The sequence below is a fragment of the Pseudotabrizicola sp. genome, from assembly GCF_030656345.1.
Lineage (GTDB): Bacteria > Pseudomonadota > Alphaproteobacteria > Rhodobacterales > Rhodobacteraceae > Pseudotabrizicola.
The window spans coordinates 56,896-112,949 of record NZ_JAUSNR010000015.1; the positions used below are offsets into that span (position 1 = coordinate 56,896).

At 64.3% G+C, this 56,054-nt stretch carries 56 protein-coding genes and 1 pseudogene (2 of these 57 only partly in view); 32 read left to right on the top strand and 25 right to left on the bottom strand.

Translation table 11 applies throughout. The features are described from left to right. Together purB and Q7J44_RS23280 are read left to right on the top strand one after the other, a co-directional pair. Positions 1–742: the 3' portion of an adenylosuccinate lyase gene (purB, locus tag Q7J44_RS08215; protein ID WP_304878787.1), read on the top strand. It extends 695 nt beyond the left edge of the window; the window shows 742 of its 1,437 coding nt (coding positions 696–1,437); the start codon falls outside the window, past its left edge; the stop codon is at positions 740–742. 175 nt (positions 743–917) lie between these two features. Further along, positions 918–1,341 (top strand): annotated as a pseudogene (locus Q7J44_RS23280) (hypothetical protein). Positions 1,342–1,356: 15 nt separating this feature from the next. Here the strand turns inward: Q7J44_RS23280 and Q7J44_RS08225 are convergent. Then, complete coding sequence (locus Q7J44_RS08225; RefSeq protein WP_304780898.1) at positions 1,357–1,758, bottom strand: DUF3717 domain-containing protein; 402 nt, start codon at positions 1,756–1,758, stop codon at positions 1,357–1,359. Between the two features lie 216 nt (positions 1,759–1,974). On the opposite strand from Q7J44_RS08225, the gene Q7J44_RS08230 reads away from it, so the two are divergent. Then, positions 1,975–2,700, top strand: coding sequence for a TerC family protein (locus Q7J44_RS08230; protein WP_291215611.1), 726 nt, complete (start codon positions 1,975–1,977; stop codon positions 2,698–2,700). 19 nt (positions 2,701–2,719) lie between these two features. Beyond that, a complete protein-coding gene (locus Q7J44_RS08235; protein WP_304878791.1) occupies positions 2,720–3,064 on the top strand; it encodes a phage holin family protein in 345 nt (114 codons plus the stop codon). A 28-nt stretch (positions 3,065–3,092) separates the two neighbouring features. Here Q7J44_RS08235 and Q7J44_RS08240 read toward each other — a convergent pair whose 3' ends face one another. Continuing rightward, a complete protein-coding gene (locus tag Q7J44_RS08240) occupies positions 3,093–4,796 on the bottom strand; it encodes a M48 family metalloprotease (RefSeq protein WP_304878793.1) in 1,704 nt (567 codons plus the stop codon). A 58-nt stretch (positions 4,797–4,854) separates the two neighbouring features. On the opposite strand from Q7J44_RS08240, the gene moaC reads away from it, so the two are divergent. Further along, positions 4,855–5,367 (top strand): cyclic pyranopterin monophosphate synthase MoaC, encoded by a 513-nt coding sequence (gene moaC, locus Q7J44_RS08245; protein ID WP_304878794.1) that lies wholly within the window; start codon positions 4,855–4,857, stop codon positions 5,365–5,367. A gap of 89 nt (positions 5,368–5,456) precedes the next feature. Here the strand turns inward: moaC and Q7J44_RS08250 are convergent, their stop codons facing one another. The 9 genes from Q7J44_RS08250 to sucC all read right to left on the bottom strand — a co-directional run bounded on the left by Q7J44_RS08250 (position 5,457) and on the right by sucC (position 17,097). Continuing rightward, a complete protein-coding gene (locus Q7J44_RS08250; RefSeq protein WP_304878796.1) occupies positions 5,457–7,229 on the bottom strand; it encodes a PglL family O-oligosaccharyltransferase in 1,773 nt (590 codons plus the stop codon). Between the two features lie 20 nt (positions 7,230–7,249). Beyond that, positions 7,250–7,732: a pilin gene (locus Q7J44_RS08255; RefSeq protein ID WP_304878798.1), complete on the bottom strand. Its 483-nt coding sequence runs from the start codon at positions 7,730–7,732 to the stop codon at positions 7,250–7,252. A gap of 216 nt (positions 7,733–7,948) precedes the next feature. Then, the gene (locus Q7J44_RS08260) at positions 7,949–8,752 is read right to left on the bottom strand and encodes an MBL fold metallo-hydrolase (protein WP_304878800.1); all 804 of its coding nucleotides are present in this window, start codon (positions 8,750–8,752) and stop codon (positions 7,949–7,951) included. Continuing rightward, positions 8,749–10,497 carry a CHASE2 domain-containing protein gene (locus Q7J44_RS08265; protein ID WP_304878803.1) on the bottom strand — a complete coding sequence of 583 codons (1,749 nt, stop codon included), beginning with the start codon at positions 10,495–10,497 and terminating at the stop codon, positions 8,749–8,751. The genes Q7J44_RS08260 and Q7J44_RS08265 overlap by 4 nt, the downstream gene beginning before the upstream one ends. A gap of 78 nt (positions 10,498–10,575) precedes the next feature. Next, a complete protein-coding gene (locus Q7J44_RS08270; RefSeq protein ID WP_291215706.1) occupies positions 10,576–11,205 on the bottom strand; it encodes an FHA domain-containing protein in 630 nt (209 codons plus the stop codon). 45 nt (positions 11,206–11,250) lie between these two features. After that, positions 11,251–12,036, bottom strand: a complete 786-nt coding sequence (locus Q7J44_RS08275; RefSeq protein ID WP_291215708.1) for a Stp1/IreP family PP2C-type Ser/Thr phosphatase — start codon at positions 12,034–12,036, stop codon at positions 11,251–11,253. Between the two features lie 37 nt (positions 12,037–12,073). Then, entirely contained in the window at positions 12,074–14,761 is a 2,688-nt protein-coding gene (locus Q7J44_RS08280; RefSeq protein WP_304878805.1) for a CHASE2 domain-containing serine/threonine-protein kinase, read from the bottom strand. 228 nt (positions 14,762–14,989) lie between these two features. After that, a complete protein-coding gene (gene sucD / locus Q7J44_RS08285) occupies positions 14,990–15,883 on the bottom strand; it encodes a succinate--CoA ligase subunit alpha (protein ID WP_291215714.1) in 894 nt (297 codons plus the stop codon). Positions 15,884–15,936: 53 nt separating this feature from the next. Beyond that, positions 15,937–17,097 (bottom strand): ADP-forming succinate--CoA ligase subunit beta, encoded by a 1,161-nt coding sequence (sucC, locus tag Q7J44_RS08290; protein ID WP_291215716.1) that lies wholly within the window; start codon positions 17,095–17,097, stop codon positions 15,937–15,939. Between the two features lie 190 nt (positions 17,098–17,287). Between sucC and argC the strand changes: the two genes are divergently transcribed. Next, positions 17,288–18,199 (top strand): N-acetyl-gamma-glutamyl-phosphate reductase, encoded by a 912-nt coding sequence (gene argC, locus Q7J44_RS08295; protein ID WP_304878807.1) that lies wholly within the window; start codon positions 17,288–17,290, stop codon positions 18,197–18,199. Here argC and recX read toward each other — a convergent pair. Together recX and recA are read right to left on the bottom strand one after the other, a co-directional pair. Beyond that, complete coding sequence (gene recX / locus Q7J44_RS08300; RefSeq protein WP_291215720.1) at positions 18,196–18,657, bottom strand: recombination regulator RecX; 462 nt, start codon at positions 18,655–18,657, stop codon at positions 18,196–18,198. The genes argC and recX overlap by 4 nt on opposite strands. A gap of 133 nt (positions 18,658–18,790) precedes the next feature. Continuing rightward, positions 18,791–19,906: a recombinase RecA gene (gene recA / locus Q7J44_RS08305; RefSeq protein ID WP_291215723.1), complete on the bottom strand. Its 1,116-nt coding sequence runs from the start codon at positions 19,904–19,906 to the stop codon at positions 18,791–18,793. A 135-nt stretch (positions 19,907–20,041) separates the two neighbouring features. On the opposite strand from recA, the gene Q7J44_RS08310 reads away from it, so the two are divergent. The 3 genes from Q7J44_RS08310 (at position 20,042) to Q7J44_RS08320 (ending at position 22,865) form a co-directional block, all read left to right on the top strand. After that, positions 20,042–20,569: a MarR family winged helix-turn-helix transcriptional regulator gene (locus Q7J44_RS08310; RefSeq protein ID WP_291215725.1), complete on the top strand. Its 528-nt coding sequence runs from the start codon at positions 20,042–20,044 to the stop codon at positions 20,567–20,569. A 126-nt stretch (positions 20,570–20,695) separates the two neighbouring features. Further along, a complete protein-coding gene (locus Q7J44_RS08315) occupies positions 20,696–21,370 on the top strand; it encodes a response regulator transcription factor (protein WP_291215727.1) in 675 nt (224 codons plus the stop codon). Next, complete coding sequence (locus tag Q7J44_RS08320) at positions 21,351–22,865, top strand: sensor histidine kinase (protein ID WP_304878811.1); 1,515 nt, start codon at positions 21,351–21,353, stop codon at positions 22,863–22,865. Before Q7J44_RS08315 ends, Q7J44_RS08320 begins: the two co-directional genes overlap by 20 nt. A 3-nt stretch (positions 22,866–22,868) precedes the next feature. On the opposite strand, the gene Q7J44_RS08325 is transcribed toward Q7J44_RS08320, so the two are convergent. After that, positions 22,869–23,516, bottom strand: coding sequence for a glutathione S-transferase family protein (locus Q7J44_RS08325; RefSeq protein ID WP_304878813.1), 648 nt, complete (start codon positions 23,514–23,516; stop codon positions 22,869–22,871). Between the two features lie 15 nt (positions 23,517–23,531). Next, the gene (locus tag Q7J44_RS08330; RefSeq protein ID WP_304878814.1) at positions 23,532–26,510 is read right to left on the bottom strand and encodes a DNA topoisomerase III; all 2,979 of its coding nucleotides are present in this window, start codon (positions 26,508–26,510) and stop codon (positions 23,532–23,534) included. 97 nt (positions 26,511–26,607) lie between these two features. Here Q7J44_RS08330 and Q7J44_RS08335 point away from each other — a divergent pair, with 97 nt between their 5' ends. The 3 genes from Q7J44_RS08335 to Q7J44_RS08345 are packed head-to-tail and all read left to right on the top strand — an operon-like array spanning position 26,608 to position 28,731. Beyond that, positions 26,608–27,147 carry an SET domain-containing protein gene (locus tag Q7J44_RS08335; protein WP_304878815.1) on the top strand — a complete coding sequence of 180 codons (540 nt, stop codon included), beginning with the start codon at positions 26,608–26,610 and terminating at the stop codon, positions 27,145–27,147. A gap of 7 nt (positions 27,148–27,154) precedes the next feature. Next, positions 27,155–27,958, top strand: coding sequence for a biotin--[acetyl-CoA-carboxylase] ligase (locus tag Q7J44_RS08340; protein ID WP_304878816.1), 804 nt, complete (start codon positions 27,155–27,157; stop codon positions 27,956–27,958). Further along, positions 27,952–28,731 (top strand): hypothetical protein, encoded by a 780-nt coding sequence (locus Q7J44_RS08345; RefSeq protein WP_304878818.1) that lies wholly within the window; start codon positions 27,952–27,954, stop codon positions 28,729–28,731. The genes Q7J44_RS08340 and Q7J44_RS08345 overlap by 7 nt, the downstream gene beginning before the upstream one ends. Positions 28,732–28,738: 7 nt before the next feature. Here Q7J44_RS08345 and Q7J44_RS08350 read toward each other — a convergent pair whose 3' ends face one another. The 3 genes from Q7J44_RS08350 to Q7J44_RS08360 form a co-directional block, all read right to left on the bottom strand. Beyond that, entirely contained in the window at positions 28,739–30,667 is a 1,929-nt protein-coding gene (locus Q7J44_RS08350; protein ID WP_304878820.1) for a S8 family peptidase, read from the bottom strand. Between the two features lie 72 nt (positions 30,668–30,739). Continuing rightward, positions 30,740–31,651: an alpha/beta fold hydrolase gene (locus Q7J44_RS08355; RefSeq protein ID WP_304878822.1), complete on the bottom strand. Its 912-nt coding sequence runs from the start codon at positions 31,649–31,651 to the stop codon at positions 30,740–30,742. A gap of 21 nt (positions 31,652–31,672) precedes the next feature. After that, the gene (locus Q7J44_RS08360; protein ID WP_304878824.1) at positions 31,673–32,260 is read right to left on the bottom strand and encodes a TetR/AcrR family transcriptional regulator; all 588 of its coding nucleotides are present in this window, start codon (positions 32,258–32,260) and stop codon (positions 31,673–31,675) included. A gap of 99 nt (positions 32,261–32,359) precedes the next feature. Here Q7J44_RS08360 and Q7J44_RS08365 point away from each other — a divergent pair, with 99 nt between their 5' ends. Together Q7J44_RS08365 and Q7J44_RS08370 are read left to right on the top strand one after the other, a co-directional pair. Beyond that, the gene (locus Q7J44_RS08365) at positions 32,360–32,824 is read left to right on the top strand and encodes a type II toxin-antitoxin system Phd/YefM family antitoxin (protein WP_304780364.1); all 465 of its coding nucleotides are present in this window, start codon (positions 32,360–32,362) and stop codon (positions 32,822–32,824) included. Continuing rightward, positions 32,821–33,366, top strand: a complete 546-nt coding sequence (locus Q7J44_RS08370) for a DUF6036 family nucleotidyltransferase (RefSeq protein WP_304878826.1) — start codon at positions 32,821–32,823, stop codon at positions 33,364–33,366. The genes Q7J44_RS08365 and Q7J44_RS08370 overlap by 4 nt, the downstream gene beginning before the upstream one ends. Positions 33,367–33,421: 55 nt before the next feature. Here the strand turns inward: Q7J44_RS08370 and gap are convergent, their stop codons facing one another. Together gap and tkt are read right to left on the bottom strand one after the other, a co-directional pair. Then, the gene (gene gap / locus Q7J44_RS08375; protein ID WP_304780359.1) at positions 33,422–34,420 is read right to left on the bottom strand and encodes a type I glyceraldehyde-3-phosphate dehydrogenase; all 999 of its coding nucleotides are present in this window, start codon (positions 34,418–34,420) and stop codon (positions 33,422–33,424) included. Positions 34,421–34,462: 42 nt separating this feature from the next. Beyond that, a complete protein-coding gene (gene tkt / locus Q7J44_RS08380) occupies positions 34,463–36,472 on the bottom strand; it encodes a transketolase (RefSeq protein ID WP_304878828.1) in 2,010 nt (669 codons plus the stop codon). Positions 36,473–36,678: 206 nt separating this feature from the next. Here tkt and Q7J44_RS08385 point away from each other — a divergent pair, with 206 nt between their 5' ends. The 3 genes from Q7J44_RS08385 to Q7J44_RS08395 are packed head-to-tail and all read left to right on the top strand — an operon-like array spanning position 36,679 to position 37,908. After that, on the top strand, positions 36,679–37,215 hold the full coding sequence (locus Q7J44_RS08385) for a hypothetical protein (RefSeq protein ID WP_304878830.1): 537 nt from the start codon (positions 36,679–36,681) through the stop codon (positions 37,213–37,215). After that, on the top strand, positions 37,208–37,582 hold the full coding sequence (locus tag Q7J44_RS08390; protein WP_304878831.1) for a cell division protein ZapA: 375 nt from the start codon (positions 37,208–37,210) through the stop codon (positions 37,580–37,582). Before Q7J44_RS08385 ends, Q7J44_RS08390 begins: the two co-directional genes overlap by 8 nt. Next, positions 37,579–37,908, top strand: coding sequence for an MliC family protein (locus Q7J44_RS08395; protein WP_304878833.1), 330 nt, complete (start codon positions 37,579–37,581; stop codon positions 37,906–37,908). Before Q7J44_RS08390 ends, Q7J44_RS08395 begins: the two co-directional genes overlap by 4 nt. 60 nt (positions 37,909–37,968) lie before the next feature. Here Q7J44_RS08395 and grxD read toward each other — a convergent pair whose 3' ends face one another. From grxD to Q7J44_RS08420, 5 genes are all read right to left on the bottom strand, one after another. Continuing rightward, positions 37,969–38,331 (bottom strand): Grx4 family monothiol glutaredoxin, encoded by a 363-nt coding sequence (grxD, locus tag Q7J44_RS08400; protein ID WP_304878835.1) that lies wholly within the window; start codon positions 38,329–38,331, stop codon positions 37,969–37,971. 16 nt (positions 38,332–38,347) lie between these two features. Next, the gene (locus tag Q7J44_RS08405) at positions 38,348–38,584 is read right to left on the bottom strand and encodes a BolA family protein (RefSeq protein WP_304878837.1); all 237 of its coding nucleotides are present in this window, start codon (positions 38,582–38,584) and stop codon (positions 38,348–38,350) included. Between the two features lie 63 nt (positions 38,585–38,647). Next, positions 38,648–40,819 carry a phosphoribosylformylglycinamidine synthase subunit PurL gene (gene purL, locus Q7J44_RS08410; protein ID WP_304878839.1) on the bottom strand — a complete coding sequence of 724 codons (2,172 nt, stop codon included), beginning with the start codon at positions 40,817–40,819 and terminating at the stop codon, positions 38,648–38,650. Between the two features lie 130 nt (positions 40,820–40,949). Next, entirely contained in the window at positions 40,950–41,444 is a 495-nt protein-coding gene (locus Q7J44_RS08415; RefSeq protein WP_304878842.1) for a hypothetical protein, read from the bottom strand. A gap of 492 nt (positions 41,445–41,936) precedes the next feature. Beyond that, positions 41,937–42,833 (bottom strand): LysR family transcriptional regulator, encoded by an 897-nt coding sequence (locus Q7J44_RS08420; protein WP_304878845.1) that lies wholly within the window; start codon positions 42,831–42,833, stop codon positions 41,937–41,939. A gap of 217 nt (positions 42,834–43,050) precedes the next feature. Between Q7J44_RS08420 and Q7J44_RS08425 the strand changes: the two genes are divergently transcribed. The 15 genes from Q7J44_RS08425 to pgi form a co-directional block, all read left to right on the top strand. Continuing rightward, positions 43,051–43,929: a lysophospholipid acyltransferase family protein gene (locus Q7J44_RS08425; protein WP_304878847.1), complete on the top strand. Its 879-nt coding sequence runs from the start codon at positions 43,051–43,053 to the stop codon at positions 43,927–43,929. 43 nt (positions 43,930–43,972) lie between these two features. Next, positions 43,973–44,785, top strand: coding sequence for a glutamate racemase (locus Q7J44_RS08430; protein WP_304878849.1), 813 nt, complete (start codon positions 43,973–43,975; stop codon positions 44,783–44,785). 130 nt (positions 44,786–44,915) lie between these two features. Continuing rightward, positions 44,916–45,365, top strand: coding sequence for a cytochrome c maturation protein CcmE (gene ccmE, locus Q7J44_RS08435; protein WP_304879341.1), 450 nt, complete (start codon positions 44,916–44,918; stop codon positions 45,363–45,365). A 106-nt stretch (positions 45,366–45,471) separates the two neighbouring features. Next, positions 45,472–46,098, top strand: coding sequence for a holin-associated N-acetylmuramidase (locus Q7J44_RS08440; protein ID WP_304878850.1), 627 nt, complete (start codon positions 45,472–45,474; stop codon positions 46,096–46,098). Further along, a complete protein-coding gene (locus tag Q7J44_RS08445; protein ID WP_304878852.1) occupies positions 46,089–46,562 on the top strand; it encodes a holin family protein in 474 nt (157 codons plus the stop codon). The genes Q7J44_RS08440 and Q7J44_RS08445 overlap by 10 nt, the downstream gene beginning before the upstream one ends. 58 nt (positions 46,563–46,620) lie before the next feature. Next, positions 46,621–48,363, top strand: a complete 1,743-nt coding sequence (gene argS, locus Q7J44_RS08450) for an arginine--tRNA ligase (RefSeq protein ID WP_304878854.1) — start codon at positions 46,621–46,623, stop codon at positions 48,361–48,363. Positions 48,364–48,427: 64 nt separating this feature from the next. Continuing rightward, a complete protein-coding gene (locus Q7J44_RS08455) occupies positions 48,428–49,402 on the top strand; it encodes an SPOR domain-containing protein (protein ID WP_304878856.1) in 975 nt (324 codons plus the stop codon). Further along, positions 49,399–50,406: a glycoside hydrolase family 3 protein gene (locus Q7J44_RS08460; RefSeq protein WP_304878858.1), complete on the top strand. Its 1,008-nt coding sequence runs from the start codon at positions 49,399–49,401 to the stop codon at positions 50,404–50,406. Before Q7J44_RS08455 ends, Q7J44_RS08460 begins: the two co-directional genes overlap by 4 nt. Continuing rightward, positions 50,399–51,193 carry a ScpA family protein gene (locus Q7J44_RS08465; RefSeq protein ID WP_304878859.1) on the top strand — a complete coding sequence of 265 codons (795 nt, stop codon included), beginning with the start codon at positions 50,399–50,401 and terminating at the stop codon, positions 51,191–51,193. The genes Q7J44_RS08460 and Q7J44_RS08465 overlap by 8 nt, the downstream gene beginning before the upstream one ends. Beyond that, the gene (scpB, locus tag Q7J44_RS08470; RefSeq protein ID WP_304878860.1) at positions 51,190–51,843 is read left to right on the top strand and encodes an SMC-Scp complex subunit ScpB; all 654 of its coding nucleotides are present in this window, start codon (positions 51,190–51,192) and stop codon (positions 51,841–51,843) included. The genes Q7J44_RS08465 and scpB overlap by 4 nt, the downstream gene beginning before the upstream one ends. 1 nt (position 51,844) lies before the next feature. Next, the gene (locus tag Q7J44_RS08475) at positions 51,845–52,057 is read left to right on the top strand and encodes a hypothetical protein (protein ID WP_304878861.1); all 213 of its coding nucleotides are present in this window, start codon (positions 51,845–51,847) and stop codon (positions 52,055–52,057) included. A 175-nt stretch (positions 52,058–52,232) separates the two neighbouring features. Further along, a complete protein-coding gene (locus Q7J44_RS08480) occupies positions 52,233–52,817 on the top strand; it encodes an HNH endonuclease (protein ID WP_304878862.1) in 585 nt (194 codons plus the stop codon). 122 nt (positions 52,818–52,939) lie between these two features. Further along, a complete protein-coding gene (zwf, locus tag Q7J44_RS08485) occupies positions 52,940–54,391 on the top strand; it encodes a glucose-6-phosphate dehydrogenase (protein WP_304878863.1) in 1,452 nt (483 codons plus the stop codon). Further along, entirely contained in the window at positions 54,391–55,062 is a 672-nt protein-coding gene (gene pgl / locus Q7J44_RS08490) for a 6-phosphogluconolactonase (RefSeq protein ID WP_304878865.1), read from the top strand. Before zwf ends, pgl begins: the two co-directional genes overlap by 1 nt. A gap of 1 nt (position 55,063) precedes the next feature. Further along, positions 55,064–56,054 carry the 5' portion of a glucose-6-phosphate isomerase gene (pgi, locus tag Q7J44_RS08495; protein WP_304878867.1) on the top strand. It continues 611 nt past the right edge of the window, so 991 of the gene's 1,602 nt are visible here — the first part of the coding sequence; its start codon is at positions 55,064–55,066; the stop codon falls past the right edge of the window.

The following is a 56,054-nucleotide window of genomic DNA, read 5'->3' on the forward strand; positions in this document are numbered from 1 at the left end:
CAACGCCCACCTGAGCGCCTGGCCCGACTTCGACTGGGAAGCCTTCAGCCGCAACGTGATCGAACAACCCGAGCCGCTCGGCCTGGGCCTGACCTTCCAGCCCTACAGCATCCAGATCGAGCCGCACGACTACATGGCCGAGCTGTTCGATGCGGTCGCGCGCACCAACACCATATTGATCGACCTCTCGCGCGACATCTGGGGCTATGTGAGCCTGGGCTATTTCAAGCAGCGCCTGAAGGCTGGAGAAATCGGCTCGTCGACCATGCCGCACAAGGTCAACCCGATCGATTTCGAGAACGCCGAGGGCAACCTGGGTCTGTCGAACGCGCTGTTGCGCCACCTGAGCGAGAAGCTGCCCATCAGCCGCTGGCAGCGCGACCTGACAGACTCCACCGTGCTGCGCAACATGGGCGTGGCCCTGGGCTACGCGGTGCTGGCCTACCACTCCATGGGCGTGGGCCTGGGCAAGCTGGAGCTCAACGAGGAAGCGCTGGCCGACGACCTGGACAAGGCCTGGGAAGTGCTGGCCGAGCCGATCCAGACCGTGATGCGCCGCTACGGGGTGTCGGGTGCGTACGAGAAGCTCAAGGAAGTCACGCGCGGCAAGACCGTGACGGCCGAAGCCTTGCACGGACTGATTGAAAGCCTGGAAATTCCCGAGCCGGAAAAAGCGCGGCTGCTGGCCATGACCCCCGGCAGCTACACCGGCAAGGCGGCCGAACTCGCGCGCCGCGTCTGACGCCGAAGTCGCCCGACACCAAGGCTTGACCTGCCTCAAACGGTCGGCAGCCCCACGCCCTTGGAGTCCGGCGAGCGCACATCCCGCGCGACTCCGGAGCTGCTGACCATCGGCCTGCTACTTCCCACCGAGCAAGCTGTCCGCGATCCTGGCCTCGCACGCGGATCCGGACATCATCGCCTCGCTGGACCGCTGGATGACCAGCACCCAGGCCATGCTGTACATCTCACGCCTGTGGGAGCGCTTCGCGCCGCATTTCTGCAAGCCCGGCAAGACACAGGGCCATATCGTCGGCCTCCCCGACCCGGGCCGGCGACCTGGGCGTGTCGATGGCCTCGTCGGCCGATGCCGCCTGCATGGTCACTTCGCTGGCGGGGCACATTCCCCGAATGGAACGCTTTCATCGGCGCTACATGGTGTCGGGCAAGGTGCTGCGCCTGTGGGCCCACATGGCGCGCACGCTGCCGATCCGCATGATCGTGCCGCAGCACGGCGCACCGCTGGCAGGCGCGGCCGTGGGCGAGTTCATCGACTGGGTGAGTGACTTCAGCTGTCGCGTGGACCACCTGACCCAGGCCAACTACACCGTCCCGGCGTGAGCCGAGCTGGTCATATCAACGGGCGCGCTCCGCGTAGCGGTTGAAGCGCCAGGCGTCGTCTTCGATGGTGATGCGGCGCCAGGTGGCGCGCTTCTCGCCGGGCGACATCTCGGTCCAGCGCTGCACCTCGTCAAAAAGGCGGCCGCAGCCCTTGCACACTTCGTCGCCCTGGCTGGTGGAGCAGATGGCAATACACGGTGTGTCGGGCGTGGTGTCGTACCAGGCCAGCCAGGCTTCGTGTGCGGCGGCTGGCAAGGTGGCTTCGTCTGCCTCGACTTCGTGAAAGAACACCATCAGGGCGTACACCTCGGCCAGCGCGCGCGTGGGTTTGGGCAAGGAAACGCCGTCGGGCGACGGAGACTTGTCGCGCCAGTGGTTGATCGCGGCTTCAATGTCGGTGATGTGGATGCCGGCCATGGGGGTCTCTTGAGGGAGGCCGATGATAGCCAGATCGGCCTGCCTCCGGCGCGCAGGGGTCATCGTTTCGCGGCTGCTGTGGGAACTGCTTACTGGGGCAAATGGGCGCCCACCACTACAATCACGCTCCGGCGCCCGCGCAGGCGAGTAGGTTGTTCCTGGTCATCACGAGGTGTCTTGCGCCCTGCTCTTCCCAATACTTGACCAAGAAAATTTATGGACTTCCTGACTTCGCTGCCTTTCTGGATCGCCCTCGGGCAGATCATCATGATCGACATCCTGCTGGGGGGTGACAACGCGGTCGTGATCGCACTGGCCTGCCGCAAGCTGCCGCCAAAACAACGCACCAAAGGCATCATCTGGGGCACGGCGGGTGCCATCGTCCTGCGCGTCATCCTGATTTTCTTCGCCATGACGCTGCTGGCCTTGCCGTGGCTCAAGTTCGTCGGTGCGATCCTTCTGGTGTGGATTGGTGTCAAGCTGCTCGCGCCTGACGAGGAGGGCCACGGCGAAATGGCCACCAGCGACAAGCTGCTGGCCGCCATCAAGACCATCATCGTCGCCGACCTGGTGATGAGCGTGGACAACGTGATTGCCATTGCCGGCGCCGCACAGAACGCTGGCGAACACCAGATGTTGCTGGTCGTGCTGGGCCTGCTGATCTCGATCCCGATCATCGTCTGGGGCAGCCAGCTGGTCATCAAGCTGATGGCCCGCTTCCCGATCATCATCACGGCCGGCGGCATGCTGCTGGGCTGGATCGCCGGCGGCATGCTGGTGTCCGACCCGGTGATGGCCAACCCGGACAAGTGGCAGTGGATGCTCAAGCTGCCACAGGACGATGTGGTGAAGTACGGCGCCTCGGTCGCTGGTGCCTTGCTGGTGCTGGTGGTCGGAAAGTACGTGGCCTCGCGCCAGGCCAAGGCCGCTCCGGCACACTGACCAACCGGCTGCTGACCCCGTGAAGCTCATCCTCAAATGGCTGCTCGCAGCCTGCGCGATGCTGCTGGTGGCCTACCTGTACCCCGGCGTGCAGATCCAGAGCTTCACCGCCGCGCTCATCGCCGCGGCGGTGATTGGTCTGTTCAACGTGGTGCTGCGCCCGGTGCTGGTGATCCTCACCCTGCCGGTGACGGTGATCACGCTGGGCTTGTTCCTGTTTGTCATCAACGCGCTGCTGTTCTGGGCCGCGGCCAGCCTCATGGATGGCTTCGGCGTGAACGGCTTCTGGGCCGCCATGCTGGGCTCACTGATCTACTCGGCGCTCATGCTGGTGGTGGACGCGACGGTCAAAGCCGTTCTCTGACTGGCCGCTGCGCGGGTCGCAGCCCACCTCAGCGCTTGCTGTCTTCCTCTTCTTTCACGCTGTCTCGCAGCAGCAGTTCCACGTCACGCCGGCGGCTGTCGACGATGGCCATCTCCATCGAATCGGCGCTGCGCTCGGCCACGGGCAAAGACTGCGCCGCCCGGAAACGGTCCACCGCGCCCGAATAGTCGAGCTGCGCGGCGCGCGCTTCGGCCTCGGCCCGCACAGCACGCAAGGACTGGCCCTGAACCTGGTAAGCCCGGGCCAGGGTCTGCCAGGCCAGCGCGTCGCGCGGCTGCAGCACCACCCAGCTTTGAAGCCGGGTCACCGCGCGTTGCGGTTGGCCCGAAGCAATGGCCGCCTGTGCACCGAGCATGACGGCGGCGCGCGACGCGCCCTCCAGTGAACGGTCGCGCAGCTCGGCCAGCAAAGCCGTCTGCGCGGGCGTGGCCGGGGTGGTGGCGGGCGAAAGCAGCAACTCCAGCATCAACGCATCGGCCGCAAAACGCGCGTCGGGCGCTACCGTGTCGCGCAGCTTCTGCGCCAGTTCCAGTGCCTTGTCCCGCTGGCCCAGACGCACAGCAGACAAGGCGGCCGCGTAGCGTTCCCCCGACCTGGCGTTGGGGCCCTGGCCCACCTGCAACCAGCTTCGCATGCGATCGGGTCCGTTCTCGGCCAGCACCCTCGCACGCGACGACATGAGCGTGTGCAGTTCTACACTCGGGCCCGGTCGGCCTGTGACCACAGGAACCCCCGTGGTGCCTGCTCGAACACCGGGCAGATCCAGATTGAGGGTGGAAGGCGGCGGGGTCGCTGGAGCGGCGGGGTTGGCGGCCGGCAAGGGGTTCGTCGCCACCGGGCCCTGGGGCAGCCGGGCGCGCATGTCGGCGACGCGCTCGCCGCTCAGCGGATGGCTGCGCAGGTAGGGAAACGAGCCGTCGTCGTTCAGGCGCGAGGCTTGTTGCAACTTGTCGAACATGCTCACAAACCCCTGGGGATCAAACCCGGCGCCCGAGAGCACGCCAAAGCCCACACGGTCGGCCTCGCGCTCCATGTCGCGCGAGAAATTCAACTGGTTCTGGGCGGCGACCGCCGTGCTGCCCGCGATGGCGGCGCTGGCCACTTGCGCATTCGACCCGGCCGCCAGTGCACCCAGGATCATCGCGCCCATCATCCAGGGTGCCATGCGCTCGTCGCGCGACATGAGGCGGGCAATGTGGCGTTGCGACACGTGGCTGAGCTCATGCGCCAGCACCGAGGCCACTTCCTCGGGCCGCTCCGTCACCGCCAACAAGCCCAGGTTCACACCCAGGTAACCGCCCGGCAGGGCAAACGCGTTGACCGTGCGCTCGCGCGAAATCATCAACTCCCAGGCCATGCGCTCGGCCAGTTCGGGCGGCACGTCGCCCCGCGCCCTCGCCGAACCCAGCAGGGGCTGCCAGAGCGACTGCAGATAGTCGACCAGCAAGGGATCGTCGAGGTAATCGGGGTCCTGGTAGATGGATCGCGCGATGCGGTCGCCGAGCCGGCGCTCTGCCGAGATGGAAATGCCTTCACCATCACCCAGGCTGGGCAGTGCCGACGTGTTCGCGGGATCGGAAACCACCTGGGCACTGGACAGCGAAATCGGCATCAGCGCCGAGGCCACCACCACCAGCCCGCAGGCCCACGGCACAGGTCGGCGCACCGAGGGAGAAGTCTTCAACAACGCGGGCAAGGGTGTGAAACGCATCGCCGTATGATGCCGCCAAGCCGCCCCGGTTCAGTCAAGCCCACGCAAAACACACCCGATGTCCGTTACAAACCAGCCCCCCGCAGACGCTGCAGCCAGCCCGCTCACCCACTTTGACGCGCAAGGCCAGGCCCACATGGTCGACGTGGGCGACAAGGCCAACACCCGCCGCGTCGCCGTGACCGAAGGCCGCATCACCATGCTGCCCGCCACCCTGGAACTGATCCAGGCCGGCAACGCCAAAAAAGGCGACGTGCTCGGCATCGCCCGAATCGCCGGCATTCAAGCCGCAAAAAAAGCCAGCGACCTCATCCCCCTGTGCCACCCGGTCGCATTGACCCGTGTTGCGGTGGATTTCGAGATCGAACCCGACACCCACTGCGTGCTGTGCCGCGCCACCGCCGAATGCACCGGCCCGACCGGCGTGGAGATGGAAGCCTTATCCGCGGTGTCGGTAGCCTTGCTCACCATTTACGATATGTGCAAGGCGGTGGATCGGGGGATGGTGATTGGGGGGGTTCGGTTGATGGAGAAGGTTGGGGGGAAAAGTGGGCAGTTTGTAGCGGATTGAGCCCATGCGCTGACCAGCGATCCATTCTCTTGGGCTAGCGTAAGCATGCCAGCATTTCCATACGCCTCTATTCGCGCAGGCCCTGAAAATTAGGGCAAATGACGAAGAACGCTCGACTCATTTGTGTTGAGCAAGAGTTGTTTCTTCTGGATTTCAGCGAGCAGTCTCACGTACGTTTCTTCGCCGTACTGCGATCGAATCACCTGAAGCTGTCTGTTAGCCTCATCTGAATTGCCGTTGAGCGCCAAAGCCATGGCGTATCGATACTGGGTTCCAGTCCAAGGGTAGTGAAGCGCCACCTTCTTCAGAATCAACATGTGTTCGGGCGCCATGTCTGGCTTGGGATCTATGCGGGCCGCACTTGTTAAGGCACCCAGTTGAGTAAGCAGGTGCACCTCAGGTTGTGTGTACTCTGTTGGCGTATGGCCAATTCGTAAGAGCTCAAAGCGAGCTACCCGAAAATCCTCTTCAATCTGAAAATACTCAACTACCGACCAAGCAGTCAGAATGCTTGTAACCAGCAGCGCTCCAACGGCAGGCTTTACGCCCAGCTGAAAGAGTCTGCCTCCGCCAAGTTCTTTTTCTACGGCGCCCAGCCCCAGCATTGCAGGAACCAATAGATACGCATAGGCATGCGGAAACTCGAACATCGAATGCACAAACAAAGGTACAGCAATTGCAAAGCCGTACCAAGATACGGGGGACTGGGTTGCACCTGTTCGACGCCACAACCAAATAGCACTAGCTACTGTCAAAAGACCAGCGATTGGAAATCCGAACCAAATAACCAAGTCGAGCCACAGATTGTGGCCATAGCTGAATGGCATGCTGTAAGGGTACAAATGTGCAACCCCGTTGTGGGCCTCTGAAGTTTGTCGAGCGCCCCATCCCCACCAAGGACGCTGGAGCGCAGCCTCGATCAATTGGGGCCACACATCCATTCGACCCTCTCTAGAACCACCCGATCCCAATCGCGCGGTCAACGTGCCCGCCTCAAATCGAATGTATCCAAGCGCCGAAGGCCAAAGCAGGAACATTGCTACGAAAATGGCTGCGACAGCCGCCGCCCACAAGCGAGATACTCTCTGCGCCACCTCGGATTGTTTCCACCACCACCAACCCATCAATGAAAACAGACTCAATGCCCCCGTGCGCGATTCTGTGACCGCCAAGCATCCTGCCAACAATATCATCAGCAACATTGTGACCGTGTTCCCCAAGCGCTTGACTGCTTGAAGAAACATTGCGCTTGCTATTGCCATCACGATCAGTGTGGCGAGGTGATTGGGTTGGCCGAGATTGCCCCCTGGGCGCCGTGTATCCGGTATCGGCAATACCCACGACGAAGATTGCCAAACTTCGAGTACTTGACCCAAGGCTACGAGGGTCGATGCCAAGCCTCCAAAAAGCACGGAGACTGCCAACCACTCAGCGTAGCTTAGCCAGGGCTTTGATGAGTTTGGCTCAAACTCAGGTCCTGTAAGCGCAAAGCCTAGAAGGATGGAGATCGAGCACAGCGCGAGGTAGAAAACAAATACAAAGAAGTCGCCCAAGAAGAACAGAGTGCCGACGGCGTATTGAATCAACGCAATGAAAAGCAGGCCCACAAATGGCCAGATCAATGCAGGTATGGGAAGTCGCGATGTCGAGGCTTGGCGAGACAATCTGACAACGCCAATCCAACCCATCGACAAGATGACAAAGAAGAACGGTACTTCCGCGTGCCAACTGACCCATGGCGCTACATGGGTCGTGTTAAGCCAGCCAGCCAGAAAGAATACAAGAGTGATAGACGGGAGTAAATTGAACAAAGAAAAACGCCCCATTGGGGCGTCTTTCTTTTCAGGACCAAACTGAGTCAAGGACGGTCCTATCGTTGCGTTTAAGGCGTGGTTGCGACGAAGGGACCAGTCGTTGCAGCGACCGTCGTATCGCGGCAAGAGCCTGGCAGGAACTTGGCATCGACAGATCCAGGACCGCACAGCCAGCCGGTAACCGCGTCACCAGTGCCATTAAGGACAGGTCGCAGAATGATGGTGCCATTTGCTCCAGCGCCGATATTTTGCGACGTAGCTTGCACGGCACCAGCAGCATTGGTGGCGATTTGAGCAACGTACGTAGACGTGCTCACCGAAGCCTCGCAACCCCATGCACCGGCAGCAGGCAGCGAAGCGGACAAGCTCGTCTGGTAAATTTCAGTGACGCTCGTTCGGCAGGCCGAGGCTGCCAGAATCACTTCCGACATCTTGGCGCGCTTGGTGTAGTCCTGATAAGCCGGCAGGGCCACAGCAGCCAGAATACCGATGATGGCCACCACGATCATCAGTTCGATGAGGGTGAAACCTTTTTGCATGGAACGCTTCATGGAAAAAACTCCTTCGGGGTTTGGGTTGGGAACGCATGTCTATGAGCAGACGGCGTGCCAACTTGAACTGGGGTGTTTTCTGAGGCCTATTTCACGCTTAAGCACCGCACAGTGACCATTTGTGACATCTGGGTCGGTTCATGACCGACATTTTTTGTCACTTCAAGGGTCGAGAACCGTTTTTGTCACCCACACGCGCGCCCCGCCAACCCGGTTTCATAGTTCGAAAGTTTGCCCGGCGCTGAGCCAGCGGATGTCGTGGTGGGCGCTGTCTGCACCGTTGGACACATCGTCGAAACGGCGGATCTCATCCATGATCAGGCCGGTTTCAGCGGGCTTGGTGTGGGTGATGTAGATCGGGTAGTGCTGGGCGGGGTCGATCTGCGCAAGCTCTTCGGCGAGCAGGCCGGGCGCCAGGTGCAGGCTGCGCTGGGCCAGGGCTTCTTCGCGGTCGCTGAACGCGGTTTCGATCACCAGCAGGGCCACGGGCAACTGGTTGACGCGTCGCCAGAAAGCGGGGTTGCGCCCGGTGTCGCCGCTGAACACCCAATGGCCCGACGGGGTGTTGGCGGCAAAACCGACCGCAGGCACGGTGTGCACGGCAGGCAGTACTTCCACGGCCTTGCCACACACCTGCAGCACCTCACCCACCGCAATGGGCACGAAGCGCATAAGTGGGCGCTCTGCGCTGGGGATGGCGGAGAAGTCGGGCCAGATCAGGTTGTTGAAGATGTGGGCCTTGAGCGCGGCGATGGTGCCGGGCAGGGCGTGGACTTGCAGGGGCTGAGCGCCTGCAGAGAGCCTGCGCGCGGCCACGGCGTCGAGCATGAGCGGCAGCGAAGCCACGTGGTCCAGGTGCGAATGCGTGAGCAGCACGTGGTCGATCTGGGCCATCTCGTCCAGCGTGAGATCGCCCACACCCGTGCCGGCGTCGATCAAGACGTCGTGGTCGAGCAGGAACGAGGTGGTGCGGCAGCCATGGGCAATGGCGCCTGAACACCCCAACACGCGGACTTTCATGGACTCTTTGACATGGTGTGGCCGGTGGAGCCGGTCCGGGATGGCGGAGTTTGCAGCGATTCGATGGGGGTTGCGCCGTCCCAGGCGGGATCCAGCGGCAATTGCCTGCGTGAGGCTACTCTGTCGGCGTAAAGGCGGTAAAGGACTTTTTTGGCATTTTGCCGCTGGAGGTTGAGCAGATGCACATCGCACGCATCCCAGTCTTGCGCACGCCAGGCACGCAGGGCCTGTTGCCAAAGGCGGAGTTCGTCGCGCTGCTCGGTGGCGAGCTCGCCGCTCGTGCTCAACGGGGCGTAGATGGGCATCGGCGGGACATCCGGCCCCAGGCGCAGACGATCGATTTCCTGCCAGACGAAGCCGGGTTGGCGCTGGCGGTCTTGTTCGGTGGCGATCTGGTCCACCCCATAGACGGCGCAGAGTTTCGCCAGATTCGATGCTGGGGGATAGTGTGAACCGGGTGGTTTGGCACCCCATGTCCAACGCTGGCTGACCACGCCGAGTGCGGCGGTGAACAGAATCATCAACACGGACCCAGCCAGGGGCAGCACCAGGCCGTGACGCAACTGCAGCCAGCTGTTGAGCCCGATCACCATACCGAGGAGTGCAGCGCTCAGCGCCGCGCCCGACCAGACGCCCAGCCCCGGCAACAGCCCCACGAGCACGAGACTGGAGGCCACCAGCACCAGCATCTCGTAGCCCAGTGCGTAATCGGGCTTCACGGGCAGACGGCCGTCGAGCAGGCCGGTGATCAGGTTGGCGTGGGCTTCAACGCCTGGGTAGTTGGCGCCCATTGGCGTGAGACGCAAGTCTTTCAGGCTGGGGGCGGTGGTGCCCATCAGTACGATCCTGCCCCGGAGTTGCGCCGCAGGCACGCGATCCGACAGGAGATCGACGGCCGAGACGTATTGAAACGAACCGCCTTCGGGACCGCCGGGTCCGCGGTAAGGCACCAATGCTGCGACGCGCTCGTCCACCGGAATCGTGAGCGTCTGCCCGTCGTGCGCCAGACGCAGGCTCTCCAGGTCACTGACTCTGCGGCCCATCAAGAGCCCGGTCGCGAAACCGGGCTCCACCGACGGCGAACCCAGCACACGACGGAAGACCGCCAGCGCCAGCGACTCGTAGGCCTGACCCTGGTGCTCGGCCAGCAGAGGCACCGAACGCACCACGCCATCGCTGTCGGGCAGGGCGTTGAACGCGCCGGCCCGGGGTGCGGCCTGCGCGAGTTCGGGAATGTTGGACTCATACGCATCCCAGCGCGTGACGCGCACCAGCCTGCCGTTCAACGCTTCGCCGCTCATCACCGGGGCCGGCAACAGGCCTGTGTTGCGCGCGGTGGGTTCGTTGCTGAAAAAGTAACCCAGCACCACGGGGCGGTCGCGCAGCGCAGTCGCCAGGGCGGCATCGCCGCCGGCTCGCGGGTCCGACTTGGGAAACACGATGTCAAAGCCGAGCACGGCGATTTCCTGCTGCTCGAACAGCTTGTCCACCAGGTGCGCCAACTGCGCACGCGGCCAGGGCCAGGGGCCGATGGCGGCCAGGCTCTCGGAGTCGATGTCGACGATCACCACCCGCGGCTCCAGCGTGCCGGGCATGCTGGCCCTGAGACGCATGTCATAGGCGGTGTGGTCGAGACGGTGCAGCGCGTTGGTCCGGATGAAGCCCAGGGCGTGCAGGGCCGCCAGCAGCAGCGGAACGAGCATGACCGCCGCGCGCAGACTGCGCTGTATCAGGGTCTGCGGCATGGCGGGAGGGGCGGATGGCCTGACACCGGGAAGGTCAGGCGCCGCCGGGGTTCGTCAAAGGCGGAAGGCCGGGGCAGCTTATTGCTGGACGAATTGCATCTTGGTCCCGGCGAGTTCCAGCATGTCGCCGTGGCGCAGGTTCACCGCGTCGGTGCCGATGGGGCTGCCGTTGATGGTGGGCTTTTGCACACCTTCGACCATGGCCACCACGAAACCGTGGGGGCGGCGGGTGATGGCGGCCACGGCCACCCCGGGCTTGCCGATGGTGGTGACCACCTTCACCAGGGGCACTTCGCGACCCGCTGCCGTGCCCGACATGACTTTGATGGCGGCGTTGGCCACGACCATGGCCACAGTGGGCTCGGGCGGAACCACCGTGCCGGCGCTGATCACCATGGTTTTTTCATGGCTCTCGTTGGCGCCTTCGTGCACAAACTTGATCTTGTACTTGCCGATCTCGACCGTGTCGCCGCTTTGCAGCTGCTGCTTCTTGATCGCCTTGCCGTTGACGTAGGTACCGTTGGTGCTGTTGAGGTCTTCCAGGAACACATCCATGCCGGACATCTGCATGACGGCGTGTTCACCACTGACGGCCAGGTTGTCTATCACGATGTCGTTGTACGGACGGCGACCCAACGTGGTGCGGTCTTTGGTGAGCTGCACTTCCTTGATGACGACACCGTCGATGGAAACGATCATTTTCGGCATGGCCGACTCCTCTGGAACCTGTAAATCTGTTGGTCTGACACGGAATCACTTACCCAGCATGCGCGAAAGTAGGCCTTTGCGCACCGGTTTCGAACGAGCATACGCCAGTATCACCGATATGTTGTCCCGCCCCCCGGCATCGTTGGCAGCGTCCACCAGGGCCTGGGCTTTTTCTTCGAGTGTGCCGGCCGTCACGAGTATCGCGGCGATGCGCTCGTCGCTCATCATGTCGCTCAATCCGTCCGAGCAAAAAAGGTAGAGATCGTCGTCTTCGACCCGGTATTCGTTGACTTCGAGCAACACCGTGTCTTCGACGCCGAGCGCGCGGGTCACGAGGTTCTTGTGGGTGGCGTACTGGGCCTGCTCCAGCGAGATCAGGCCGGCGTCGATCTGCTCTTGCAGCAGCGAGTGGTCGCGGGTGATCTGAACGAAGTTGCCTTCCCGCAGGCGGTAGCAGCGCGAGTCGCCCACGTGTCCGACCATGACGCGCGCGTCCAGGAACACGCCCATCACCAGGGTGGTGCCCATGCCCGCGTACTGCGGGTTGGAGTTGGCGGCATTGAAGATGGAGCGGTTGGCGTTGTCGATGCAGATTTCCATGGCGCGGCGCAGCTCGCGCACGCTGGCCTCATTGCCGCCCTCGGCCATCCACCGTCCCAGCTCGGTCTTGATGAAGGTGGTCGCCATGGCACTGGCGACTTCGCCGGCGTTGTAGCCGCCCATGCCGTCGGCCAGGACAGCAATCTGGTTCTCCGCATCCAGCGACACGGAGTCCTCGTTGTTGTCCCGAACCAACCCGGGGTCGGTCAAACAAAAATACTCAAAATTCATAGAGTTCAAGTTATACCCGCAGAACGATGCTGTCTTTTCAGGAACCGCGTGACGAAGCGGGCGGCGGCGTGACAAGGGTGGCAACCATGGCGTTTTCCGATGCGTGCGGGAACGCGTGCGTGGCTTCAAACGCGCTCTCGGTCCCGGGCGCCGCAGCACCCGGCATGGACGCGTCTTCACCAGAACCGACACAGCGCCGCAGTTGAGCGGCCAGTTCGGCACCGCTCTGAAAACGATCGGCGGGCGACTTGGCCAGGGCGCGTTCGAGCACGTCGGCCAGGGCTTGCGACAGATCGGGCCGCAAGCTGCGCACGCTGGGTGCGGGCTGGTTGGCGATCTGGTACATCAGGGCGGCCATGGAGTCGCCCTTGAGTGGGAGGCTGCCGGTGAGCAACTGGAACAGCATCACGCCCAGCGAATAAAGGTCGGAACGGCCGTCCACGTGCAGTCCGGCGAGCTGCTCGGGCGACATGAAACTGGGTGTGCCCAGCACCATGCCGGTCTTGGTCTTGCTCGACCCGGTGATGCGCGCGATGCCGAAGTCTGTGACCTTGACCGACTGGGTCGCGGCATCAAACATCACGTTGGCAGGTTTGATGTCGCGGTGCACAACCTGCTGGCGATGGGCATGTTCCAGCGCCAGCGCCACTTGCTCTCCGATGCTCAGAACGGTGGCCACCGGCAACAGGTTGCCCGGGCGCGAATACTCCACAAGATCACGTCCCGGCAGGAACTCCATGGCGATGAAGGCGAGGTCGTGCTCTTCGCCCGCGTCGAAGATGGTGACGATGTTGGGGTGCTGCAGGCGGCCCGCGGTTTCGGCCTCGCGGAAGAACCGTTCGCGCACATCGACCAGCTCGGAGCCTTCGAATTCGGCGCTCAGCGCCAGCGTCTTGATGGCCACCGTACGGCCGATTTTCGGATCGCATCCCTGATAGACCACGCCCATCGCGCCCTTGCCGAGCTCTTTTTCCACCTGATAACGGCCGAGCATGGGTTTTTCCACACCGCCGTTGTCCAGCAGCAGGGTGCCACCTGGATGCGCCGAGCCGCCGCCCAGCACCACCGTTTCCGACAGATTCTTCGCCCGCTTCAAGCGTCGCTGCACATCGGCGTCGTTGCGGTCGAGCTTGGCCATGTGCTCGTAAACCGCCTCGGCCTTGTTGAACTGGCGTTTGCGCTCGAAATCGAGTGCCAGGTGCTTGAGGTTGTCCATCAGCGCGTCGCTGAAGGGCACGCGGCGCATGCGGTCAAACGCCATGTCGAGCTGGCCCTGGCCCTGCAGCGCCAGGCCCATCATGCGGTTGGTCTCGGCCGACTCCTCATCGGACTTGGTCTTGCCCGCCTCGGTGACGAGGAAGCGGCGCGTGGTAAGTGCGAGGTGCCCGATCAGCAGGAGCGACGCCGGGAACACCAGCGGAAGCCACGTGGCCGCGACCGACAACAGCCCGAACTCGGCACCCAGCAAGGCCACGAAGAGCGCGGCGGTGCAAGCCGCACCGGCGGCCGCCGACAGGCGGGGCAGCAGCCACACGATGTAGCCCGCGATCAGCAACAAGGCCGCGAGCACCGCGTAGCCGCCCCAAAGCGGCTGCACGATGTGGTGGTTGCTCAGGATGCTGGAGGTGATGTGGGCCAGGATGGCGGCGGGCGACATGGCCGCCGACACCGGCGTGGTGAACAGGGTGCCCACACCCGCGGCGGTGGCGCCGATGATCACGATCTTGTCGGCGTATTTGCTGGCCGGAATGCGGCCGGAGAGCACGTCGTAGAACGAGTCCACCGCAAACGCCGGCTTGCCGTCGCGGTCGGGATAGAACTGCGGCAGCAGGCGGGCTGCGCTGTCGGTCGGGATCACGCTGCGGCCGAGCTGCACGCCTTCGCCGGGCAACAGCTGCATGTCTTTGGCTGTGAGGTTCAGGCTGTTCGCGGCAATGGCCAGGGCCATGGACGGCACGGCGAAGCCATCAAACTGAACCAGCAAGCCTTCTTGGCGCACAGCGCCATCCACATCGGGCAGCTGGTTGAGGTGCCCCACGGCCCAGGCCGCTTCGCCAATGGCGGGCAGTGGTTGCTGCGAACGCAGCGCCGGCACACCCAAGGCCGAGTTGTCCGCAACGGCGCTGCGCTGGGCAAATGCCGGCAAAGGCTGATCCACACGCCCCTGGGGTTCACCCAGTTCGAACACCGATGGCACGATCACGTTGCCCGCGCGCGCCATGCTGGCCACCAGACGGGCGTCGGAGTCGAGTTGCCGTTCGGCCTGGCCGATAAACCCCAGCAGGCGCTGGCGGCCCTGGTCGCCCAGATCGGTCAATGGCGCGCTGCCGGTCTGAGATCCATCGAGCAAACCGCGCAGCTCGCGCAGTTGCACCAGGCCGCGGTCGGTCTGGGGTTCGAAGAAAAAGGCGGTGTGCGCCACGGTTTTGGCACCCGCCGCGCCGAGCTGGTCGATCAGCTGGGCGTGCACCTCGCGCGGCCAGGGCCAGCGGCCGATGTTGGCCACGCTCTGGTCGTCGATGGCGATGACCGCGATGCGGTCGCTGGGCAGGCGGCTGGTCTGCGTGCTGGCCAGGTCGTAAAAGCGACGTTCCAGACCGCTGAAAAAATCGGTGGCCGCGTTCAAGGTGACAACCGCGAGCACAACGGCCAGGCCCATGGCCGCGTCGGAGCGCCACAAGGGGCGCTTGCGCTTGGGCCGGTTCGGGCGTTGGCTGGTGGACACGGATGGAGGACCGGGTTGGTTTCAATGCGGGCGGTCGAGCTCGCATTGAAACGCGGCCCTGCAAGACTCATCGGGTGTCAGCGGCAGGCATTGAACCCAAGATGTTGCATTTTGTTTCACGCTCGACTCCGAGAGCAAGCGTTTATGTGTGTTTGAGGCCGAACACAAACACCGGACGAAAAAAAGGCAACGCAAGCGTTGCCTTTGTCACGTCAGCCCAGGGCTGCTTTACAGCTGGGCTTTGAGCAGCTTGCCCAGCTCGGACGGGTTGCGCGTGATGATGAAGCCCGACTCTTCCATGATCGCAAGCTTGGCATCAGCCGTGTCGGCGCCGCCGGAGATCAGCGCACCGGCGTGGCCCATGCGCTTTCCGGGAGGGGCGGTCACACCGGCGATGAAGCCGACGATGGGCTTCTTCATGTTCGCCTTGCACCACATGGCAGCTTCGGCTTCGTCCGGGCCACCGATCTCGCCGATCATGATCACGGCGTCGGTGTCGGGATCGTCGTTGAACGCTTGCATCACATCGATGTGCTTGAGGCCGTTGATGGGGTCGCCACCAATGCCGACGGCACTCGACTGGCCCAGACCCACTTCGGTCAGCATGGCCACGGCTTCATAGGTCAGCGTGCCGGAGCGCGAGACCACGCCGATGCGGCCCTTGCGGTGGATGTGGCCGGGCATGATGCCGATCTTGATCTCGTCGGGCGTGATCAGGCCGGGGCAGTTCGGGCCCAGCAGCAGGGTCTTCTTGCCGCCAGCGGCTTCCTTGGCCTTCATGCGGTTGCGCACTTCGAGCATGTCCTTGACCGGGATGCCTTCGGTGATGCAGATCGCCAGATCCAGGTCGGCTTCAACGGCTTCCCAGATGGCCGCAGCGGCGCCTGCGGGCGGCACGTAGATCACCGACACGGTGGCGCCGGTTTGCGACGCGGCTTCCTTCACCGAGGCGTAGATCGGGATGTTGAAGATCGACTCGCCGGCCTTCTTCGGGTTCACGCCGGCCACGAAGGCGTTTTTGCCGTTCGCGTATTCCTGGCACTTTTCGGTGTGGAACTGACCGGTCTTGCCGGTGATGCCCTGGGTGATGACCTTGGTGTCTTTGTTGATGTAGATCGACATGGTGTTCTTCCTAGTCAGTTGAGGACAGAGCTAAAGGTCTGTCCCCAAGGTCATTACTTAACGGCGGCAACGATCTTCGTCGCGGCTTCGGCCATGGTGTCGGCCGCGATGATGGGCAGGCCGGACTCGGCCAGCATCTTCTTGCCCAGCTCTTCGTTGGTGCCCTTCATGCGCACGACAAGGGGCACGCTGAGGTTGGTCGCCTTGCAGGCGGTGATCACGCCGGTGGCGATGGTGTCGCACTTCATGATGCCGCCGAAGATGTTGACCAGGATGCCCTTGACCTTGGTGTTCTTGAGCATGATCTTGAAGGCTTCGGTGACCTTCTCGGCGGTGGCGCCACCGCCCACGTCCAGGAAGTTGGCCGGCTCGCCGCCGAACAGCTTGATGGTGTCCATGGTGGCCATGGCCAGACCGGCGCCGTTCACCAGGCAGCCGATGTTGCCGTCCAGGCTGATGTAGGCGAGGTCGAACTTGGACGCTTCGACTTCGGCCGGATCTTCTTCGTCCAGATCGCGGTAGGCCACGATTTCGGGATGGCGGAACAGCGCGTTGGCGTCGAAGTTGAACTTCGCGTCCAGCGCCATCAGGTTGCCCTTGGAGTCGCAGTTCAGGGGGTTGATCTCCACCAAGGACGCGTCGGTGTCCATGTAGCACTTGTAGATCTTGGCGAAGATGTCCACTGCCTGATCCACGGAGGCACCGGTCAGGCCGATGGCCGCAGCCACCTTGCGCGACTGGGCTTCGGTGATGCCGGCCAAGGGATCGATCATCTCGGTGATGATCTTCTCGGGCGTGGAGTGCGCGACTTCCTCAATGTCCATGCCGCCTTCGCTCGATGCGATCAGGGCCACCTTCTGCGTGGCGCGGTCGGTGACCAGCGACACGTACAGTTCGTTCTTGATGTCGGCGCCGTCTTCAATGTAGAGGCGACGCACCTTCTGGCCTTCGGGGCCGGTCTGGTGGGTCTTGAGCTGCATGCCCAGGATTTCGCCGGAGATGCGCTTGACGTCTTCAACCGTTTTGGCCACCTTCACGCCACCACCCTTGCCACGGCCGCCGGCGTGGATCTGGGCCTTGACCACCCACACGGGGCCGCCCAGTTTCTGGGCGGCTTCGACCGCCTCCTGCACCGTGAAAGCCGGGATGCCGCGGGGCACCGGCACACCAAACTGGCGCAAGATTTCCTTGCCTTGGTATTCGTGGATCTTCATGAGGACTCTCTCAAGAATGGATAGAGGGATCGTCGACCGATCCGCATCGGGTGGTCGAAAGAGTGGCACTGAAAAACAGCAACCGGTAACTGTATCATGGTGCATTGCACCAAAATCGCGCGCCGGCAACCGCCAGCGACCGCGATTGTTGGCCGCTCTCCTGAACCCACACTGACAAGGCGGACCAGCCATGGCCAAGGTTTTCATCGACGGCGAAGCCGGCACCACCGGCTTGCAGATTCGCGAGCGGCTGCAGCGCATGCCCGCCATTGAAATGGTGAGCATCGCTTCCGAGCGCCGCAAGGACCCGGCCGCCAAACGCGAACTCATGGCCCAGGTCGATCTGGTCATCCTGTGCCTGCACGACGACGCCGCGCGCGAATCGGTGGCCATGATCGATGCGATGGTCGGCCACCAGCCCAAGATCATCGACGCCTCCACGGCGCACCGCACGGCGCCGGGCTGGGTGTTCGGGTTTCCTGAACTCGCAGCCGATCAGCGCCAGGCCGTGGTGAACGCCAACCGCGTGGCCAACCCGGGCTGCTACGCCAGCGGCGCCATCGCCATGCTGCGCCCCCTGATCGACGCGGGTGTGCTGCCCGCCGATCACCCGGTCTGCCTTCCCGCCGTGAGCGGCTATTCGGGCGGCGGTCGCGCCATGATCGAGGCCTACGAGAAGGGCGAAGCCCCGGCTTTCGAGCTCTACGCGCTGGGTCTGCAGCACAAGCACATTCCGGAAATCATGGCCTACACAGGGCTCACACGCCGCCCCATCTTCATCCCGGCGGTGGGCAATTTCGAGCAGGGCATGCTGGTCGAGTTGCCACTGCACCTGGACACCTTGCCGGGTCAGTCGACGCTGGCCGATCTGCACGCCGTCTACGCCAGGCATTACGCAGGCAGCGACTGGGTGAGCGCCGAGCCGGCGACCGACAGCGGCAAGCTCGACGCTCTGGCCTTGAACGACTCCAACAAGCTGGAGATCCGCGTGTTCGGCAATGAGGCCGCCCACCACGCCGTGGTGGTGGCCCGGCTGGACAACCTGGGCAAAGGCGCCAGCGGCGCAGCGGTTCAAAACCTGAAACTGATGCTCGGGCTTTAAAGACCCGCGTCGTCGTCCTCGGCGCCCTGCACCACGCGCCGGATCGCTTCACCGCCAAAGCCCCGCGAGGCGAGGAACCGCATCTGCTTGCCGCGCTCGGCCAGGTCGGCTGGCGGCTGGCCGAACTTCTTGCGCCAGACCTCGCGGGCGCGCGCCACCTCGGTGACTTGCAGATCCGCAACCGCTTGCGCCACGGCCTCGGGGTTCAGGCCCTTGGCCTGCAATTCCTGGCGCACGCGGGAAGCGCCGAGCTTCACTGAGCGCTGATGCACCACCGATTCGAGGACACGCTGTTCGTCGATGAAGCCCTTGGCCTCCAGCTCGTCCAGCGCTTTGGCCAGCTCGCCGGGCTCGGTTTCATGCTGGTGCAACTTGCGCTGCAATTCGGCGCGCGAGTGTTCGCGGCCCGAAAGCAGGCGCAGGGCGCGGCCTTTGATGGAAATCTGGTTGAAGCCCATGTCAGGACCTCCGCCAGGCCGTCCCAAGGAGGGCCAGCGCCCCCTCGGGGGGCAGCGACGACACGAAGTGCGGAGCGTGGGGGTTCATTGCGTCACACGCTCACGGCTGCGGTCGCGGCCGCGAGCGCCATCCTCACTCGGCCAGCGGCGCGGTGTCGGTCGCCGCGGCCTTGGCGGCTTTTGCAGCCTTGCCACCCTTGGCGGGCGCTGGTGCCTCGTCCACCGGCAACAGCGGAACGCCCAGCTCGGTGCGCACCTTGTTCTCGATCTCCACGCGCAACTCAGGGTTCTCGCGCAGGAATTCGCGCGAGTTGTCGCGGCCCTGTCCGATTTTTTCGCCGTTGTAGGCGTACCAGGCGCCCGATTTTTCGACCACGCGGTGCACCACGCCCAGGTCCAGGATCTCGCCTTCGCGGCTGATGCCTTCGCCGAACAGGATGTCGAATTCGGCCGTCTTGAAGGGCGACGCAACCTTGTTCTTGACCACCTTGACCTTGGTCTCGTTGCCGATCGCGTCGTCTCCCTTCTTGATGGTGCCGGTGCGGCGGATGTCCAGGCGCACCGAGGCATAGAACTTGAGCGCATTGCCGCCGGTGGTGGTCTCGGGGCTGCCGAACATGACACCAATCTTCATGCGGATCTGGTTGATGAAGATGACCATGCAGTTGGTCTTCTTGATGTGCGCGGTGAGCTTGCGCAGCGCCTGGCTCATCAGGCGGGCCTGCAGGCCGGGCAGCGAGTCGCCCATTTCGCCTTCGAGTTCGGCCTTGGGCGTGAGCGCGGCGACCGAGTCCACCACGATCAGATCGACCGCGCCGGAGCGCACCAGGCTGTCCACGATTTCGAGCGCCTGCTCGCCGGTGTCGGGCTGGGAAATCAGCAGGTCCTGCAGGTTCACGCCGAGCTTTTGGGCGTACTGGATGTCCAGCGCGTGTTCGGCGTCGACAAACGCGCACTGGCCGCCGAGCTTCTGCATTTCGGCGATCACTTGCAGCGTGAGCGTGGTCTTGCCCGAGGATTCCGGGCCGTAGATCTCGACCACACGGCCGCGTGGCAAACCGCCGACGCCCAGCGCAATGTCCAGGCCGAGCGAGCCGGTGGACACCACCTGAATGTCTTCGATCACCTCACCTTCGCCCAGCCGCATGATGGTGCCCTTGCCGAACTGCTTTTCGATCTGGGCGAGCGCGACCTGCAAGGCTTTGGCTTTTTCGCTGTTGAGGGGGTTGGGCTTGACGGCTGCGTCCATGGGGGCTCCTGGGCTGGTTGGAAGGGTTGGCCAGACCTGTGTGGTTGTGTACAGGCTGGATGCTTGAACAGCAGTTTACAGGCGCATTGAAATCAAACCATTCGATATTTGGTCAGTTTGCCTTACTATTTGTACATGGTCGACAGCATCCCCGAATCCCCCGCCGAACCCGATGACCGCTGGCGCGGCGGCCACCTGGGCCGGCTGATGGGCCTGGCGCTGCGGCGCTTCGACGAGCGTGTGCTCAGCCTGATGGCGCACGACGTCAACGTGCCGCTGGCGCTCTCGCACCTGGCCGCACGCGCGCAGGTGGGCGCGGCCCACATCCACATCACGCGCCACCTCGGCCTGCACGGCTCGCGCCTGACCGAGCTGGCCCACCAGGCCGGCATGAGCAAGCAGGCCATGGGCGATCTGGTGACACAGTGCGAGGCTTGGGGCCTGGTGCGCCGCGAGCCCGACCCGCGCGATGCGCGCGCGCGGCGCATCATCTTCACCGACACCGGCCTGCTCTGGCTGGACGCGTTTCGCACAGCGGTGGCGCAGGCCGAAGCCGAGTTCCGCTCACAGGTGGGCGACGCGGTGGCCACGGTGGTGGCGCTGGGTCTGGAAGCCTACGGATCGGAAGCCCCCGGTGCACGCGCGGCCGTGCCGCCCCGGTGAAACCCTGCCATTCAAGCCACTGCGGCACCGTGGTATGCGACCTAAAATGACTTTGCCTTGAACGCTGCGTGCCCCCGCGCAGCGGCCCCATAACAACGCGGCCCGATCAGCCCAGGAGACTTCACCATGCGCATCCTGATTGCAGAAGACGACCAGGTTCTGGCAGACGGCTTGTTGCGCAGCCTGCGCGCGGCCGGGGCTGCGGTGGACCACGTGTCCAGCGGCAGCGAGGCCGATGCGGCGCTCATGACCAACAACGAATTCGACTTGTTGATCCTCGACCTCGGTCTGCCGAAACTGCACGGCCTGGAGGTGCTCAAGCGGCTGCGCTCGCGCGGCTCTGCGCTGCCGGTGCTGGTGCTCACCGCGGCCGACAGCATCGAAGAACGCGTGAAGGGCCTGGACTATGGCGCAGACGACTACATGGCCAAGCCGTTCTCGCTGCAAGAGCTGGAAGCACGGGTGCGCGCACTCACCCGTCGCGGCATGGGCGGCAGCACCAACACCATCCGACACGGTCCGCTCGAGTACGACCAGGCCGGCCGCGTGGCCACCATCGACGGCAAGATGGTCGAACTCTCGGCGCGTGAACTCGGCCTGCTCGAAGTGCTGCTGCAGCGCGCCGGGCGCCTGGTGAGCAAGGACCAGCTGGTCGAGCGGCTGTGTGAGTGGGGCGAAGAAGTGAGCAACAACGCGATCGAGGTCTACATCCACCGGCTGCGCAAGAAGATCGAAAAAGGTCCGATCCGCATCGCCACGGTGCGCGGCCTGGGCTACTGCCTTGAAAAAATCCCCAGCTGACGGTCGGGTCTTCAGCGAACCGCTGCCGCCGGTGGAAAGCCGGTCGGCACCCATGCCCTTCGGGCTGTTCCAGCGCGAACAGCGCAGCCTGTTCGGCGAGATCCTGGACTGGATGCTCACGCCGCTGCTGCTGCTGTGGCCACTCTCGCTGGTGCTCACCTGGTTCGTCGCGCAAGGCATTGCCAGCAAGCCGTTCGACCGCGCGCTCGAGTTCAACCTGCAGGCGCTCACCCAGTTTGTGGTTCGGGAAAACGACAAGATCACTTTCAAGCTCAACGCACAGGCACGCGACCTGCTGCGCGCCGACGACAGCGACCTCGTGTACTACCAGGTGCTCGACCCCCGCGGAACGCTCATCAGCGGTGAGCTGGATTTCCCGCCGCCGCGCGACAACGAAGCGCCGGAGCCCGGGCGCGTGATGCTGCGCGACGACGTGGTCCGCGGCGACGAGGTGCGGGTGGCCTACACCTGGCTGGCGCGCAACGACCCGCAGCGCCTGGTGCTGATGCAGGTGGCCGAAACCAAGGGCAAACGATCGACGCTGGCCGCCGAAATCGTCAAAGGCGTGATGGTGCCGCAGTTCGTGATCCTGCCGCTGGCGGTGCTGCTGGTGTGGCTGGCGCTGGTGCGCGGCATCCGCCCGCTCAACGAACTGGAGCAACGCATCCGCGCGCGCAAGCCCGACGACCTGAGCCCGATCGAGGAGTCGTTCATCCCGCAAGAAGTGGCTCCGCTGGTGTCGTCGATCAACGACCTGCTGACGCGATTGAAGGCCTCTCTCACCACACAAAAACGGTTTCTGGCCGATGCCGCGCACCAGCTCAAGACACCGCTGGCGGGTCTGCGCATGCAGGCCGAACTGGCCCAACGCGAAACCGACCCGGTGGAGATCCGCGGCTCGCTGCAGCAGATTGCACGCTCCAGCGCACGCGCCACACACACGGTGAACCAGCTGCTGGCGCTGGCCCGTGCCGAGACCACCGGCCGCACCCTGCCCAGCGCGCGCATCGACCTCGCCCGGCTGGTGCCCGACGTGGTGCAGGACTCGGTGCCGCGCGCGCTGGAGGCAGGCATCGACCTCGGCTTTGAAGGCCCGGACGACACGCCCGACGACTGCCTGATGGACGGCAATCCGACGCTGTTGCAAGAGATGGTGCGCAACCTGGTGGACAACGCGATCCACTACACCGGGCAGGGCGGGGTGGTCACGGTGCGTGTGCTGCTGGACCGTTTCAGCGGCGTGCAGATCCTGCAGGTGGAAGACGACGGCCCGGGCATCCCGGAGAACGAGCGCGAGTTCGTGATGCAGCCGTTTTACCGGGCGCTGGGCACCAACGTCGACGGCTCGGGCCTGGGCCTGGCGATCGTGCAGGAAATCGCCCAACAACACGGCGCTTCGGTGTCGATGGAAGATGCGCACCCGGAGCGCAGCCGCCGTGGACTGCGGGTGTCGGTGCGTTTCACACCGACCAAGCCACAGGTTCTGCGGGAATAACGCTCAGGCGGCTTTGTACACGTTGAGCTGCAACTTCTCGCGCTCGATCGCGCGGGCCACGCCGGGCAATTCGGCGAAGCGCTGCACCAGCTCCCACGTGGCCGGGAAATCGGCCGGGTTGATGCCGGCGTAGCCGCCCCAGCGCAGCAGCGTGAGCGCATACGCATCGAGCGCGCCGGGTCGCGCGCCCACCATCCAGGGAGCGGCTTTCGCAGCCAGGGCTTCGATCTCGCCCAGCAGCTCACGGTAACGCGCTGCGCCGAAGTCGCGGATGGCTTTCTGCGCGGCTTCGTCGTCGGTGAACTTCTGCGGCATGAACACGTGGGTGAACGTGGGGTGCACCGTGTTGTTCATCCAGGTCAGCACCTGCAGGGCACGGGCGCGCTCCAGGCCGGCCGGCGGCAGGATGCCGGCCATGGGCAACTTTTCGTCCAGGTACAACAGGATGGCCACGATCTGCGTGATGACCTCGTCGCCATCGACCAGCACCGGCACCTGGCCGCGCGGGTTCAGCGCCAGATACTCGGGCGCTCGCTGCTCACCTTTGTGCAGCTTCACCATCGATGGCTCGAATTCGACATTGGCCAGCTCGAGCATGGCGTGCGGCACGAAGGAGCAGGCACCGGGGGCGAAATACAGTTTCAGGCTCATGGGTTTGTCTCTTTTTCAGTTCAGGTGAGGGCTCAGCAGGCCCGCGATTTCAAACATGGTCACTTGCGGCTTGCCGAACACCGCCGCCAGCTTGGCGTCGGCGTTGACACGGCGCTTGTCGCCCGCGTCCTGCAGACCATTGGCCTTGATGTAGTCCCACAGCTTCTTCACCACCTCGGGACGCGACACCGCGCCTTCGCCGATCACCGCGGCCAGCGCGGCGCTGGGCTGTTTGCCGGTGGCGGCGGTGGTCTTGCGCGGGGCCTTGGCGGCCTTCACGGCGGGCGTTTTTTTCACCGCGGCCTTCTTGGCGGGCGCGGCTTTTGCGGCCACTTTGGCAGCAGCCTTCTTCGCCGGCGCACCCTTGGCCGGCGCGCCGGATGCGGTTTTGCGCGGCGGGAACTTGGACGGTGCGAACTCGAAGTTCACCTTGCCCGCCTCCTTGTCCCAGGCCAGGAAGGCCTTGAACGCGCGGCGTGTGCGCATGGAGACGAACTTGTCGAGCAGATCCGTCTTGCCGGTCTCCAGCAGCTTGCTCATCTGCTCGCGTGCCACCGGCTGCTGCAGGATGATCTTGCCGCTCTTGAAGTCGCAGGTAGGCGTGGGCTGCTGCTCGGTGGGCACCGAGCGGATGCACACGTAGTTGCTGCCGTGTTCGTGCACCGCGCCGCCGCACTTGGGACAGGCGCCCAGCGATTCGCTGGCGCTGAAGTCGACGATCTCGCCGCTTTCTTCGCCCTTCTTGTCGTCGCCAAAGTCAAACTCCAGCTTCCAGTTCTTGTCGTCCTCGCTGTACTTGAGCACGATCTCGGCCACGAAGGGCCAGCCCGCCTTGGAGCGGAAGCCGTCCAGAGGACCAATCTTCTTGTCCTTGAGCAGCAACTCGGATTCGTCCGGCTCGAAGGTGCGACCGGCCGGCGACTTGCCGAACGAGAAGCCGCAGCCTTCGCTGGAGCCATCTTTGCCGGTGCAGGTGTAGCGGCGGTAGTTTTCTTTCACCACGCCACCGCAGTTGGGGCAGGGCGTAGCCAGCGTGGCGTAGTTGCCCGGGATGGTGTCGCGGTCGTATTCCTTGGCCTTCTTCACCATGCGCTCGGTCATCTGCGCGATCTCGGCCATGAAGGCGCTGCGGCTGAGCTTGCCGTGCTCCATCTGCGCCAGCTTGTATTCCCATTCGCCGGTGAGTTCGGCCTTGGAAAGTTCTTCCACGCCCAGGCCGCGCAACAGCGTCATGAGCTGGAACGCCTTGGCCGTGGGGATGATCTCGCGGCCTTCGCGGAACATGTACTTTTCGGTCAACAAGCCTTCGATGGTGGCCGCGCGCGTGGCAGGCGTGCCCAGGCCTTTTTCCTGCATGGCCTCGCGCAGTTCGTCGTCGTCGACCAGCTTGCCCGCGCCCTCCATGGCGCCCAGCAACGTGGCTTCCGAATAGCGCGCCGGCGGTTTGGTTTTCAGGCCCTTGCTTTCCACCGACTCGGTGCGCACGGTTTCGCCTTCGCGCACCGGCACCAGGTTCTGGCCTTTGTCGCCTTCCTTGGCGTCGGTCACGTCCTCGGCGGCTTCCTTGCCGTAAACCGCCATCCAGCCCGGCTTCACCAGCACCTTGCCTTCGGTCTTGAAGTGGTGGCCGACCGACGAGGTGATGCGGGTGGTGACCATGAACTCGGCCGACGGGAAAAACACCGCCAGGAAGCGGCGCACCACGAGGTCGTACAGCTTCTGCTCGGCATCGCTCAGCCCACTGGGCGCTTGCAGCGTGGGGATGATGGCAAAGTGATCCGATACCTTGCTGTTGTCGAAGATGCGCTTGCTCGGGCGGATGTAATTGTTGTTGAGCGCGGTCAGCGCATGCGGCGCCAAGTGCTTCATGCCGCTGTTGGCGAGCATCTCGAAGGTTTCCTTCACCGTGGGCAAATAGTCCTCGGGCAGGGCGCGCGAGTCGGTCCGCGGATAGGTCAGCGCCTTGTGGCGCTCGTACAGGCTTTGCGCCAGCTGCAGCGTGGTCTTGGCCGAGAAGCCAAAGCGGCCGTTCGCCTCTCGCTGCAAACTGGTCAGGTCGTACAACAAGCCGCTGGCTTGCGTGGTCGGTTTGCTTTCGTCCTTGACGCTGGCGGCCTTGCCGCGCACCGCGTCGGCAATGGCCAGGGCCTCGCGCTGGCTCCACACGCGGTCGGCGCGCTGCTCCAGATCGGCGTCTTCGCCGGTGGGTTTCTTGAAAGCCGGGTCGAACCACTTGCCCGGGTATTCGCCGGCCTCGGCCAGAAAGCTCGCGTGGATTTCCCAGTAGTCGCGGCTGCGGTGGGCGCGGATCTTCTCTTCGCGCTCGACCACGATGGACAGCGTGGGTGTCTGCACCCGGCCGACCGTGGTCAGGAAGAAGCCGCCGTCGCGCGAGTTGAACGCGGTCATGGCGCGGGTGCCGTTGATGCCCACCATCCAGTCGGCCTCGGACCGGCTGCGCGCGGCGTCGGCCAGGCCCTGCATTTGCTCGTTGGTGCGCAGGTGCTCGAACCCGTCGCGAATCGCCGCAGGTGTCATGGACTGCAGCCACAGGCGCTGCACCGGCTTGCCCAGGCTCTGGTAGCTGCCGCCTTTCAAGCCTCCGGCGTACTGCTCGATCAGGCGAAAGATCAGCTCGCCCTCGCGGCCCGCGTCGCAGGCGTTGATGAGTCGGGCCACGTCCTTGCGCTTGGCCTGCTTGACCACGGCGGAGAGGCGCGACTTGGTCTTGTCGATCGGCTTGAGTTCAAAGTAGGGCGGCAGCACCGGCAGGTGGGCAAAGCTCCACTTGCCGCGCTTGACGTCGAACTCTTCAGGCGCGGCGATTTCCACCAGGTGGCCCACAGCGGAAGTGACCACGTACTGGTCGTTCTCGAAGTGGTCGTCGTGCTTCTCGAACTTGCCCGCCACCGGGGTGAGCGCACGCACGATGTCCTGGGCCACGGACGGCTTTTCGGCAATGACCAGCGTTTTGGCTGAACCTTCGTTTTTCATCTCTACAATCAACTTTCCACGCGCGTGTACACGCGCACATGGGCACGCGCACACTCGCGCGCACCTGCATGAAACAACCTTACCAAATATTCCGGCCGTGACGAAAAGCCCCAAAAAGTCGACTGCGCCCGCTGAAAAACCAGCCTCGGTCGAGAAGTCCAACGGCGCTGGCCGGCGCATCCAGACGCGCAAGTCCGGCGTGCACGGCCGCGGGGTCTACGCCGTGGTGGACCTGGCCGAGGGCGAAACACTGATTGAATATGTGGGCGAGGTCATCACCTGGGACGAAGCCCTGCGCCGCCACCCGCACGACCCGACCGACCCGAACCACACCTTCTATTTCCACATCGACGAAGAGCACGTGATTGACGCCAAGTTTGGCGGCAACTCGGCGCGCTGGATCAACCACAGCTGCGCACCCAACTGCGAGGCCGAGGTGGACGAGGGCCGCGTGTTCATCCGCGCGCAGCGCAACATCCAGGCCGGCGAAGAGCTGTTCTACGACTACGGCCTGGTGATTGACGAGCCCTACACCCCCAAACTCAAGGCCGAGTACCCCTGCTGGTGTGGTGCGAAAAAATGCCGCGGCACGCTGCTCGCACCCAAGCGCGCGGGCAAAGCGTCAAAGCTGGGCTGAGTGGCCCATGGCCGACACCCTGATCCGCCACGCAGAAGCCATCTGGCAGGCCGTCGAGCCGACACTGCCGGGGTTCACGGTGGAGGTGCTGCCCAGCATCGACTCCACCAGCAGCGAACTCATGCGCCGCGCACGCAGCGGCCTGATGGAGCCCGTGTTGCTCGCCGCCGAAGACCAGACGGCGGGGCGCGGGCGCCTGGGCAAGGGCTGGCACAGCAAGCCCGGTCAATCGCTCACGTTTTCGCTGGCCATGCCCTTGGCACCCGCCACCTGGTCGGGCCTGTCGCTGGCGGTGGGCGTGAGCCTGGCGCAGAGCCTGCACCCCGACGTGCGCCTGAAATGGCCCAACGACCTCTGGCTGCACCAACGCAAGATCGGCGGCATCCTCGTAGAAACAGCCAGCACCGGCGAGGCTGGTCAGGGCCAGCGCATGGTGGTGATCGGCGTGGGCATCAACGTGGCGCGGCCCGAGGTGTCGGCGGTGGCCGCGCTGGTGCCCGACGGTGCGGCCGTGACGGCCATGGCGCCGGCCGGTCTGTCTGAAGTGCTGGTGGGCATCACGCCGGGCGAGGTGCTGGAGCGCGTGGCGCCGGCCCTGGTGCGCGACATCCAGGCGTTTGCCTCGCAAGGCTTCGCGGCGTTTGCCCAGCGTTTTGCCCAGTTGGATGCCCTGCATGGCCAGCCGGTGCAGCTCTCGGACGGCACGCGCGGCACGGCCTGCGGCGTGAACGACGACGGTGCCCTGCAGGTGCTCACCGAACGCGGCATGCAGACGGTGACCAGTGCCGAAGTGAGTGTGCGCCCATGCTGAAGTGGGCCATCTGGTTGCTGGTGCTCGGCAACGCGGGCTACTTTGCTTGGTCGCAGGGCTACCTGGACACGCTGGGTCTGAAGCCCGTCGAACAACGCGAACCGCAACGCATGGCGCAGCAGGTGCGCCCAGAGACCTTGCGCCTGCTCAACGGCCCACGGCCCGAGACCGCACCGGTCGTGTCGGCGCCCGTGCCGGAAGCACCGGCTGCAGTGGTGGTTGAGCCGCCACTTCCGGCACCCAGCGTGTCCGAACCCGTTGCGCCCGCACCTGCGCCCCCGCCCTCATCCACCGTGGCGGTGGCGGCCGGCAGCGGCCCGCGCGCGTGCTGGCAGGCCGGCGGCTTCACCAACGATCAGGCCGAGCTGCTGCGCGCCGAACTGGCCTTGCTCGGCTTGCCTGCATCGGGCTTCTCGTTCACAGAGGTGCGCAGCGGTGGGCGCTGGATCGTCTACATGGGCCGCTACGACAACCAGCAGCAGGTCGATCGCAAGAAAGACGAGCTGCGCGCGCTGGGCGTGTCTTTCCGCGAGATCAACGCCCCCGGCCTGGCCCCCGGCCTGGCCCTGGGCACCTATTCCTCCGAAGCGGCGGCGCAGCAAGCCCTGCAGAAGGCCGAGCGCGATGGCATCCGCACGGCCAAGGTGGCGCAGGAGCGGGCCGAGAGTCAGAGCGTCACGGTGCGCCTGCCGGCGATCACCGACACCCAGCGCGCCGCCATCGACGGTTTGGGCGAGGCCATGGCGGGCAAGCGCCTGCAGCGCTGCGGCTGAACCCTGCTCAGGTCAGGCGCCGGGTGCGGCGCTGCTGCCAGCAGACGGCGAGCACCCAGGCCCACAGGGCCAAGCCCCAGAACAGGCTGCTGGAGCCGCCCCCGCCACCGCTGGTGGCGGGAAATGCGGCGACCACGGTCACGGTGTCGCTGCCGCTGCGCGCGGTCGGCAAGAAATCGTCGGTGACGGTGAGCCGGAATACATAGGAGGCCTGCGAGTTGGGCAGGCTCACGCCGGCCATGGCCGTTGACGCATTCGTGATGGCCACTGTGGGTCCGCTGACCTGGGTCCATTGGTGGCTGGCAATGTTGAAGCCTGTGAGCGCCACGCTGGCCGAGCCGTTGAGCGAGATCGCCGTGCCTGGAGTGACGGTGCCGATGGGGGTGATGACCGCCGCCGGGCCGGTGGCCAGCTGGACCGATGTGGCGGCGTCGAGGAGGCCGGCGCCGCAGGTGGTGGTGGTGCACTCGCACAAACCGCTGGTGGGCAGGGTACATTGGCCAAAGGCGACATCGATGTGGCCGCGGGCGGCGGCGGCCTGCTTCATGCGTTCAATCAGCGCAGTGGGTGTCAGCGCGCTGTTGACGGACAGCATGAGGCTGGCCACACCCACGGCCTGGGGCACGGCAAAGCTGGTGCCCTGCTTGTAGCCGTATCCATTGACACCCGGCACGGTTGTCCCAGCATTGTCGGTGGAGAGCAGCAGGTTCACGTCGCCCGCTTCGTCGGAGCCACCCGGCGCAGAGAGCGCCACCTGCGGACCGAAGCTGGAGTAGTCGGCCTTGGCGCCGTCCTTGCGCACAGCCGCCACCGTCATGACGCGCTGGCAGTCGGCGGGCCGCTTGAGCGCACCGCTGCCGTTGCCCGCAGCCACCACCACCAGCGCACCGGCGTCGGTCGCGGCGTTGATGGCGTCCTGGTAAGCCGCGCTGCAAGGCGCGTCGCCACCGAAGCTCAGGTTGATCACGCGCGCCGGGTTGTTGTTGGTCGGCACGCCCGCCACCGGCAAGCCGGCGGCCCAGCGCACTCCGTCCAGCAGGTCGGAGACCAGTGCACCGCACTTGCCCGCCACGCGCACCGGCAGGATGCGGGCACCCCAGTTGATGCCGGCCACACCTGCGCCATTGTTCGTGGCGGCAGCGATCTGGCCGGTGATGAAGGTGCCGTGCCACGAGCTGTTGGCAACGTCGCACTGCGCAAACAAAGTCGTCTGCGACTCGGCGAGCGTCACCCAGTCCCCTGGGTCGCTGGCGTCGGCATCGCGCCCGCCGCCGTCGTTGGCCACGTCCACGTCGCTCACCAGGTCATATCCCGCCAAAAGGCGTGCACCCAGCAGCGCAAAGTCGGGGTGATCGAACCGCACCCCGCCGTCAACCACAGCCACCACCACAGGCGTGCCTGTGCTGCCCGTGGTCAGGTGCCAAGCGCTGGGCAGGTTCATGGCGGCGGGGTTTCCGCCACCCGGCACCTGCAAATGCCACTGATCGTTGAAATTTGGATCGTTGGGCGTCACGGTCTGCAGCCGCTTCACAAACACATTGGGCTCGACCCAGGCCACGTCGGGGTGCAGGCGCACACGGCGCATCGCGTCCTCAAGTGAGCGGCCCTTCAGGGGCCGATCGAATTTCAGCAGGGCAGCGTTGCCCGCCTCGCCTGCTTCTCGCAGCGGCAAGCCCACATCCCTGGCCAAGCGGCGGGTGCGTTCCCGTGTCTGGTCGGACGCGGCTTTCCAGCGCGCACGCGCCCGCTCGCGCTCGTTGGCTCGTGGACTGCGGTCGATCAGCTCGGCTTCGGTATCGGCGGCCGAAACACGGTAGCCGATGATCAGGCCCTGGGCCGGCGCGTCAACACCTTGGGCCAGCGCCGATGCGCACGCCAGCAGGACTGCCAGCCCCAGGGCGACGAACCGGTTCTTGTATCCGAGATGTAAAAGCATGCCGGTTTGTAGCACGGGCAAGCGAGCGTTTGCACCTCATTTGACGGAGCTCCCGCGTGGGTGTTGGTCGCTTCAGACAACCGCCGAACGGCGCTGTGTTTGTGTGGCAAACCAGTCCAGCGCATCGTTCCACAGCGGCTGGGCCCTGGGCCTGAAATAACCCATATGCCCGATGGCGCCCAGGCCCGCGCGGCGGGCATCGAGCGTGACGCTGCGCACCTCGGCGTTGCGGTAGCCGGCCATGAAGGCGTCGCGCGAGGCCGGCGGTGCCCAGGCATCGTCCAGCGCGTTCACGGCGACGATGGGGAAACGCACATCGCCAAAACGCTCGGTGGTCGCACGCATGGCCGGATCGTCGAAAAAGTAGCGCGGGAAGCGGCACCACTGGCGCCACTGGCGGTACACATCGATCGGCAGGTCTTCGCCCATGCCGAGCCGGCTCCACGGCAAATAGCCGGCCATGCGCGTCCACACCGGCCCCAGCACGCGCCACATGAAGAGCACGCGCAGGCGCTCCAGCGGCGGCATCCAGCCGTGCCAGCCAGCGCCGGTGGCGAAGGTGTATGCCCCGTCCACCGCACCGGGGTCGGGCAACAGGCCCAGGGCGTGGCCGCCATAGGAATGGCCGACCAGGTACAGCGGCATGCCCTCCTGGCGCATGGCCTCCACCGCTGCGGCAAGGTCGAGCCGGCCCCAGTCGAGGTAGTCCATGCGAAAGCCCTTGAGCGTGCTCGGGGCTGACTGCCCGATGCCGCGGTAGTCCAGCGTGAGCACGTCAAAGCCCCGGCGCGCGGCGTGCTCGGCAAAGCGCTTGTAAAAACCTTGGGGTACGGCGGTGGCGCCACCGACCACCAGGTGGCCACGCGGTGGAGACGGGCTGTGGAATCGGTGCGCAACCAGCGGGTAGCCGTCGGCAGCGGTCAGCGTGAGCCGCTCGGTGCGCACGGCCTGGTTGTTGGCGTCGGTGGAGGGAAAGTGGTTCATGAAAAGTCTCCGGTGAGGCATTCAGCGAGCCGTGCTGCTGGCCAGCAACGAGAGCAGGGTCTCGGTGGCCTGGGTGATGGGTTCGGTGCTCTGGGCCACACGGGCCTGGAGCAGGCCCCCTTCGTAGGTCGCAACGATGAGGGCGGCGATGCCCTGTGCTTGCGCGCGCGGCTCGCCGTGCTGCTCCAGCGCCAGCGCGATGCGCTCGCGCAGCGTGGCGAACGCGCGGGCCAGGGCTTCGCGCAGGGCGAGATCTTCCGGTGTGGTTTCCAGCGCCACAGTGGCCAGCGGACAGCCCGACTCGAAACCCGTCTCGCTCAACCGGCCGGTGGCGCCCGCCATCCAGCGGCGCGTGGCCTCGATCGGGTCCGTCTTCTGCGCGAGCAGGGTGTCGAGTCCGCGCAGCATGCGCGCCACCACATCGTCGATCGCGGCCACGGCCAACTCGGTCTTGCCGCCGGGAAAGTGGTGGTACAGCACACCCTTGGGCGCACCGGCCTGGGCCAGCAGCTCGGTCAGGCCGATGCCGTGCAGGCCGCGCCGGCGCAAGGCGTCGGTCATGGCGGCGATCAGGCGTTCGCGGGTGCCGGGGGTGGGTGTGTCGGTCATGACCGCAAATCTATAGACCGGTCGGTCTAGTGTCAAGCATTGAAATTGTCCATTTCAGATAAATATGGACAATAATCGGCGAAAAGCCGGTCTCAACCCATGCAGCAGTTTTCCTCCACCCAAGCCAAACAGAACTTCGGCCAGCTCATGAAGGCGTCGGCACTCGCGCCGGTGGCCATCGAGCGGCATGGCAAGGTGCAGGCGCTCGTGATGTCGCCCGAGTTCCATGGCGCTGGGCGGGCAGCGCAGGACCCGTTGGCCGAACGCCGCCTGGCTCGGCTGCAGCAGGCAGGCATCGAGAAAGACCGGCTCCTGCGCCACCACCGCATTGCCCTGGACCTGCTCACGCTCTCGCCTACCGAGCGCGAGGGCCTGATCCAGCAGGCGCGCGACACGGTCGAGCGCTGGCGCAGTGAACGGCTCAGCAGCCGTGACTACGTGGATCGCTGGGCGGCGCTGCTGGCCTTGCCCCTGCAGCAGCTGGCGCGCGAGATGGTGTCGGACGCCGACGGCTGGGGTACGGCCTTGCGCCAGAACTCGCCCTGGGTGGGGCCATACGCATGAACCTGGATGCGCTCTTTGCCTTGCTGGCCCAGGCCCGCAAACTCTCGGGCCACAGCGACTACGTGGTGATCGGCAGCCTGTCCATTCTCGGGCTGGAAGACGCGTTCGACATCCCGGATGACATGACACTGTCCAACGACATCGACTGCTACACCCGCGACGACCCCGACCGAACCTTTGACCTGATGGCAGCACTCGGGGAAAATTCCGCCTGGCACCAAAGCCACGGCTACTTCCTCGACGCGGTCACGCCCGCCTTGCCCACCCTGCCGGAAGGTTGGCAGACGCGCCTCATCCCGACGTCGCGGGAGGGGTTGACCGCCTGGTTTCTCGACCCGAACGACGCGGCCATCTCCAAGTACGCGCGCGGCGAGCCTCGCGACCGGCGCTGGATTCGCGCCGGGATCCGCTCGGGCGTGGTCTCCCTGCCCCTGGTGAGCTCGCGCCTGCGCAGCGTGACGTTTCTCGACGACGAAGAGTCGCGCCGGGCACGCCGGTTGATGGAAGAAGACGAAGCCTGGCGCGCCTCTGCAACAAACTGACGCACCCAACAAAAAAGCGCCCGAAGGCGCTTTTTTGTTGGGTGCAGGCGGGTGCTTACTTGGCCACCACGCGAACCATTTCCAGGCACTTGTTGGAGTAGCCCCACTCGTTGTCGTACCAGCTCACCACCTTGACGAAGGTGCTGTCCAGCGCGATGCCAGCGTCGGCGTCGAAGATGGAGGTGCGGGTGTCACCACGGAAGTCGGTAGCCACGACCTTGTCGGTGGTGTAGCCCAGCACGCCCTTCAAGGCACCTTCGCTTTGCGACTTCATCTCGGCGCAGATTTCGGCGTAGGTGGCGGGGCTGTTGAGTTCCACCGTGAGGTCGACCACCGACACGTCGGAGGTCGGCACGCGGAAGCTCATGCCGGTGAGCTTCTTGTTCAGCTCGGGAATCACCACCCCAACGGCCTTGGCCGCGCCGGTGCTGCTGGGGATGATGTTTTCCAGGATGCCGCGGCCGCCGCGCCAGTCCTTGTTGCTCGGGCCGTCCACGGTTTTCTGCGTGGCGGTGGCGGCGTGCACGGTGGTCATGAGACCGCGCTTGATGCCCCACTTGTCGTTGAGCACCTTGGCAATGGGCGCCAGGCAGTTGGTGGTGCACGAGGCGTTGGAGATGATGGCCTCGCCCTTGTAGGTCTTGTCGTTGACGCCATAGACGAACATGGGGGTGTCGTCCTTGGAAGGCGCGGACAGGATGACCTTCTTGGCGCCGGCGTCCAGGTGCTTCTGGGCCGTGACCTTGTCGAGGAACAGGCCGGTGGATTCGATCACGATGTCGGCGCCGACTTCGTTCCACTTCAGGTTGGCCGGGTCGCGCTCTTGCGTGAGGCGGATCTTCTTGCCGTTGACCACCAGCGTGCTGCCTTCGACGCTGACGTCGCCCTTGAAGCGGCCATGCACGCTGTCGTACTGCAGCATGTAGGCCAGGTACTCGGGCTCCAGCAGGTCGTTGATGGCGACGACTTCGATGTCGGCGAAGTTCTGCAGCGCGCTGCGCAACACGTTGCGCCCGATGCGGCCAAAGCCGTTGATGCCGATCTTGATGGTCATGTCTCGAGTCTCCTGAAGGGTTTCAAACAAAGATGAACAAACTCATTTCGCCAGCACGGCGCGCACCGTGTCGGCCACATTGGCGGGCGTGAAGCCGAAGTGCTCGAACAGCACCGGGGCCGGTGCCGACTCGCCGTAGGTGTCCAGACCCACGACGGCGGCCACGCCGTACTTCCACCAGCCGTCGGTGGAGCCCATTTCCACCGCCACACGCGGCACGCCGGCCGGCAACACCGAGGCTTTGAAAGCGGCGCTCTGACGGTCAAAGGTGGTGGTGCTGGGCATGGAGACCACGCGCACGGCGATCTTGTGTTCCTTGGCCAGCAGCTCCTGGGCTTTCAGCGCCAGTTGCACTTCGGAACCGGTGGCGATGATCACCGCCTGCGCCTTCTTCTTCAGGCCCACTTCGCTCGGCTCGGCCAGCACATAGGCGCCCTTGCTGATGTCGCCCAGATCGCTCTTGGGCGCGTAGGGCAGGTTCTGGCGGCTGAGCAGCAGAGCGGTGGGGCGGCTGGCGTTTTCCAGCGCCACGGCCCAGGCCACGGCGGTCTCGGCGGTGTCGGCGGGGCGCCAGACGTCCAGGTTGGGAATGAGGCGCAGGCTGGCCGCGTGTTCCACCGACTGGTGGGTCGGGCCGTCTTCGCCCAGACCGATGGAGTCGTGGGTCATGACATAGACCACCGGAACCCCCATCAGCGCCGACAGGCGCATCGACGGGCGGGCATAGTCGGTAAAGCACATGAAGGTGCCGCCATAGGCGCGCACGCCGCCATGCAGGGCCAGACCGTTCATCGCGGCGGCCATGCCATGTTCGCGGATGCCGTAATAGACATAGCGGCCCTTGCGGTCTTCGGGTGTGAACACGCCCATATCGGCGGTCTTGGTGTTGTTCGACCCGGTAAGGTCAGCCGATCCGCCGATGGTCTCGGTCATCACCGGGTTCACTGCGGCCAGCACCTTTTCCGATGCGGCGCGGGTGGCGAGTTTCGGCAGGTCTTCCACCGCCTGCTTTTTCACGGCGCGGATGGTGGATGACAGCTTGTTCGGCGCGTCACCGGCGAAGATGCGGGTGAATTCGGCCTGTTTGGCGGGTGACAGGGCGCTCATCCGCGCCTCCCAGTCGGTGCGGGCGGATGTGCCTTTGGCACCAACCTCTTCCCACCAGGACTTCACATCCGATGGCACCTCGAACGCGGCACTGGTCCAGCCGTAGCCGTCTTTGGCGGCCTGCATCTGCGCCTTGTCGGTCAGCGCGCCATGGCCTTTGGAGGTGTCTTGCGCGGCATGGCCGATGGCGATGTGGGTTTTGCAGGCGATCATCGCCGGGCGCGGGCTGGCCTTGGCGGCGGCGATGGCGCGGTCGATGTCTTCGGGATCGTGGCCGTCGCAGGCAAACACATCCCAACCCGAGGCGGCGAAGCGGGCTTTCTGGTCGGTCACATCCGACAGTGACACTTTGCCGTCGATGGTAATGCCATTGTCATCCCACAGCACGATCAGCCGCGACAGTTGCAGCCTGCCCGCAAGGCCGATGGCCTCCTGGCTGACGCCCTCCATCAGGCAGCCGTCGCCGGCGATGACATAGGTGTAATGGTCCTGAACCTTGGCCCCCCAACGGGCGCGCAGGGATTCTTCGGCCATGGCAAAGCCCACCGCGTTGGAAATGCCCTGACCCAGCGGGCCGGTGGTGGTTTCCACCCCCTGCACATGGCCGTATTCCGGGTGGCCTGCGGTGATCGCCCCCCATTGGCGGAAGTTCTTCACCTGATCCAGCGTCATGTCCGGATAGCCGGTCAGGTACATCAGACTGTAGAGCAGCATCGAGCCATGGCCCGCCGACAGGATGAACCTGTCCCGGTCGGGCCAGCGCGGCGCGCTTGCATCAAACTTCAGGTGGTTGGCAAACAGCACGGTCGCCACATCGGCCATGCCCATCGGCATGCCCGAATGGCCGGAATTGGCGGCGGCCACGGCATCCAGCGTCAGGGCGCGGATGGCGGTGGCGCGCATCCAGTGATCGGGGTGGCGGTCGCGCAGGGTCTGGATGTCCAAGGCCGGGCTCCTCATTCTCGGATCTATGCGTCTGCAGGTTCCTTACCACCCCGGACGGCAAGATCAAGCACGCCGGGCCGCCTGTTGACGATATGGGGCGGTCCTTACGCTTTGTTTACGCTAAGATCGGGGTTGACCTGCAAGGCTGCGATTCGCACCGTGGCTTTGGGCAGCGTAAACACCGGGACAGCCGGGAAAGAGGGGGCATGGATAACATTGCCGAGTTGGAGCGTCGGATTGCAGCGGCGCTGATGCGGATCGGCGACGGGGTGGAAGCCCTGTCCGCAAAAGAGCCGGAGCCTGATGGCGCAGCGCCCGTGGCCACGCTGGCCGATGGCGTGGCCGAGGCCGAGATCGCGCGCCTGAACGAAGCGCTGGACGAAGAGCGGACAGTGAGCGCGCAGCTGAACGAACGCCTGCGCGCCCTGCGCCGTGACCCGGCGGCGGACAAACAGCCCGAGCTGGAGGCCGAGATCGAACGGCTGAGCCGGTTGCTGGATGTGCAGGGGCTGGAAATGCAGCGCTTGAAAAAAACCGTGGTGGGCTTGCGCGAACAGCTGCGCCTGATGACAGAGGCGCAGGCCGAAGGCCGGGTAGAACCGCATCTGATCAACAAGGCGATGCTGACCGAGCTGGAGGCGCTGCGCGCCCTGCGCGCGGCCGAAGCGGCCGAGCTGGATGAGCTGATTGCAGCCCTTGACCCGCTGGCTGCACGACAAGAGGGGGTGGCACAGGATGCCTGATGTAACAGTCTCTATCGGCGGGCGCGAGTTTCAGGTCGCCTGTCAGGCCGGCGAGGAACATTTCCTGCAGGCCGCCGCTGCGATGCTGAATGCCGAAGCCGACCCGCTGGTGCAACAGATGGGGCGTCTGCCGGAATCGCGGATGCTGCTGATGTCGGGTCTGATGCTGGCCGACAAGACCGCGGCGCTGGAGGATGAGAACCGCCAGCTGAAAGAGCGGCTGACCGTGCTGCAAGCGCGCCCCGCAGCGCAGGTGGAAAAGGTCGAGGTGCCGGTCATCCCGCCGCAGGTGTTCGAGACCATGGCCGAAATCGCCGCGCGGGCCGAGGCGCTGGCCGACCGCATCGAAGAACGGGCGCAGGGGTGAAGGCGGCCATTGCACTGTGTGCGATGGCACTGGCCACGCAGGCCGGGGCTGAGCCGATGATGGTGCAGAACCTGCGCTATGCCTGTGACCGCGGGGTCGAGGTGCCAGCGACCTTTGTGACCGGGCCGGAAGATGCGCTGGTGGTGCTGCAGATCGAGGGCAGCCAGATCCTGCTTTATCAGGAGGTCGCGGCATCGGGGGCGCGCTATGCCTGGCCATCGGACGGGGCAAGCTATGTGCTGTGGTCCAAGGGCGATGAGGCGACGATCTACTGGCGCGAGGGCGACACCGAGGTGCCGCTGCTGGCCTGCAAAGAGCAAATGTAAAAAGGCCCGCAGATCTGCGGGCCTTTTCATATGGTTGCGCGCCTGTCTTGAAGTAAAGCCTCAGGAGGCGTTGGCTTCGCGGATCTTTTCGGCGGCGTCTTTGTCATAGGTGACGCCCTTTGCCTCAAACAGCGCATCAAGCTCGCCCGACAGGGTCATTTCGGTGATGATATCGCAGCCGCCGACAAATTCGCCTTTGACGTAAAGCTGCGGAATGGTGGGCCAGTCGGAGAAATCCTTGATGCCCTGCCGGATTTCTGCGTCAGCCAGCACGTTCACATCGGCAAACTCGACGCCCATGTAATTCAGCACGCCCGCCACGCGGCTGGAAAACCCGCATTGCGGCATCATCTTGGTGCCCTTCATGAACAGCACCACGTCGTTCGACTCAACGGTGTCCTTGATCTGGTCTTGTGCGCTCATCAGCGTGTTCCTTTGATTATTCCGGGGCGCGGGTGGTCAGCGCCAATGCGTGCAATTCACCGCTCGATCCGTCCATCTTGCCTTTCAGGGCGGCATAGACCGCGCGCTGTTGCTGCACGCGGTTCAGGCCCCGGAAGGATTCGTCGACCACTTCGGCCGAGAAATGCTGGCCATCATCGCCCTGAACCGTAATGCGTGCCTGCGGAAAGCTGGCACGGATCAGCGTCTCAATCTCGCGGGCGTCAATGGGCATGGGCAGCTCCTGTTCTTGCTTCCCCCAAATCTAGGGTGCGGTTGCGTGGTCTGCAAGGCAGGTTCAGGCAGTCAAAAGCCCAAGTGCCGCTTCAAACGCCGTTCGATAGGTCTGGCTGAGGGTGCTGAGCGGGGCAGACTGATCGCCCAGCGTCACCACATCGCCACCAAACCGCCCGACCACGGTGACCGGTACGCCCGCAGAATGGCCAGCAGATTTGAGGCCGTGCAGCGTTCTGGGATCGATTGCGACCAGATAGCGGGCCTGATCTTCGCCAAAAAGCGCTGCGATATCGCCGGTTTCCAGTGCCAGGCCCAGACCTGCGGCTTCGGCCATTTCAAACGCGGTCAGCGCCAGACCGCCATCGGACAGGTCGGAACAGCAGCGAAAGCTGCGTGCCTGCGCGCGGATAAAATCGCCGTGGCGCTTTTCCATCCCCAGATCCACCGGGGGGGCATCGCCGGTTTCCATCCCGAAGGCTTCGGCCAGCAGGGCCGACTGGCCCAGATGGCTGCCGGTGGCCCCGATCAGCACCGCCAGATCGCCAGTCTGTGGTTTGCCATGGATCAGAAGATCCAGCGTCGGCAGAATGCCGACAGCCCCAATGGTGGGGGTGGGCAGGATGCCGGAGCCATCGGTTTCGTTGTAAAGCGAGACGTTGCCGGACACGATCGGCATATCCAGCGCCGCGACAGCAGCCCCGATACCTTTGATCGCGCCGACCAGCTGGCCCATGATTTCCGGCTTTTCCGGGTTGCCGAAGTTCAGGTTGTCGGTGGTGGCCAGCGGGGTTGCCCCCATCGCGGTCAAATTGCGGTAGGCTTCAGCCACCGCCTGCTTGCCGCCCTCAAACGGGTTGGCCTTTACATAGCGCGGCGTCACGTCAGAGGTGAAGGCGAGCGCCTTTTGGGTGCCATGCACCCGCACCACACCGGCGGGCAGGCCGGGGGTGATGATGGTGTCAGCACCGACCTGTGAATCGTATTGCTCCCACACCCATGCCTTGTGGGCATAGCTGGGGCTGGCGATCAGCGCGCGCAGGGCGTCGAGCGGGGCAATCGCGGGAATGTCGCCCAAGGCCGCGGCGGCGGGGGTTTCCACCCATGGCCGGTCGTATTCGGGGGCGGTGGACGACAGTTTCGACAGCGGCAGATCGGCCTTTACGTCATTGCCGTGCAGGATCAGGAAGCGGTCTTCGGGGATGGTTTCGCCCACGATGGCGAAATCGAGGTCCCATTTGACGAAGATCGCGCGGGCCACATCCTCCAGTTCCGGTTTCAGAACCATCAGCATCCGTTCCTGCGATTCCGACAGCATCATCTCATAGGCGGTCATATGGGTTTCGCGCTGCGGCACATCGGCCAGTTGCAGCTTGATGCCCAGACCGCCCTTGTCGCCCATTTCGACGGCAGAGCAGGTGAGGCCAGCCGCCCCCATGTCCTGAATGGAAATCACGGCACCCGATTGCATCAGCTCCAGACAGGCTTCCAGCAGGCGCTTTTCGGTGAAGGGGTCGCCGACCTGAACGGTGGGGCGTTTTTCCTCAATCGTGTCGTCGAATTCCGCGCTTGCCATGGTGGCACCGCCGACGCCGTCGCGTCCGGTTTTGGCACCAAGGTAGACCACCGGCATCCCGACGCCACTTGCGACCGAATAGAAAATCTTGTCGGCATCGGCCAGACCCGCCGCAAAGGCGTTGACCAGACAGTTGCCGTTGTAGGATTTGTGGAAGCGCACTTCGCCGCCCACGGTCGGCACGCCAAAGGCGTTGCCATAGCTGCCCACGCCTTCCACCACGCCCTTGACCAGATGCGCGGTTTTGGGGTGGCTTGGCAGACCAAAGGACAGCGCGTTCATCGCGGCAATCGGGCGCGCGCCCATGGTGAACACATCGCGCAGGATGCCGCCGACGCCGGTGGCCGCACCCTGATGCGGTTCGATATAAGACGGGTGATTGTGCGACTCCATCTTGAAGATGACCGCCTGACCATCGCCGATATCGACCACGCCCGCGTTTTCGCCGGGGCCGCAGATGACTTGCGGGCCGGTGGTGGGCAGGGTGCGCAGCCACTTCTTGGACGACTTGTAGGAGCAGTGCTCGTTCCACATCGCCGAGAAGATGCCAAGTTCGGTAAAGTTCGGCTCGCGCCCGATGATCTCAAGGATCCGCGCATATTCATCGGGTTTGATCCCGTGCTTTGCGATCAACTCGGGCGTGATTGCGGGTTCGGTCATGGCTGGTTTCCCCGGTGCGGACAGTCCCTCGCGCTTTAGGCGAAAGGAGGCGCAAGGGGAAGGGGCAAAGGCAGCAAAGGCCCCGGCACAGATGCGCCGGGGCCTCGGACTTTGCGATCAAAAGCGGAGATCAGTTGGTGGTGCTGTCGCTGTCGCTATCGCTGTCAGCGCTGTCGTCGGCATCGGCACCGTCTTCGTCATTGCGGTTCTCAGCCGGGTCGACCAGCGCGCTCAGCACTTCTGCTTTGGTCCATGGCACCACGACCGTACCGTCAGAGACCTGACCGGGAGCCAGCAGGATCTGGGCGTTGTCGGCTTCGGCACCGACTTCCTGATCAAGATCGACCAGAATGGCGATGGTGCCATCCTCATTCGCGGCCGCACTGGTCACGGTGCCAAGCATCTGTTCATCAGACGACATCACAGTGTTGCCGATAAAGGCTTCGGAAACCGAAGTGACGGTTTCGCCTGCGCCGGTGCCCAGATTGCTGGTGCCGTCAGCGACGGCCGAAATGCCGACAACGGGTTTGATGTCAGTCGTGTCGCTGGTCACCTGAGCCAGAGCCGGGAAAGCAACGAACGCACTCAGGGCAGTGCTGACGAGAAGTTTTTGCAGTTTGGTCATCGTATTCATCCTTTTGATGTTGATTGACAAACAGTCATGGACAGACAACCCGCTGCGGCGGCTCTGGTTGCATGGCGATGACAAAAAACAGGCGCAATCGCGCACTCGGTGAAAAGCCGCCGGAACGCGCAAAACGGGTTGCGGATTTTCGCCGGTGGCATTCGCGGGATGGAACCAAGTGGCTTTTCGCGCACATACAGCTGGCTGCCGCTTGGCGTGTGGACTCGACAGCGCCCGTTATGCGGGCGGATACCGCGGCAACGCGCTGAATTTGGCGGCAATGCTCAGAAAAGCAAAAAAAAGGCCGAGCAAAAGCTCGGCCTAAGTCCAACAGGGAGGTATGAAGCGCACAAGAGCAACCGCTCAACTGCCCGCTTCATGGGTGGATTTAGGCATGCTTAGGATTCGGGGCAAGTCCAAACAGGCTGCTGATGCAGCATGTCCGCTATGCGCTGCGTGCATGGCTAGGCGCGCAATAGGCGCACACCCTGATCACTCCACCTGCTGGCGTTTGCGATAGGCGAAGATTTCTTCGGTCACGAATTCGCGGAACGCGGCCACGCGCTTGGAATGGCGCAGCTCTTCGGGGTAGGCGAGGAAGACCGGCACCTCGGCGCTTTCGGTTTCGGGCAGCACGCGCACCAGATGCGGGAAATCTTCGGTGATGTAATCGGGCAGCACGCCGATGCCCAGATGGTTCAGCACACCTTGCAGCACGCCGAAGTAGTTGTTGACGGTCAGGGTGGACGGGATGTCATGCGCCATCAGCTCCTGCACCAATGACGCACCTGCCGCAACCTGCGGCACGCCCGCGTGCTGCGCAATCAGCCGGTGCTGCGAGAAATCGGTCATCGCCATGGGCGTGCCCTGTTCGGCCAGATATTCCGGTGACGCATAGAGCCGCATCTTGATGTTCATCAACCGCTTGCGGATCAGATCGGCCTGCGAGGGTTCTTTCATGCGGATCGCCACATCGGCTTCGCGCATCGGCAGGTCGAGCACGCGTTCTTCCAGCATCAGGTCGATCTTCAGGCTGGGGTATTTCTTGTACAGGTTCGCCAGACGCGGGGCGAGCCAGAGCGTGCCGAAGCCGGTTGTGGTGGTGACCCGCAATTCGCCAAACACCTCATCCTCGGAATCGCGGATGCGGGCGGCGGTTGCCTCCAGCCGTTTGGCCATGGCCTGGGTGGCATCGAACAGCAATTCGCCCTGTTCGGTCAGGATCAACCCGCGGGCGTGGCGGTGAAACAGGGTGACGGACAGGCTTTCCTCCAGCGCGCGGATCTGGCGGCTGACGGCGGATTGCGACAGATGCAGCACATCACCGGCATGGGTCAGGCTGCCCTTTTCTGCGACCGCATGAAAAATGCGCAGTTTATCCCAATCCATCATCTATCCCTTTGCGAAAGCCAAACGCTATCACGGCCCGCCTCATGAAGGGAGAATCAATCGGGTGTAAATCCTTTGCGGGCCAAAAATGTGCAAAAGGCGTGGCCTTTTCGCCGTGATGCACAAGCCGCGTGCTTTGTCATCGGCCTGTTACCCTATGCCGTGAAAGGGGGGCATCGGGCACAGGTTGACCTGTGACGCGTTTGTGGGGGCGTTTATGCAGCAAGATGCGGCGCGTGAGATTTCCTATGCCTCTTCCGCGTCAAGCCGGGCGGGGGCGGCGCTGATCCGGGTGCTGGAAAACGCCACCGGCCGGCTGTCGCTGATCCGCCGCGCGGCAGGGTATGAGCATGAGGTGGCGCGGGGCCGCAGCTTCTGGGATGTGGTGCCCGAACGCTATGGGTTGAGCCTGGATGTGGTGGGCGGTGCGGTGACGCATATCCCGGCGACGGGGCCGCTGGTGCTGATCGCGAACCACCCTTACGGCATTCTGGACGGGCTGATGATGGGCCATCTGCTGGACCGGGTGCGCGGTGATTTCCGCATCATGGCCAATGCCGTGTTCTGCCGGGCCGAGGCTTTGAACCGGGTGGTGCTGCCGATCTCGTTCGATGAGACCAAGGATGCGGTGAAGCTGAACCTGCAAACCCGGGCCGAGGCGCTGCGCTATCTGGGGCAGGGCGGGGCCATCGGGGTGTTTCCGGGCGGCACGGTGTCCACCAGTGCGAAACCGTTCACCTCTGCCCCGATGGACCCGGGCTGGCGCAATTTCACCGCCAAGATGATTGCGCGGTCGGATGCCACCGTGGTGCCGGTGTATTTCGACGGCCACAATTCGCGCCTGTTCCAGATTGCCAGCCATGTGCATTCCACGCTGCGGCTGGGATTGCTGATCAAGGAGTTCCGGGCGCGGATGGATGAGCCGGTGCGGGTGGTGATCGGGCAGCCGGTCAGCGCTGATGCTCTGGCCCCGCTGAAGGGCGATCCGACCCGGATGATGGAATTTTTGCGCCGTGCCACATACGATCTTTCACCGCGCCCGCTGCGGTCGTATGCTGCGGGCCACGAGTTCGAGGCAAAATACAAAACGCGCTGACCGGGCCTTTGCGCCTGCAACGGGCGCACATCTGGGGGCAGGCATGGCAGTCGGGATTTTTGACAGCGGCATTGGCGGGCTGACGGTGCTGGACGCGGTCACACGGCGGCTGCCGGATCTGCCGCTGGTCTATCTGGGCGACAATGCCCATGCGCCGTATGGCGTGCGCACGCATGATGACATTTTCAACCTGACCTGTGCGGCGGTGGAACGGCTGTGGGCCGAAGGATGCGATCTGGTGATCCTTGCCTGCAACACCGCCTCTGCTGCCGCGCTGAAGCGGATGCAGGAAACCTGGGTGCCCGCTGACAAGCGGGTGCTGGGGGTGTTCGTGCCGATGATCGAGGCGCTGACCGAACGGCAATGGGGCGACAATTCGCCGCCGCGCGAAGTGGCGGTGCGGCATGTCGCGCTGTTTGCCACCCCCGCCACCGTGGCCAGCCGCGCGTTTCAGCGTGAACTCGCGTTCCGCGCCATCGGTGTGGATGTCGAGGCGCAGCCCTGTGGCGGTGTGGTCGATGCGATCGAGCAGGGCGATGAGATTCTGGCCGAAGCGCTGGTGCGCAGCCATGTCGAGGCGCTGATGCGACGGATGCCGCATCCGCAGGCGGCGGTGCTGGGCTGCACGCATTACCCGCTGATGGAGACGACGTTTCAGGATGCGCTCGGCCCGGATGTGAAGGTGTTTTCGCAGGCCAATCTGGTGGCGGAGTCGCTGGCCGATTATCTGGTCCGGCGGCCAGAGATGCTGGGCGCGGGGACAGATTCGAAATTCCTGACCACGGGCGACCCCAAAGCGGTGTCGTCGAAATCCACCCAGTTCCTGCGCCGCCGGATCACGTTTGAGGCCGCCTGACCCGGTGGCATGGGCGCATTTGTCCTCGATCAATCACATCTGCGGGTTGCGGCGTTAGAACACCTCGACAAGGGTGGGGAATCGCCCCACATCCGAGGTGAAAAGTGACGGAGGGCAGGCCATGGCGGGAATGAAGGGGCTGAAAAAGCAACGGCGGGTGCAGATCATTCTGCTGGCCTTTGTCGCGCTGACCGTTTCGACCGGCCTGATCGGCTATGCCATGAAGGACGGGATCAACTTTTTCCGCAGCCCGACGCAGGTGATGACCGATCCGCCGCGCGCGGGTGAAGTGTTCCGCATCGGGGGGCTGGTGGAAGAGGGCAGCATTCAGCGCGGCCAGTCCGAGACGATCAGCTTTCGCGTGACCGATACCAATGAAACGATTCCGGTGCGCTTTACCGGCATTCTGCCGGATCTGTTTTCCGAAGGGCAGGGCATGGTCGGCACCGGCTCGATGCAGGATGGCATCTTCATTGCCACCGAGATTCTGGCCAAGCATGACGAAACCTATATGCCGGCCGAAGTGATCGACGCGCTGAAACAGCAGGGCGTGTATCAGGATGCCAATACGGACAGCTGAAGGTTATCGGGGCTGACCCAAAGGCTGCGCACGCAGGCTTTTGGCCGGGTTAACCCGGTGCAGTCAGGTTTGCCATGGGGGGAGTGTCTTCACTCCGGGGATGCCCATGACAGATCTGAGACAACCAACTGTACGAAAACTCGCTGAAGACATCGTCGCCCGCGAGGGCGGCTTTGTGAATGATCCTGACGATCAGGGCGGGGCCACCAACCATGGTGTGACCATCGGCACTTTGCGCCGTCTGGGGCTGGATATAAACCGCGATGGCCGCATCGATGTGGCCGATGTGCGGGCCTTGACCCGCACGCAGGCGGTGGATGTGTATGTCGAGCATTACTTCACCCGGCCCGGCATTTCCGCGCTGCCCGAAGTGGTGCAGGCTTCGGTGTTCGACATGTATGTGAATGCCGGGATGAACGCGGTGAAGATCCTGCAGCGGTTGTGCACCGATATGGGGTTTCCCTGCGACCCGGATGGCATGATCGGGCCGCAAACCATTCGGGCCGCGCAAAGTGCGTATGAGGCCGCACCCAACCATTTCGCCGATGCCTATGGCATCGCGCGGCGCAACTACTATTACGCGCTGGCCGACAGCCGCCCGCAAAGCCGCAAGTTCGCGCGGCGCATGAATGGCGGCAAGGGCGGCTGGATCACCCGGGCGGAAGAGTTCATCAGCCCGCGCTATCACCTGTCTGACGCGCAACACAAAGCACGGGTGGCAGCATGGGGCTGATCGGCAAGGTTCTGGGCGGGCCGGGCGCGGTTTCGGCACTTGGCACCGCGGCGAAGGGGATATCCGAAGTGTTCGTGCCCTCGGCCACACGGCGGATGGAGCTGTCGGCCGAAGCGCAGATGGCGGCCCTGCGCCAGTTGGGTGAGGAATACGGCCACCCGGCCCTGGGCTGGTTTGACCAGATGATCAACGGGCTGAACCGGCTGCCGCGCCCGCTGCTGGCCTTCGGCACGCTGGGGCTGTTCGTCTATGCCATGGTCGATCCGGTGTCATTTGCGCAGCGTATGGTGGGGCTGAATGCGGTGCCCGAACCGCTGTGGTGGCTGCTGGGGGCGGTGGTCGCGTTCTACTTCGGCGCGCGCGAAACCTATTACTTCCGGCATCGCGGCGGGGCACCCGCCCCGCAAAACGAGGGTAATTCAGGGCAGAATCCCGCGCTGGACGACTGGCGCGGCAACGGCTGAACTTGACCTGTCTTGCGCCCTCTGGCATGGCCTAGGGCGCAAGACAGGATTTGATCAGATGAACCTTTTCGCCGATATCCGCGCCACCGTTCTGACCGCACTGACCGAAATGCAGGCCGAAGGCACGCTGCCCGAAGGCCTCGATTTCGCGGCTGTCGCGGTGGAACCGCCGCGCGATGCGGCACATGGCGACATGGCAACCAATGCCGCGATGGTGCTGGCCAAGCCATCGGGCAAGCCGCCGCGCGCGATTGCCGATGCGCTGGCGGCCAGGCTGCTGGCCGATCCGCGCATCACCGCCGCCGATGTGGCCGGGCCGGGGTTTCTGAACCTGCGGCTGGCGACGGGTCTGTGGCAGGGGCTGGTCAAGGCCGTGCTGACCGAAGGCACCGGTTTTGGCCGCGCCGATCTGGGCAAGGGCCGGTCGGTCAATGTGGAATTTGTCTCTGCCAACCCGACCGGGCCAATGCATGTCGGCCATGTGCGCGGGGCGGTGGTGGGCGATGCGCTGGCCAATCTGCTGGCCTTTGCCGGCTGGGACGTGACCCGCGAATATTACATCAACGACGGCGGCGCGCAGGTCGATGTGCTGGCCCGCTCGGCCTATGAGCGCTACCGGCAGGCGCATGGGCTGAACCCGGAGATCCGCGAAGGGCTGTATCCGGGCGAATATCTGGTGCCGGTCGGCGAGGCGCTGAAAGAGAAATACGGCGACACGTTGCTGGACAAGGGCGAAGAGCATTGGCTGGCCGACGTGCGCGACTTTGCGACCCAGATGATGATGGAGCGCATCCGCGAGGATCTGGCCGAACTTGGCGTCAAGATGGACCTTTATTCCTCGGAAAAGGCGCTTTACGGCACCGGCAAGATCGAGGCGGCGATCCGGACGCTCAAGGATATGGACCTGATCTATGAGGGCGTGCTTGAACCGCCCAAGGGCAAAGAACCCGAAGACTGGGAGCCCCGCGTGCAGACCCTGTTCCGCAGCACCGCGCATGGCGATGATGTGGACCGGCCGGTGCAGAAATCCGATGGCAGCTGGACCTATTTCGCGCCCGATATCGCCTATCACTTCGACAAGGTGCAGCGCGGCTATGACCAGCTGATCGACATTTTCGGGGCTGATCATGGCGGCTATGTCAAACGGATGAAAGCCGCCGTTTCCGCGCTGTCGAATGGCCGGGTGGCGCTGGACATCAAGCTGATCCAGCTGGTCAAGCTGTGGAAGAACGGCGAGCCGTTCAAGATGTCGAAACGCGCGGGCACCTTTGTGACGCTGCGCGATGTGGTGGAACTGGCGGGTGCCGATGTGACCCGCTTCATCATGCTGACCCGCAAGAATGACGTGGCGCTTGATTTCGATTTCGACAAGGTGCTGGAACAGTCGAAAGACAACCCGGTGTTTTACGTGCAATACGCCAATGCCCGGGTGAACAGCATCCTGCGCAAGGCGGTTGAAAACGGGGTCGATGTGTCCGACGCCACGCTCGCGGCGGCGGATCTGTCGAAACTGGACCATGTGGCCGAAATCGCGGTGGCGCAGAAACTGGCCGAATGGCCGCGTCTGGTGGAAATTGCCGCGCGCGGGAATGAACCGCACCGGGTGGCGTTTTACCTGTACGAGCTGGCGTCAGACCTGCATGGGCTGTGGAACCGGGGCAATGATGACGTGTCCTTGCGCTTCTTGCAGGACGATACTGCCACATCACAGGCGAAAATCGCGCTGGTGCGGGCCGTGGGCGTTGTTATTTGCTCGGGTCTTGGTATCCTTGGGGTGACGCCGGTTGAGGAAATGCGCTGATCAACAGCGCCCCGCCGGTGACGCAGGCAAAAAGGCGGGGCACACCGTCTGATCGGGGCAGAGCATGGCGGATATTGATTTCGATGACTATGACGTACCCCCCCGCATGAACGGTGGGCAGGCGCAGAAGCTGATCCATTTGACCGGGGCTGCCTGTTCGCTGGCGCTGATCGTCGGGATGGCCCTGTGGGGCTATCGGCTGGCGGTGCGCGATGTGTCGGGCGTGCCGGTGGTGCGCGCGATGGAAGGGCCGATGCGCGTGGCCCCCTCCAACCCCGGCGGCAGTATTGCCGACCATCAGGGCATGGCGGTGAACGTGGTGGCCGCTGCGGGCGGCACTGCGGGCATGCCTGCCGAAATCATCCTTGCCCCGCCGCCCGTGGACCTGACGGCGGATGATGCGCCCGGCCTGTCACCGCTCGACCCGGTGGCAGAGGTGGCGCCCCCGGTGCTGGCCCCGTTGGGGCTGACGATGGGGCCGAATGTGGTGGTCCCGTCAGAGGTGCCAGAGGCACAAGGCGCAGTACCGCCTGCCGCAGAGCTGGCGGAAACCGCGCCGGTCACCACACAGGACGCCGTGGCAATGGCGCTGGCTGAGGCATTGGGCGACGCGCAGCCTTTGGCCGCGCTGGACGAGGGTGAAACGCTGGATACCTCTGGCGAGAGGATTGCCGGTTCTGTCCGCCCAAGGGCGCGGCCACAGTCCGGCTTTGCCGAGGTCACGGCGGTCGAGCCGGTGAGTGCCGCGCTGGCGCTTGGCCCCGAGATCGACCCCGCAACCCTGACCGCAGGCACACGTCTGGTGCAGCTGGGCGCTTTTGACAGCGCCGAGATTGCGCGGGCCGAATGGGCACGGGTGCGGGGCCGGTTCGGCGATCTGATGACCGGCAAGTCGCTGGTCGTGCAATCGGCGCAATCGGGCGGGCGCACGTTTTACCGCCTGCGTGCGCATGGGTTTGAAGGCGAGGATGACGCCCGCCGCTTCTGCGCCGCGCTTGTGGCCGAAAACGCCGCCTGCATCCCGGTTGCCCATAGATGACGACCGGCAGACTTGCCGCGGTCTTCGGCTGTTCCGGACCGGAGCTGACCCCGGATGAGGCCGCTTTCTTCCGCGATGCCGATCCGTTCGGCTTCATCCTGTTTGCCCGCAATGTCGCGGACCCTGTGCAGTTGCGGCGGCTGACGGCTGCCTTGCGCGATGCGGTGGGCCGCGATGCGCCGGTGCTGATCGATCAGGAAGGTGGGCGGGTGCAGCGGTTGCGCGCGCCCCATTGGCGCGACTGGGCCCCGCCGCTGGACACCGTTGCGGGCGCGCGTGATCCGTTGCGCGCGATGTGGGTACGCTCGCGCATCATCGCGCATGAATTGCGCGGCGTGGGCGTGGATGCCAATTGCGCGCCTTGCGCCGATGTGGCGGGTGACGACACGCATCCGTTTCTGAAGAACCGCTGCTATGGTACTGATCCGGCTGTGGTTTCCGAGATATCGGCGGCGGTGGCCGAGGCGCATCTGGCGGGGGGCGTTCTGCCGGTGATCAAGCATCTGCCCGGCCATGGCCGCGCGACGGCAGACACCCATCACGACCTGCCGACCGTCACCGCCTCGCGCGCGGAATTGACGGCGACCGATTTCGCGCCGTTCAAAGCGTTGAACCATCTGCCAATGGCGATGACCGCGCATATCATTTTTGCCGCCTATGACGACCAGCCCGCCACCCAGAGCGCGACGATGATCCGGGTGATCCGCGACGAGATCGGCTTTCAGGGTCTGCTGATGACCGATGATCTGAACATGCAGGCGCTGCGCGGCACTCTGGCAGACCGCACGGCGGCGTCGATGGCAGCGGGCTGCGATATCGCGCTGCATTGCAAGGGCGATATGGCGGAGATGCTGGAGGTGGCCGGGGCCTGCGGTGACCAATCCGCGGCCATCCGCGCCCGCGCCGCGCGCGCGCTTGCCGCCCGCCACGCGCCCGACCCCGTTGACATCCTGGCACTTGAGGCGGAGTTTCGGGGCCTGATGTCCGGGGACGCGCATGGCTGACACGATATCCGACGACTGGGGCGATGACCGGCTGGCACCGGCGGACCGGATGGCCGCCGAGGCGCTGATCGTCGATGTCGACGGGTTTGAGGGGCCGCTGGACCTGCTGCTGACGCTCAGCCGGACGCAAAAGGTGGATCTGCGCAAAATCTCGGTGCTGGAACTGGCCGAGCAATACCTGGGCTTTGTGCAACAGGCGCAAAGCCTGCGGATCGAGCTGGCGGCGGATTATCTTGTGATGGCGGCCTGGCTTGCGTTTCTGAAATCGCGCCTGCTGCTGCCGCCCGAACCGGGCGAGGATGGCCCAAGCGCCGAAGATCTGGCGGCACATCTGGCCTATCAGCTGGAACGCCTGCAGGCGATGCGCGAGGCGGCGGCCCGGCTGATGGCGCGCGATCAGCTGGGGCGCGACTTCTTTGCACGCGGGGTGCCGGAGACCATAAGCCACCACCGCGCGGTGACCTATGAAGCCACGCTGCTGGACCTGATGCGCGCCTATGCCCGTATCCGCACCAAGGATGAATTCCGGCCCTTTGTGATGGATCGTGACCATGTGTTCACAATGGAACAGGCGCTGGAGCGGATGCGCGGGCTGATCGGCTATGTCGGCGATTGGGCAGACCTCACCAGCTTTCTGCCCGAAGGCTGGGAATCCACACCCATGCGCCGCCGGTCCTCAACCGCTGCGCATTTCGCGGCAGTGTTGGAAATGGCCAAGCGCGGTCAGGTAGAGCTGCGGCAGGGCGAGATGTTCGCCCCGATCCAGATCCGGCGCGGCAAGACATGACCGAACCCGCCATGGAGTCTGTCGAGAAAAGCCTGTTCGAGGCCCCGCCGATGGGCGAACAGGAACGCATGGTCGAGGCGATTCTGTTTGCCAGTGCCGAGCCGGTGACGGTGGCCGAACTGTCCTCGCGCATGCCGCATGGCTGCGACCCCGCCGAAGCGCTGGCGCATTTGCGCAAACGCTATGACGGGCGCGGCGTGCATCTGGTGCGGGTGGGCGATGCTTATGCGATGCGCACGGCGGGCGATCTGGGGCATCTGATGCGCAAGGAAACGGTGGAAAACCGCAAACTGTCGCGCGCGGCCATCGAAACTCTGGCGATTGTGGCCTATCATCAGCCGGTGACGCGGGCCGAGATCGAGGAAATCCGTGGCGTGGCCGTGTCGCGCGGCACGGTGGATCAGCTGATGGAACTGGACTGGATCCGGCTGGGCCGCCGCCGGATGACGCCGGGCCGCCCGGTGACATTCGTGGTGACGGAACATTTTCTGGACCACTTCGGTCTGGAATCGGCGCGCGATCTGCCGGGGATCAAGGAACTGCGGGCGGCGGGCCTGCTGGACAACCGGCCCTTGCCGGGGTCGATGGACAAGCCCGATGACGATGAGGATGAGGCCACTTCCGGCCAGAGCGAACTGTTCGAGGATTGAAATGAACGTCAACCAGATCATCAACATGGTGATGCGGATTTTTGTGCGCAAAGGCGTGAACTGGGGCATCAACAAGGGCACCAAGATGGTGTCCAGAACCGGCAAACCGGCGGCAAAAGCCACCCCGGCACAGGCCAGCCAGAGCCATGAGGCGCGCGAAACCGCCAAGCGCGCCCGCAAAGCCGCCGCCGTGACCCGGCGGATCGGGCGCTAGGCTTCATCCGCCTGTCACTTTGTTGTGCGATCCCGTCCTTGTCTGGACATGGATCGCCCCACTTGGGCTAGGGGGCTTGTCAGCCACGTTCCGCCAGATATAGTCCGGGGTATCGGGGCAGGGCTCCCTGCACCGCAACCCTGATAGCAATCGGGATGGTGGGGTCACTCGACGGATGGACGGCGATTTCAGAACTCAGTTTGTGCGCGACCCGGCGTCGCTGAAACATTACCCGGCGCTGGTGCTGAATGCGGATTACCGCCCGCTCAGTTACTACCCGCTCAGCCTCTGGCCATGGCAAGAGGCGATCAAGGCCGCGTTCCTTGACCGGGTGCAGATCGTGGCCGAATATGACCATGTTGTCCGAAGCCAGCGGGCCGAGTTCAGGATACCCTCGGTCGTTGTCCTCAAAGATTATGTGAAACCCCAAAAGCGCGTGGCCTTCACGCGCTTTAATCTTTTTCTGCGCGATGAGTTCTGCTGCCAGTATTGCGGGGCGCGGGGCGATCTGACCTTTGACCATGTGATCCCGCGCGCACGCGGCGGGGTGACGAGCTGGGAAAATGTGGTGGCCGCCTGCAGCCCGTGCAACCTGCGCAAGGGGTCAAAGACCCTGCGCCAGTCTGGCCTGCACCTGAACCGCACCCCACGCGCCCCGAATGCCGAGGAAATGCAGGCCCATGGCCGCCGCTTCCCGCCCAATTACCTGCATGACAGCTGGATGGATTACCTGTACTGGGATGCCGAGCTGGACGCCTAAATTGATTGCATTGAAACAGAAGCGTTTTGATCCGGCTGCACCCAATGCTAGACTTCATCCCGAGGCTTGGGTAAAAGGTCTGCGTTAGCGCTAACGGCGTCCGCAGCAGCAAGGATTTCCACATGGTTTCGCGTGTTATTCCGGTCGAGGTCTTCGATCTTGTGATCTTTGGCGGCACCGGCGATCTTGCCCGGCGCAAGATTCTGCCCGGATTGTACCGCCGCTTTCTGGCCGGGCAAATGACCGCCGACAGCCGGATCATCGGCGCCGCGCGCGGTGAGCTGACCGATGAAGACTTCCGCAAGATGGTGCGCGACGCGATTGACGAATTCGTGCCCAAGGATCGCCGCGACGACGCGGTGATCACTGAGTTTCTGTCGCGCCTGCACTACGTGGCCATTGATGCCAAGGGCGAAGGCGGCTGGGATGCGCTGAAAGCCATGATGCGCGACGGGGTGGTGCGGGCGTTCTATTTCTCGGTCGCCCCGGCCCTGTTCGGCGATATTGCGCTGCGGCTGAAATCCCATGACGTGGCAGACGATTCCGCCCGGATCGTGGTGGAAAAACCCTTCGGTCGGGACTTGGCAACCGCCAAGTCGCTGAACGCCACACTGGCCCAGCACTTCCTTGAGACACAGATCTACCGGATCGACCATTATCTGGGCAAGGAAACCGTGCAGAACCTGATGGCGGTGCGCTTTGCCAATATCCTGTTCGAGCCGCTGTGGAAGGCGGAATACGTCGACCATGTGCAGATCACCGTCGCCGAAACCGTCAGCGTCGATGGGCGCGGGGCCTATTACGACAAATCGGGCGCGATGCGCGATATGGTGCAGAACCATATGATGCAGCTCTTGTGCCTGATCGCGATGGAGCCGCCCTATCACTTCGACCCCGATGCGGTGCGCGATGAAAAGCTGAAGGTCATCCGTGCGCTGGACCCGGTGTCGCAAAGCGATATCGTGCGCGGCCAGTATCTGGCCGGGGGCGGGCAGGGCGGTTATCTGGAACATTGCGAAAATGCCTCCAGCCTTACTGAGAGCTACATCGCGCTGAAGGTGAATGTGTCGAACTGGCGCTGGAAGGGCACGCCGTTCTATCTGCGCACCGGCAAGCGGCTGCGGGCGCGGGCGAGCGAGATCGCCATCACCTTCCGCGAGCCGCCGCATTCCATTTTTGACGACGCGAAAGGCTGGCGCGAAAACGTGCTGGTGATCCGGTTGCAGCCCGATGAAGGCATGAACCTGATGGTGATGATCAAGGAACCGGGACCGGGCGGCATGCGCCTGATGCAGGTGCCGCTGGACATGTCCTTTGCCGGCGTGCTGGGCGATGAGGCCGAGGATATTCCCGACGCCTACGAGCGGCTGATCATGGATGTGATCCGCGGCAACCAGACCCTGTTCATGCGGGGCGATGAGGTCGAGGCCGCCTGGGCCTGGACCGACCCGATCATCGAAGGCTGGAACGCCACCGGCGCCAGGCCGCAGGGCTATGACGCGGGATCTTCCGGGCCCGAAGACGCGTTGATGCTGATGCACCGCGACGGGCGGCGCTGGCGGGAGATACGCTGATGGATTTTGTAACCTACCCTGATGCCGAGATGATGTATCTGGCACTGGCCAAGCAGATGGCCAGCGAATTGGGCGCATTTCTGCGCCGCGATGGCCATGCCACGCTGTGCGTGCCGGGCGGCACCACGCCGGGCCCGGTGTTCGACACGCTGTCAGGCGTCGATCTGGACTGGCCCAATGTGGCGGTGTTTCTGAACGATGAACGCTGGGTGCCGGAAAGCAACCCGCGATCAAACACCCGGTTGCTGCGCGAACGTCTGCTGCGTGGGCCTGCGGCATCGGCCAATCTTGTGCCACTCTATGCCCCTGCCGATCAGCTCGAAGACATGCTCGACGCGCTGTCGGCGGGCATTGCGCCGCATCTGCCGATCTCGGTCCTGCTGCTGGGGATGGGGGCGGATATGCACACCGCCAGCCTGTTTCCGGGCGCCGATCTGCTGGAACAGGCGCTTGCCTCAGACGCGCCGGTGCTGATGGCGCTGCGGGCCGAGGCGGCGGGCGAGCCGCGCATCACCCTGTCAGCGCAGGCGCTCAAGACCGCGTTTCACACCCATATCCTGATCAAGGGTGCGGAAAAGCGCGCAGCGCTGGAGCGCGCCCAAACCCTGTCCGTCGCGGAGGCGCCGGTGCGCGCCGTGCTGGATGTTGCAACCGTTCACTGGACCGAATGACATGAACCAAAGCTGGGACGCCCTGAAAGACCACCACGCCGCTGTCGAAGGGCGTCCGATCCTTGATCTGTTTGAGGATGGCACCCGCGCGGCCGCGTTCAGCGCCACCACCGACGGCATGCTGTTCGACTATGCCAAAACCAATATTGATGCCCGTGGCCGCACTCTGCTGCTCCAACTGGCGGAACAGGCCGGGGTGGCCGACAAGCGCGCGGCGATGTTTGCCGGGGCCCGGATCAATGAAACCGAGGGCAGGGCGGTGCTGCACACCACACTGCGCAACATGGACACGCCGTTGATGGTGGATGGTCAGGATGTGACCATCGCCTTGCGCGAAACCCATGCCCGGATGGAGGCTTTCGCAAATGACGTGCGGACGGGCCGTCTCACCGGGCAGGGCGGCAAGATCACCGATGTGGTGAACATCGGCATCGGCGGATCGGACCTTGGCCCGGCCATGGCTGTGCTGGCTCTGGCCCCGTTTCATGACGGGCCACGGGTGCATTTCATCTCGAACGTCGATGGTGCCCATGCGGCGGACTGCTTGCGCGGGCTGAACCCGGAAACAACGCTGGTAATCGTGGCCTCCAAGACCTTTACCACCATCGAGACGATGACCAATGCCGAAACCGTCCGGGTCTGGATGGCGGCAAAGGTCGCCGATCCGGCGGCACAATTTGCCGCAGTCTCAACCGCTGCCGAGAAGACATCGGCCTTCGGCATCGACAGCGCGCGCGTGTTCGGTTTTGAAGACTGGGTCGGCGGACGCTATTCGATGTGGGGGCCGATCGGCCTGTCCCTGATGCTGGCGGTGGGGCCAAAAGGCTTCACAGACTTCCTGCGCGGCGGGGCGGCGATGGATGCGCATTTCCGCGCGGCACCCTTCGCGCAAAACCTGCCGGTGCTGCTGGCGTTGATCGGCATCTGGCACAACCAGATCTGCGGCTATGCCACCCGTGCCGTTCTGCCCTATGATCAACGGCTGAGCCGTC

Bases quoted from the DNA above. Each gene is read 5' to 3' on its own strand.
- Q7J44_RS08225 (WP_304780898.1), bottom strand. From the start codon at position 1,758: ATGGCCGGCATCCACATCACCGACATTGAAGCCGCGATCAACCACTGG.
- Q7J44_RS08230 (WP_291215611.1), top strand. From the start codon at position 1,975: ATGGACTTCCTGACTTCGCTGCCTTTCTGGATCGCCCTCGGGCAGATC.
- Q7J44_RS08240 (WP_304878793.1), bottom strand. From the start codon at position 4,796: ATGCGTTTCACACCCTTGCCCGCGTTGTTGAAGACTTCTCCCTCGGTG.
- moaC (WP_304878794.1), top strand. From the start codon at position 4,855: ATGTCCGTTACAAACCAGCCCCCCGCAGACGCTGCAGCCAGCCCGCTC.
- Q7J44_RS08255 (WP_304878798.1), bottom strand. From the start codon at position 7,732: ATGAAGCGTTCCATGCAAAAAGGTTTCACCCTCATCGAACTGATGATC.
- Q7J44_RS08260 (WP_304878800.1), bottom strand. From the start codon at position 8,752: ATGAAAGTCCGCGTGTTGGGGTGTTCAGGCGCCATTGCCCATGGCTGC.
- Q7J44_RS08265 (WP_304878803.1), bottom strand. From the start codon at position 10,497: ATGCCGCAGACCCTGATACAGCGCAGTCTGCGCGCGGCGGTCATGCTC.
- Q7J44_RS08270 (WP_291215706.1), bottom strand. From the start codon at position 11,205: ATGCCGAAAATGATCGTTTCCATCGACGGTGTCGTCATCAAGGAAGTG.
- Q7J44_RS08275 (WP_291215708.1), bottom strand. From the start codon at position 12,036: ATGAATTTTGAGTATTTTTGTTTGACCGACCCCGGGTTGGTTCGGGAC.
- sucD (WP_291215714.1), bottom strand. From the start codon at position 15,883: ATGTCGATCTACATCAACAAAGACACCAAGGTCATCACCCAGGGCATC.
- sucC (WP_291215716.1), bottom strand. From the start codon at position 17,097: ATGAAGATCCACGAATACCAAGGCAAGGAAATCTTGCGCCAGTTTGGT.
- argC (WP_304878807.1), top strand. From the start codon at position 17,288: ATGGCCAAGGTTTTCATCGACGGCGAAGCCGGCACCACCGGCTTGCAG.
- recX (WP_291215720.1), bottom strand. From the start codon at position 18,657: ATGGGCTTCAACCAGATTTCCATCAAAGGCCGCGCCCTGCGCCTGCTT.
- recA (WP_291215723.1), bottom strand. From the start codon at position 19,906: ATGGACGCAGCCGTCAAGCCCAACCCCCTCAACAGCGAAAAAGCCAAA.
- Q7J44_RS08310 (WP_291215725.1), top strand. From the start codon at position 20,042: ATGGTCGACAGCATCCCCGAATCCCCCGCCGAACCCGATGACCGCTGG.
- Q7J44_RS08315 (WP_291215727.1), top strand. From the start codon at position 20,696: ATGCGCATCCTGATTGCAGAAGACGACCAGGTTCTGGCAGACGGCTTG.
- Q7J44_RS08325 (WP_304878813.1), bottom strand. From the start codon at position 23,516: ATGAGCCTGAAACTGTATTTCGCCCCCGGTGCCTGCTCCTTCGTGCCG.
- Q7J44_RS08330 (WP_304878814.1), bottom strand. From the start codon at position 26,510: ATGAAAAACGAAGGTTCAGCCAAAACGCTGGTCATTGCCGAAAAGCCG.
- Q7J44_RS08340 (WP_304878816.1), top strand. From the start codon at position 27,155: ATGGCCGACACCCTGATCCGCCACGCAGAAGCCATCTGGCAGGCCGTC.
- Q7J44_RS08345 (WP_304878818.1), top strand. From the start codon at position 27,952: ATGCTGAAGTGGGCCATCTGGTTGCTGGTGCTCGGCAACGCGGGCTAC.
- Q7J44_RS08350 (WP_304878820.1), bottom strand. From the start codon at position 30,667: ATGCTTTTACATCTCGGATACAAGAACCGGTTCGTCGCCCTGGGGCTG.
- Q7J44_RS08355 (WP_304878822.1), bottom strand. From the start codon at position 31,651: ATGAACCACTTTCCCTCCACCGACGCCAACAACCAGGCCGTGCGCACC.
- Q7J44_RS08360 (WP_304878824.1), bottom strand. From the start codon at position 32,260: ATGACCGACACACCCACCCCCGGCACCCGCGAACGCCTGATCGCCGCC.
- Q7J44_RS08365 (WP_304780364.1), top strand. From the start codon at position 32,360: ATGCAGCAGTTTTCCTCCACCCAAGCCAAACAGAACTTCGGCCAGCTC.
- Q7J44_RS08370 (WP_304878826.1), top strand. From the start codon at position 32,821: ATGAACCTGGATGCGCTCTTTGCCTTGCTGGCCCAGGCCCGCAAACTC.
- gap (WP_304780359.1), bottom strand. From the start codon at position 34,420: ATGACCATCAAGATCGGCATCAACGGCTTTGGCCGCATCGGGCGCAAC.
- Q7J44_RS08385 (WP_304878830.1), top strand. From the start codon at position 36,679: ATGGATAACATTGCCGAGTTGGAGCGTCGGATTGCAGCGGCGCTGATG.
- Q7J44_RS08390 (WP_304878831.1), top strand. From the start codon at position 37,208: ATGCCTGATGTAACAGTCTCTATCGGCGGGCGCGAGTTTCAGGTCGCC.
- grxD (WP_304878835.1), bottom strand. From the start codon at position 38,331: ATGAGCGCACAAGACCAGATCAAGGACACCGTTGAGTCGAACGACGTG.
- Q7J44_RS08405 (WP_304878837.1), bottom strand. From the start codon at position 38,584: ATGCCCATTGACGCCCGCGAGATTGAGACGCTGATCCGTGCCAGCTTT.
- purL (WP_304878839.1), bottom strand. From the start codon at position 40,819: ATGACCGAACCCGCAATCACGCCCGAGTTGATCGCAAAGCACGGGATC.
- Q7J44_RS08415 (WP_304878842.1), bottom strand. From the start codon at position 41,444: ATGACCAAACTGCAAAAACTTCTCGTCAGCACTGCCCTGAGTGCGTTC.
- Q7J44_RS08420 (WP_304878845.1), bottom strand. From the start codon at position 42,833: ATGGATTGGGATAAACTGCGCATTTTTCATGCGGTCGCAGAAAAGGGC.
- Q7J44_RS08425 (WP_304878847.1), top strand. From the start codon at position 43,051: ATGCAGCAAGATGCGGCGCGTGAGATTTCCTATGCCTCTTCCGCGTCA.
- Q7J44_RS08430 (WP_304878849.1), top strand. From the start codon at position 43,973: ATGGCAGTCGGGATTTTTGACAGCGGCATTGGCGGGCTGACGGTGCTG.
- ccmE (WP_304879341.1), top strand. From the start codon at position 44,916: ATGAAGGGGCTGAAAAAGCAACGGCGGGTGCAGATCATTCTGCTGGCC.
- Q7J44_RS08440 (WP_304878850.1), top strand. From the start codon at position 45,472: ATGACAGATCTGAGACAACCAACTGTACGAAAACTCGCTGAAGACATC.
- Q7J44_RS08445 (WP_304878852.1), top strand. From the start codon at position 46,089: ATGGGGCTGATCGGCAAGGTTCTGGGCGGGCCGGGCGCGGTTTCGGCA.
- argS (WP_304878854.1), top strand. From the start codon at position 46,621: ATGAACCTTTTCGCCGATATCCGCGCCACCGTTCTGACCGCACTGACC.
- Q7J44_RS08455 (WP_304878856.1), top strand. From the start codon at position 48,428: ATGGCGGATATTGATTTCGATGACTATGACGTACCCCCCCGCATGAAC.
- Q7J44_RS08460 (WP_304878858.1), top strand. From the start codon at position 49,399: ATGACGACCGGCAGACTTGCCGCGGTCTTCGGCTGTTCCGGACCGGAG.
- Q7J44_RS08465 (WP_304878859.1), top strand. From the start codon at position 50,399: ATGGCTGACACGATATCCGACGACTGGGGCGATGACCGGCTGGCACCG.
- scpB (WP_304878860.1), top strand. From the start codon at position 51,190: ATGACCGAACCCGCCATGGAGTCTGTCGAGAAAAGCCTGTTCGAGGCC.
- Q7J44_RS08475 (WP_304878861.1), top strand. From the start codon at position 51,845: ATGAACGTCAACCAGATCATCAACATGGTGATGCGGATTTTTGTGCGC.
- Q7J44_RS08480 (WP_304878862.1), top strand. From the start codon at position 52,233: ATGGACGGCGATTTCAGAACTCAGTTTGTGCGCGACCCGGCGTCGCTG.
- zwf (WP_304878863.1), top strand. From the start codon at position 52,940: ATGGTTTCGCGTGTTATTCCGGTCGAGGTCTTCGATCTTGTGATCTTT.
- pgl (WP_304878865.1), top strand. From the start codon at position 54,391: ATGGATTTTGTAACCTACCCTGATGCCGAGATGATGTATCTGGCACTG.